Genomic DNA, 57,671 nt, shown 5'->3' with positions numbered 1-57,671 from the left:
AGTACAGACAATATTCCATAGACTGCGACTACCAATAAAATCAAACCGCACAAACCAAGCAAATAAGGATACAGCCTGGATTTAGCAAAGCGTTGAAAGCCTAAATAAACTAATGACAGAGTCAAAAAATCCAGCACAATCCAGCTGATCGTCAGAATCACTAAGCTGGAATCTAAGTTTGGAGTAATGCCGATAAACTGCGGGAAAAATGCAGCAAAGAAAATAATATCCTTAGGATTGGAAATCCCCACCAGAAAACCGGTTCGAAATCCTCCCTGTACTGGCTGCAAGCCTTGTGAACTGGTTGAACCCTGCCCTTGCCAGACTTCCCGGAAAATCTGGATTCCCAGCCAGGCAATATATAAACAGCCAAGCAGCTTGATGCCATTCAGCCAGTTTTCATTAATGACCAATAAGCCTTTTAAGCTAAAAATAGATAAGGTGATCAATACCAGAGAAGCAAAATTCGTCCCGAAAATGGTCTGCAAAGCATGCTTATAGCCACCTTTCAGTCCAGCACTAGCGACCAGCAACATCACAGGCCCAGGTGTGGCAATCATGATAACGACGGCCAGACAATAGAGAATATATTCACTGATATTCATGCCATTTCCTCAGCTATCATGATTTTACTAAATAAAAAAGAGGACTTAGTCCTCTTCCTGCATATGAATCAGATGCTGGCTGATCCCATCTGCCCGTAAAAAAGCCAGGTCATAACTGGCTTTGGCGAGTGCCAGTACCCGACGTTCGAATTCATCCCAAAGCGGGCGCACCTGTTTGTAATGAATGCCTAAACCGCTTTCATCAGTAAAATGACGATTCTTTTCACAGAGTTTTAAGGCATGGTAAAGCTTACGACCTTTAGTCGCATCTTCACGTAGACGCACCCGTTTAGACAGGACAAATGTTTCCACTTTGGCCAGATTCGCCATCGGCAGCATCGGGACCAAAATCTGATCTAGCTGTGCATCCAGCCGCTGCCAGACCGCAGTATGTTGATCTGCGTTATAACTATTCCAGTGAATCACTTCATGATTAAAACGGCGGCAACCACGACAGACCGCATCACCAAATACGGTTGAGCAACGCCCTGCGCAAGGGGTCAAAGATGCAATACGACGATCCGAACTCAAAACTTACTCCAACTGTGCTGCAACTTCCAGCATCTGCATCATTGCATCAAAATCCTGGGTCGGCATGACTATACACGCTCTCCCTATCGATTTGAAGTCCGTTAAAACCCGGCCTTTTACTCGCTTATTCATTCAAATCACGTTAAAATATGCGCCTTTCAAATTATCATGCTACGTTGGAGTATTCCATGAACGCTACTGTAGAACAGCTTGCACCTGTAGAACAGCAAGCGACGACTGGTTGGGTTGTTGCCGCACTTTATCAATTCAAAGAAGTTCAAGATCCTGAGGGTCTGCAACAACGTCTTTTAGACTTGGTAAAAACCATCAACCTTTGCGGTACTCTAATTGTGGCAGGTGAAGGCATTAACGGGACTGTTGCGGGTAACCGTGAAGCCATCGACAAAGTACATCAGTTTCTGCTTGATGAAGGCTTCAACGAAATGGAATACAAAGAGTCGCATAGCTCTGACAAACCATTCCGTAAAATGAAGATCAAGCTGAAAAAAGAGATTGTGACTTTAGGTGTGCCGGTTAAGCCACGTGATCTGGTTGGTCATTATCTTGATCCTAAAGAATGGAATGAGCTGATTGCACGTGATGATGTGATTCTGGTTGATACCCGTAATGATTACGAATACAAAGCCGGTACCTTCAAAGGCGCAATCGATCCAAAAACTGAAACTTTCCGTGAATTCCCTGAATATGTGAAAAAGAATCTTGAACAGCACAAGGACAAGAAAATTGCCATGTTCTGTACCGGTGGTATTCGTTGTGAAAAATCAACTTCTTTATTGCTTCAGGAAGGCTTTAAAGAGGTGTATCACCTGAAAGGCGGTATTCTGAAATACCTAGAAGAAACTCCAGCTGAAGAAAGTCTTTGGGAAGGTGAATGTTTCGTATTTGATGGCCGTACTGCAGTTACACATGGTGTGGAAGAAGGTCAAAATACCAAATGTCATGCGTGTGGCTGGCCATTAACACCTGAAGAGGCAGCGCTGCCAAGTTATGAACACGGCGTATCTTGTGTGTACTGCATCGATAAAACTACCGAGAAACAAAAAGAAGGTTTCCGTATGCGTCAATCGCAAATTCTGGCTGCAAAACGTAAACGTCTCTAATTCCAGTTTTGTAACTAAAAATATCTAAGCCCTCTTCGGAGGGCTTTTTGTTTACATAAGCATTACATCTGCAATAAAAAACTTACCAATCCCTTACCAAGAACAGCATATTTTTACAGCTAAGCTTGATAGTCTTTATATCACATTACTTTGTTACCATAAGTCTTTCATTATTAATTAATTTTTTAAATGAAAAGGAAAACAAAATGGCCAATTCACTTGCTCGGGATCCAGATAATATTGTTAGATTCCAACCTAAAGAAAATACAAAACTGGAACGTATTACCCAACTGACAGATGAGCTAGAAGCAGAATCACATCTGTTTATTGTGATCTTGGGAACTATCATTGGTGCCATTCTTGCCCTGTTTATTGGCTACCATATTGAGGCTACAGCAGCACACTATTTACTGCTCAGTGCTCTGCCAGTTTGCCTGGCTTACAGCTTACGTAAAGTTTACATTTATACCTTAACCCATAGTTAATCCGCACTTGGCCATTTATATAACTTAACTTTACCCTCTTAAAGATACTGCTTAGGATACAAGCAGTATTTTTTATTTTGCCAATTTTATGAATCTGACTGAATGGATTATTTCTGTCATGGAACAGCTGGGCTACTGGGGCATTGCCTTGCTCATGTTTCTTGACAATGTCTTTCCCCCGATCCCCTCTGAAATTATTATGCCTTCTGCCGGCTATTCCGCTTCTCAGGGAGAATTGCTGCTGGTCGGTGTCATTATTGCAGGCAGTATCGGTTCGTTGTTAGCAGCGGCATTGCTCTATTGGATTGGCTACAAATTCAACCACGACAGTATTTTCAGATTTGTAGACAAATACGGAAAATTCCTGTTTATCAAATCTGAAGACGTGAAAAAATCTCTGGAATGGTTCGAGCAGTATGGACACCGGATTGTGTTCTTTGGCCGGATGGTTCCGGCAGTACGTTCCCTCATCAGTATCCCGGCTGGCATGAGCCATATGCCTTTCTGGAAATTCATGTTCTATAGTGGACTAGGTACTGTTATCTGGACCACTTTCCTGGCCTGTGTCGGTTTTTATTTTGGTGAAAATCAGGAATTGATGCACAAAATCTTCAGTCAGGTCAGTTATGTGATTATTGCGATTGTCGTGATCATCATGGGCTGGGTTTTATACCGTAGACATCAACGTAAAAATCGTCCATCCTGAAGAGACCTCAGCATAAGGAGGCTAAAACGATGTCGCACTATCTTAAATATTTTGCCACCGTTTATCTGACTCTGGTCTTAATAGTCGGCATACTCATCTACGTGTTCAATCTGGGCGCCATTCTGCTGATTCCTGCCCTGATTGCCTCCGCCTTTCTCAGCGCCCGGTACTTTGTAAAAAAAGAACTCCGACTACCCACCCAGGAAGAGAAAAGCAGACTGGTCTGGGGTTCCACGATTATTGCCATGACCTTCGGATTTATCTTTTTGTTTATAGTCATCTGGCTGCATCCGCAGACGGAGGAAATCTATAGAAGGATGGCCTATACAGGACGCGGGCCAAATTCGTTTCTGGTAGCTGCAAGTATTGCTTTACATGCCTTGCTATTTCATATCGCCTACAATGGCTACGCGCGTTACAGCTTGAGCAAGCGTACCGGTGCTGATCATAAACCTTAGATTAAATCATCCACTAGTCCAAACGTTGTACAAAACACCTGAGCTAAAAAAAGCACCTGACGGTGCTTTTTCATGGCGGGGCATGACTTATTCTGGTGTGTGGTACATCAGATATAATTCATTCAAGTTTTCTGGAATCTCTTCTGCAAGCTCATCCATTAACTGGCCATTGCGACGGAAAGATTCCATTTGCGGATCTTCTTCATCGATGCCACTGAATACCATAATTGGCAGCGTTAAATCGACCAACTGTTCTTCAAATTCTTCTGTAAACCAGGCTTCTTCGTTTAGGAACATGGCATCTACAAAGCCCACGCTCCAGTCACCTAGACTTGATTCGGTATCTGCTTCTTCAATTTCAAACGGGAAAGTGATCCCTTCTTCATTGGCCAAGCTTTGACGGATTGACTCTAACCATGCTTTAACCTGATTGATGATTTCTGCAGGCACTTTTTTCTGGTTGCCTTCAAAAAGTTCATCCATCCATTTGTCAAATTGCGGGCCTACTGCGATAGCACATAAGAAACCATGAGTTGCCGCAAAATCCAGACCATACTCATTTTGGTCGCCATCCAGATATTCACTCAACAGGTCTAAATCTAAAGCACTCATTTAACATCCAAACTTAGAAAACCGAAAGGATTAGCATAGCATTTATTCAGGCTATGCTAAATCTGAATTCGTTAATCTTCGTCGTCAAAGTCGTCATCATCGTCGAAGTCATAATCAAAATCTTTGAGTTCGCGTTCCAGGCGGCGTTGCGAGAGCAGATCATCAATCAGACGACGTTTTTCCAACGACTCTTTCGCACTTAGCTTACTCGATGCCTCATCGAAATTAACATCATCATCACCGTAGCTATCATCTAGTTCAAAATCTGTCGAAGACACTAAAACTACCTCGTAGTGAAAAATGTAAATGGGTCTAGGCGCTATTTATCTTGCCTTTAAAAACTTGTCAAGTTTTATTTATATATTTTGTATGTTTATACTAGTTGGCTCTTGTTTTTCTACAGCATAATTGTGTATTTATTAGCTGGTTAGATAGTGAACGCTTTTTATCCCATGGATGAGGGACATTTCTAAAATTAGATTGGGAAATACACTTGAAAAGATAAACTTAGACCCAATATCGATATTCAATTGTTATTCAAACATATTTATAAAATCATGCTTGACTGATCAATTCCAAAACTATTTCAGGTGAATTGTGCTATCATGCACGGTTTTTCACTGCCACAGATTCAACGAAGAGTAAGCAAAGATGAGCGATATGACTTCCCCTACTTCTCAAGTAGCGGCTCTGATTAGCCGAGGCAAAGAACAAGGTTACTTAACCTTCGCTGAGGTTAACGATCATCTCCCGGACTCCATCACAGAAAGCGAACAGATTGAAGACATCATTCAAATGCTGAATGATGTGGGTATTCCTGTCCATGATCGTGCGCCTGAATCTGATGATGCAATGTTCGAGGATACTGCAGAAGCTGCTGATGAAGTTGCAGAAGAAGAAGCTGCGGCTGTACTTGCATCTGTAGAAAACGAACCAGGTCGTACGACTGACCCTGTACGTATGTACATGCGTGAAATGGGTACCGTTGAACTTTTAACGCGTGAAGGCGAAATTAGCATTGCAAAACGCATTGAAGAAGGTATCCGAGACGTTCTTCACTCTATTGCTTACTGGCCGAATGCTGTAGAAGTTGTACTACAAGAATACAAAGATTATGAAGCTGGCGAACGCCGCCTTGCTGACATTCTGTCAGGTTATTTAGACCCTGAATCAGATGAAGAAATTCCAGAAGTCCTGGAAGAAGTCGCTGAAATCGAAGAAGACGAAGAAGCAACGACCAAGTCAACCAAAGATGTAAAACTGGATGATGACGAGGAAGATGAAGAGTCTGATAGCGATGACGATTCTGAAGGTGACTCAGGCCCAGATCCAGAAATTGCCAAAGTTCGTTTTGCCGAACTTTCCGATGCCTGGAAAAATACCAAAGCGGTACTGGAAAAACACGGCCGTAACAGCAAAGAAGCAGAAGAAGCACTTCAAGCGCTTGCTACTGTGTTCATGATGTTCAAGTTCACGCCGCGTCTGTTCGATATCATTTCTGAAATGATTCGTGGCACACATGACCAGATCCGTGGTGCAGAACGTGAAGTGATGCGTTATGCCGTCCGTCGTGGCCGTATGGACCGTACCCAGTTCCGTACTACTTTCCCGGGTCAGGAATCGAATCCAGCCTGGTTAGATGAGCAAATTGCGAAAGCGACTGCTGATCAGAAAGCTTATCTGGAAAAAGTACGTCCTGACGTATTGGCCTTCCAGCAAAAAATTGCAGATATCGAAAAAGACCTTGATCTTAAAGTTCGTGACATCAAAGACATTGCCAAACGTATGGCAGTCGGTGAAGCGAAAGCGCGTCGTGCCAAGAAAGAGATGGTTGAAGCAAACTTACGTCTGGTGATTTCGATCGCGAAGAAATATACCAACCGTGGTCTGCAGTTCCTGGATCTGATTCAGGAAGGTAACATCGGTCTGATGAAAGCGGTAGACAAATTTGAATACCGTCGTGGTTACAAGTTCTCGACTTATGCAACCTGGTGGATTCGTCAGGCAATTACCCGTTCAATCGCGGATCAGGCACGTACCATTCGTATTCCAGTACACATGATTGAAACGATTAACAAGATCAACCGTGTATCTCGTCAATTGCTTCAGGAAATGGGCCGTGAACCGACTCCGGAAGAACTAGGCGAACGTCTGGAAATGGACGAAGTGAAGGTTCGTAAAGTACTGAAAATCGCTAAAGAACCGATTTCGATGGAAACACCGATCGGTGATGATGAAGATTCGCATTTGGGTGACTTCATTGAAGACAGCAACATCACCTCTCCTGTTGATGCTGCAACTTCAGAAGGCTTGAAAGAAGCGACTCGCGAAGTGCTGGAAAACCTGACTGAACGTGAAGCGAAAGTCCTGAAAATGCGTTTCGGTATCGACATGCCAACGGATCATACTTTGGAAGAAGTCGGTAAACAGTTCGATGTAACCCGCGAACGTATCCGTCAGATTGAAGCGAAAGCACTGCGTAAGTTACGTCACCCTTCCCGTTCTGAACACCTGCGTTCATTCCTGGAAAATGACTAAGATTTGATACAATTTTGGAGACTTGAAATTTCATCTCTCGTCTCCATTTTGTATTGCAATACACCCAAACGCCTGCGCTACGCAGGCGTTTCGAATAGGGGGACTACATGTTAGACCGTACACCATCTCGTGAACTCCGCGAAGATCTTTGGGTTTTTCCAATGGATTACCCAATCAAACTCATTGGCCTTGCAGGTGAAGAACTGCTGAATGCAGTTGTTGAGATTTTTACCAAACATTTCCCTGACTTTGATGGCGACAGCGTAAGCATCACTCCATCCCGTACTGGTAAATATCATTCGATCACTGCTCAGCTACGTTTCCTTGAACTGGAACAGGTGCATGCCGTATATGCTGATCTTGCAGCTTGCCCACTGATCAAGACTGCACTTTAAGATTATTCTGCTCCAACCTTGGCAAATTAAAAGACACGCTTTCGGGCGTGTTTTTTATATGTGTGACTAGCTCACCAACAATTACTACGAATCCCTCCCCTATCCATTGCTGAAATCATTATAATTATTTGCAGTATGATTTAATTTTCTAAGGACGCACACTGTGACAGCTGCGGTTCAAAAACCCTCCCTGATTATCCGTCAATATAATAACCTGACTCCCTACGAAGACCGTTTTCTGGAAATGAAAAGCTTCACGGAAAACCGTGATGAAAATACGCCTGATGAGTTATGGATTTTGCAGCACCATGATGTACTGACCCAAGGTCAGGCCGGTAAACCGGAACATATCCTGATTCCAACTGATATTCCTGTCATTCAAACCGACCGTGGTGGTCAAGTCACTTGGCATGGTCCTGGTCAGCTCGTCGCATACTTTATGTTTGACCTGAACCGTCTGGGCTGGAATGTCCGTACATTGGTGTCTTATGCCGAAAACCTGATGATTGAACTACTTAAAAAGCATGAGATTGAAGCCTATGCCAAGCCCGATGCTCCGGGCGTCTATGTGAATGAGCGAAAGATTGGTTCTCTCGGCTTTAAAATCCGTAAAGGCCGTAGCTATCATGGCTTATCTTTAAATATTGATTGCGACCTGACTGGTTTCCATACCATCAACCCGTGCGGCTATGCAGGCCTGGAAATGGTGCGAATTAATGACCTCGTCAGCAACCCGCCAAAGTTTAATGACTTGTGTGTTGAAATTATTGAAACTTTAAGCAGCAGCGGTTACTTTAAGCAGGTGAACGTCGAGCAAAGATAAAGCCTTTGCATTTTAACAATAAATAAATTAGAGTAATTACTCTAAACCAATAATATCAAGATAGGGATCATCACGTGATTGCGACAAAATCCGTAAAACCCGCTTTGCAGCTTGCCTATGTCAAACTGATGATGGATATCATTGGCCGTGGCCTGGTCATGGCAAGTCAGGTAGACCCAGAAATCAAACAGGAAGTTGCCCAGTTTCCCGCCAATTTTAGGCTTTCAATGAATGTTTTTCCACATGGCCCGGCCTTCGTTGCCCGGGTCACGGAACAACATCAGCTGGAACTGGTCAAAGAAAGCAATATCAAGCCAGACCTGACCATTACCTTTAAGCATCTGCATCATGCCTTTCTGGTGTTTTCCTTTCAGGAAAGCACGTCTCAGGCCTTTGCCAATGACCGCATGATTGCCGATGGTGATATTTCCTATGCGATCCGTCTGGTACGTTGCCTGAACAAAATGGAAGCGCTGATCTTGCCGAAAATGGTGGCGCAACTGGCAGTAAAAGAATACCCGAATAATCTGGGACTCAAAGATAAAATCATGGAAGCGAGCAGCATCTACTTAAAAGTCGCTCAATCTTATTTGAAACGGAGTGTATAACATGGCAAAACCTTATTATGAATTTTTCTGCCCAGTCAAAGTAATTGCTGGTCATGCCGCGTTAGAACACATTCCTTTTGAATTGGCCACTTTAGGTGCCAAACGTCCATTGATCATTACCGATAAAGGTGTACGTGCCAATAACCTGCTGGCACCGATTGAAGCTGCTTTTGAATCGACCGATGCCAAAATTGCAGCGATTTTCGATGATGTCCCGCCAGACTCCAGTTTAGGTACAGTGCGCAGCGCAGCACAGCTTTATCGTGATCATGATTGCGATGCCATTATTGCCGTGGGTGGTGGCTCAGTGATTGATACTTCAAAAGCGACCAATATTTTGGTCTCTGAAGGTGGTGACGACTTACTCAAATATTCTGGTGCGCATAACCTGCCTAAACCGCTGAAGCCATTTTTCGTAATTCCTACGACTTCTGGTACCGGTTCTGAAGTGACCATGGTTGCTGTGGTATCGGATACCGAAAAGAATATGAAAATGCCATTCGCATCTTATTATCTGATGCCGCATGCAGCGATTCTGGATCCACGTATGACTCAGACCCTGCCACCGCATCTGACTGCCATGACAGCCATGGATGCGATGACACATGCTGTAGAAGCCTACACCTGTATGGCAGCCAATCCAATTTCAGATGCTTATGCCACAGCTGCCGTGAAAAAGGTCAGTGCCAACATGTTTAACGTACTCGACAACCCAACTGATGCCCAAGGTCGTCTGGAGCTGGCTCAGGCCTCTACCATGGCCGGAATTGCCTTCTCCAATTCAATGGTGGGTCTGGTGCACTCGCTTGGCCATGCTCTAGGTGCAGTCGCGCATTTGCCGCATGGCCTATGTATGAACCTCTTCCTGCCTTATGTGCTGGAATATAACAAGGAAGTGAATGGCGACAAGATTGCCGAGCTGCTGCTGCCATTGGCGGGTGCAGACATCTATGCACAAACACCAGCACACTTACGTGCAGACAAGACCATTGCTACAATTTTAACCATGCGTGATCGAATCTATAGCTTGACCAAATTACCGCGCACATTAAGTGAAACAGGTAAGATTTCTGAAGCACAGCTGGATGAAGTTGCTGAAAAAGCATTAAATGATGGTTCCATCATTTACAACCCAAAAGAAGCCAGTTTGGAAGATTTGAAATCTATCTTAAAAAAGGCTTGGTAATTACTGAAAAATAAGCCAATATAGCGAAAAATTTAAGCCTGATGTTTTTTTAGACATCGGGCTTTTATCTTGCAGGAAATCGCCGTTTTTTGCTTCGAATGGCACATTTCGTGCAGGCCTAAATTCAAAAAATAGCTAGTAAAAGCCGTAATTTTAAAGTAGATTGGCGCGCTTTTATAGAAAATTGTAGGGGGGATCGTTCGTCTCAAACGATCCTTATTAAATATGACTGATCCTTGATCAACGATTAAGAGGATAACGCCGTTGACAAATTTCTCTGGGACTCAATCGGCAGCTAAACTGCAAAAAACGCTAGGGCTCTGGCACATCATTATTATTGGTTTAGCTTACATTCAACCAATGACCTTATTTGATACTTTTGGTTTGGTATCTGAAGAAAGTCATTTGCATGTTCCTACTTCTTACATCATTGCCCTAATTGCAATTTTGTTTACATCGATCAGCTATGGTCACATGATTCGCCGCTACCCTTCTTCGGGTTCGGCCTATACCTATGCCCAAAAATCGATTCACCCGAATATTGGTTTCATGGTGGGCTGGTCTTCCTGGCTGGATTATCTGTTATCACCAATGGTGAACATCATCCTGGCAGTGATCTATCTTGAAGCACTGTTTCCTGATGTGAACCACTGGGTCTGGGTAATCGTGCTGACTGCCTTTATGACTGGAGTAAACCTGCGCGGTGCACGCTTCGTGGCAAACTTTAACAGTTTGATCGTACTGGTACAGTTACTGGTGATCGGTATCTTTACCTGGATGGTCTTTACCAAACTGCAGGCCGGTTTCAATGCTGATGGTCCGATTACAGCTGAACAGCGTTACCAGCTTTGGAGTCTTGAACCGTTCTGGAATGAACTGACTTCAGTCGGTGCCCTGATTACTGGTGCGACCTTACTGTGCTTCTCATTCACTGGTTTTGACTCTTTAAGTTCTCTGGCAGAAGAAACCAAAGATACTGAAAACACCTTGCCTAAAGCGATTTTCTTGACTGCTTTAATCGCTGGTGTAATTTTCATTATCAGCACTTACTTCATGCAGTTGTACTTTCCGTCTACACCGGGTTCTTACTTCAAGAATATTGCTGAAACTCAGCCAGAAATCCTGCTTCTTGTCGGTGGCTCACTGTTCCAGTCTTATGTGCTGACTTTTGCGATCATTACCGTAATGGCGTCTGGTATCTCTGCTCACGCAGGTGTATCTCGTCTGATGTATGTCATGGGTCGTGATGGCGTGATCAACAAGAAAATCTTTGGTCATATCAGTCCGAAAAGCTATACGCCAAATTACAACATTCTGATAGTAGGTGCAGTGGCCTTAACTGCTGGCTTCATGGATCTGGATATCGTGATTTCGATGATCAGCTTCGGTGCCTTGACTGCGTTTACATTCGTGAACCTGTCAGTAATTTCACGTTATGCACTGCGTGATGGCCGTACTAAAACTGCGAAAGATATTTTCAGCTTTGTGGTCATCCCGATGCTTGGTTTTATCAGCATCTTTGCGATGTGGCTGGAAATTGAAGAAACTGCACTGAAATACGGTTTATGGTGGGCGATGTTCGGTATTTTGTACCTGGGTTATAAAACCAAGGGCTTTAAGCACCCTGCTCCACAACATAACGAGTTTGAATAATCGATATTGTTCATACCTAAAAAGGCGCTTTATGCGCCTTTTTTTATTTTCTTGGATAATAGACTGAGCTTATTGCAGACGACAATCAAAACCCATCTGGGTATTTACCCGGTTATTCTGAAAGCCCAGTTTTTCAATAAACAGATCACGATTGGATAATAGTTTCTGATCTTCCGGACTGAGTCGAGCCTTGTTTTTCACTGCCATTTGATACATTTCATTCACCACGCCCTGAAAAATATCACAAACTTCCTGACGTTTGGCTGGTTTCATCTGACGTCCACGCCAGGTCCACTCGAAATCATCACGGTTGAGGGTTTTACCCCATTGCTCAATGCGGCCATTTAAGCGCTGTTGCATCGCTGCCAGTCCCTGACGGATTTCTTCCTGAGTAATGGGCTGAACTGTATCTTGTAATGATACTAATTGCTGTGGCGCTTCTTGAGCCTGTGTCATCATGCTGGCCAGCAACAACGTACTACAGCCTGCTAAAAACCATCCTTTTTTCACATCTTGTTCCTTTTTTCTACATTCTCAAGAGCTTATCTACAAGATTACCTGAAAGACCTAATATGTACCCACATCTGTTACATAAAATAAAAAAGCTGCCCTTAGGCAGCTTTTTAAATTGGTACGATAAACTTAAAGCGGTTTAAAACCCTGCTGACGCCATGCTTCATAGACAATCACAGCAGTCGCATTAGACAAGTTCAAGCTACGTGAATTCTCTGCCATTGGCAGACGAATCCAATGCTCTTTCGGGAACATCATACGTACATGCTCTGGCAAGCCACGAGTTTCTGGTCCCATCAACAAGGCTACAGAACGATTTAGATCTGAGGTATGCGGGGTTTCAAAACCTTTGGTGGTGAGTGGATAAACCGCATCCACACCTACGCCCTTAGCAGCCATATCGGCCAGACAGTTTTCAATATTTTCCCAAATCTGCATATTGGCATATTCATGATAATCGAGACCGGCACGTCTTAGTTTTTTATCATCCAGTTCAAAGCCAAGCGGCTTGACCAAATGTAACTGTGCTCCCGTATTTGCGCATAGGCGAATAATATTACCTGTATTGGCAGGAATTTCAGGTTCATATAAAACAACATGGATCACAGCTTTTCTCTACTTTTGGGAGTCCAATGGCCGTTTAGGACCACTTCAATTTTTCACGTAAACGCACCACTTCACCAATAATGGTCAAGGTTGGTGCCTGAATATGGTGCTCATTCACTTTCGATGCAATATCTTGGAGCGTTCCCACCACGACTTTTTGCTCTGGTGTGGTGCCTTTTGAGACTAGGGCTACTGGCATATCTGGACGCTGACCATGCTCAATCAATTGTGCACAGATTTTTTCCAGTCCAACCAGTCCCATATACAGTACTAAGGTCTGGTTTTCATAGACCAGTTCATTCCAAGGCAGCTCTGGTGAACCTTCTTTTAAATGACCTGTCAGGAAGCGCACGCTTTGCGCATAATCACGATGAGTGAGCGGAATACCAGCATAAGCTGAACAGCCTGAAGCTGCAGTAATGCCAGGCACGACCTGAAAGGCCACGCCAGCAGCAAACAGCTCTTCAATCTCTTCACCGCCACGACCAAAGATAAACGGATCACCGCCTTTTAGACGACAAACGCGCTTGCCTTCGCTGGCATATTTCACCAGTAAGGCATTAATTCCTTCTTGTGGCACTGCATGATTAGACCGCGCCTTACCGACATAGATCTTCTCTGCATCACGGCGACAGAGATCCATAATTGGTGCAGAGACCAAACGGTCATAGATCACCACATCGGCTTGTTGCATCAAACGTAAGGCTTTTAGCGTCAATAACTCTGGATCACCCGGTCCAGCACCGACCAGATAAACCTCACCTTTTGGCTTTTGCCATTCATTTAAAGCTTGTTCAATCAGACGGTCAGCTTCAGCCAGATTGTCATTAAATACCTGTTCTTTCAAAGGGCTGGCGTATAAATCTTCCCAGAAGATACGGCGTTCATCGGGATTAGTGATCTTGGCTTTAACTGCACTACGCCACTTACCAGAGAACTCAGCCAGTTTACCCATACCATGCGGAATGGTAGCTTCAAGCTGAGTACGGATCTGACGGGACAATACCGGTGAAGTACCGTTACTCGCGACTGAAATAATCAGTGGTGAGCGGTCGATAATCGCTGGTACCATGAAACGGCAATGTGGTGGATCATCAACACTGTTGACCAGCACATTTTCAGCTTCACAGTCTTCAAACACCTGACGGTTGACTCCAGCATCATTGGTCGCTGCAATCACCAGACGGTAGGAACGTAGAGGAATTTCAGAATTGAAAGGTGCCTGAACATATTGACCGGCGGTCGCTTGAACAATCTCAAGCAGACTCGCTTCGATCTCAGGGGCAACCACCGAAATGACTGCCCCTGCTTTCTGTAGCAATACCGCTTTACGGTATGCAATATGTCCACCACCGACAATCAGACAAGGTTGCTGTTGCAACTTTAACGAGATTGGAAAGATATCCACAAAATGCCTCAAAAAGTTTTAAATCTGACTGTCTAAGCAATTTTCATGCACATTTTGGTGCATACACCGACATTTAGTCGATATAAGTTGCACCACCCATATACGGACGCAGTACTTCAGGGATCTCAATTGAACCATCAGCACGTTGATAGTTTTCCATGACCGCCAGTAAAGTACGACCTACAGCCAGGCCTGAACCATTCAACGTATGCACGAATTCAGTTTTTTTCTGGTCAGCACGGTAACGCGCTTTCATACGGCGTGCCTGAAAGTCCCACATATTTGAGCAAGATGAAATTTCACGATACGTATTTTGACTTGGCACCCAGACTTCAAGGTCATAGGTTTTGCATGCACCAAAGCCCATATCACCACCACACAGAATGATTTTACGGTATGGCAGACCTAATGCCTGCAAAATACCTTCTGCATGACCAGTCAACTCTTCCAGTGCCTGCATAGAGTCTTCAGGTTTCACGATCTGAACCATCTCAACTTTGTCGAACTGGTGCTGACGGATCAGACCACGGGTATCACGGCCATAAGAACCGGCTTCACTACGGAAACATGGAGTATGTGCTGCATATTTCAGTGGCAGACGGTCGGCATCGATGATTTCATCACGCACGAAGTTAGTTACAGGTACTTCAGCCGTTGGAATTAAATAGAATTCTTTCTCGCCTTGCAACTTGAACAGGTCTTCTTCAAATTTCGGTAACTGACCTGTACCACGTAAAGAATCTGCATTTACCAAATAAGGAACATAGGCTTCGGTATAGCCATTTTTAGTGGTATGCGTATCCAGCATAAACTGGGTAATCGCACGTTGCAGACGCGCTAAAGGACCTTTCAGAACGCTGAAACGTGAACCGGTCAGTTTGGTCGCAGTTTCAAATTCCAGACCGCCCATCATTTCGCCCAGGTCAGTATGGTCTTTGATTTCAAAATCAAATTCGCGTGGTGTACCCCATTTCAGGACTTCCACATTGTCATTTTCATCTTTACCTTCAGGTACAGATTCATCTGGAAGGTTTGGAATAGACAGTGATTTTTCTTCTAGTTCAGCTTGCAGTTCAGCCAGAGCAGCTTCAGCAGCCTTAATTTCATCACCAATCGCAGACATGCGTGCCATAATTTCAGAGGCATCGCCACCTGCTTTTTTGATCTGACCCACTTGCTTGGCACCGGCATTACGCTCAGCTTGCAAGGATTCAGTTTTGGATTGAATCTCTTTACGTCGAGCTTCTAATGATGCCCACTCCTCAACATTCAGTTGAACACCACGTTTTGCCAAGGCTAAATTTACAGCCTCAATATTATTTCTAAGTAATTTCGGGTCGATCATAGCCAATCTTTGGATAAGAAAAAAACTGGCTATAGTGTAAGCTCTTAACGTCAAAAAATACAGTGACTGACCTACCGGCTGGAGTTTATTAGCGCAATATTTAAAGGCTTGTTTGAGGCAGAAGCGATAAATATTCAGGCCGGATGATCTCGCTTAATGCTGTATAAGGTACTTTTAATTCTGCCATGTCACTGATTGGCTTACTCAACTCACCTGCCGGATAAACCAGTACCAAGCCCTAACCGTCAAAATAATAATTGTCGCTCAATGCTAATTTCTGCTGGGTGATTTGATAGCGATCTAGCCAGTCTTTATTTGCTTGATATAGAGCCTGTTTCAGTTTTTCATCTGTATTACCGCGCACAACCTGATGAAGAGCTAGACGTTTCTTCTGTTTTATATCTAGATTGACATATTCACTATGAGATTGTGACTGGGCACGTTCAGGCTGATGAGTAGTTTTGAAGATAAAAGTAGCTAGATGAGAATGCTGATTCAGGTAACTCACCTGAATGGAACGCTGATCAATAAATTTCGGCTCATCCTTTGCTTTAATTTTATTACTGGTCACTTTGCTAAAAGCGACCGGCTCAGTACGCTGGATCCGCTCCATAAAATACTGATCAATCCAGCTGATATTGGTATCTACAGTCTGCAAATCAAAACGCACACAACCTTCGATTTCACACACGACCTGATTAGCATCTTTAACCGGAATTGTTTTGGACTGAATTTGCCCCGTGTCTTCTGATTGCGCGGATGTAGTGACTGAAGAGGTTTGACGCTGACAGGCAAATAGCCCAAGATTCAGACATAAGATACAACCGATCCAGCCTATTTTACATGAAGTCATTTTCATCCTGAGCTCCTAAAATTTTGCAATTTCATTGACTCAACTTTTGTTTATTCTAAAACACCCGAACTTCTAGATATACGCCAACCTTGTAATGACTCCAAATCCATCCCGATCAGGAACAAAAAAAGCAACCCGGAGGTTGCTTTTTTATTTAGGGTGTATTGATGCTTACTGATCAATAATGTCTGTGCCCTTTGGCGGAGTAAAGTTAAACGTAGATGCCGGAATCGTGGTATTCAGTTTTACATTACTAAATTTAATATTCGTAGTCTGACCTAAGGAATCTTGCAAAATCATCAAGCTAGGCGCTTTGTTCGCACCAAAACTAATAGTCAGGCTTTCAAACACCCCATCGGTATTTTTCGGATAAAGCGTGTAATAGGTTTTAGCTTTATTCGGCTGAGTTACGCGATAAGATTGCATAATCTGGCTGGTATTGCCGGACAATAATAATGCCGGTGTATTTGCCACTTGATCGTCTAGACTCTGACGCACTGCTTGCTGCAAGTCTGGATCATAGATCCATACGGTTTTACCTGTAGTGGCAATGGTCTGTTTAGATGGACTAGAAGTTTCCCAGTAGAATTTACCTGGACGCGCCACCTTCATCACACCTTTAAAGGTCTGGTTCATGTGCTGGGCGGTTAAGCCTTTTTTCTGGGTCGCTTTCGGATTCGTGACTTTAGTCGTTTGTTCAAAATTTGCAGTTAAGCTACGGATATTGCTGAGCTGTTTCACCAGATTCGCAGTAGCTTGCTGCTCCGTCGCTGCAGTTGCGGCAAATACAGTCGTGCTCATGACAGGTGCCAGTGTCGCCGTACCGATTGTTATGGCACATACAGTTTTACGAAGCATACTCATAATCTCACCTTTTTGTATTTGCATATTGCTATTTATCTAATGGCTCATATTAAACCAATTTCTCGAACTAAGATGATAGAAAATAAGAAGTTTTGTATTGTTATTAATGCAGAATTCCTGTTTTTATTCATCATGATGAAGATTCAATAGTGATATTTACATTCGCTGTCACAGCTTTATAAGCCGATAAATCTTCATGCATAAAAAAACCCACAGAAACTGTGGGTCTTTTTTCTATTTCAGCAAATTATGCTTCAACAGATACGTAGCGACGGCCAAATTGACCTTTCACTTCGAATTTTACTACGCCATCAGCAGTAGCAAATAATGTATGGTCACGGCCCATACCTACGTTTTGACCAGCGTGGAATTCAGTACCACGTTGACGAACGATGATGTTACCTGCAGTTACAGTTTGGCCACCGTAAACTTTAACACCTAACATCTTAGGATTCGAATCACGACCGTTCTTAGTCGAACCACCGGCTTTTTTAGTTGCCATGTCTATTTACTCCTAGTAATTAGCCTGAGATACCAGTAATTTTCAACTCAGTGAACCATTGACGGTGACCTTGTTGTTTACGGTAGTGCTTACGACGACGCATTTTGATGATGCGGATTTTGTCGTGACGACCATGGCTAACTACTTCTGCAGTTACTTTAGCGCCAGCTACAACTGGAGCACCGATTTGAATGCTATCACCGTTTACAAGCATAAGTACGTCATCAAACGTAATTGTTGAACCAGTTTCAGCTTTCAATAATTCAACTTTAAGGGTTTCACCCTCAACTACACGGTGCTGTTTACCACCGCTTTGGATTACTGCGTACATAATGTACTCCAAACATGCCCGTGTCGACGTGCCGATAAAGGAATATATCGATCTTAAAACGCGCGCCACTGGGGGTTATACAAGGGCAAAGATTTTAAGGGATATTATAAGAAACAACAAGCCATTTTAAGGAAATAATCATGAACTCCATTACAAAGCCTATAAATCATTAAATTATTCATTCAAAATCAAAGATTAATACCGGATATACTGACCAAAAAACGCTGCTCAATTCCGAGTTTTCCAGCTGCCTGAGAATGTTTAGAAAAAAACTTTAGCGGAAAGATATTGTTCATTTTTTAAATGTCAAAATTTAGGCTAAACTCAAAGAAGTGCTATAAAAAGCTGATTTTTAGTGGAGTTTGTGCTTTTCTTAGCTTTCACTCATGTTATAAATTGTTAAACTACCCGCTGCGATTTACCAAACTAGAGGTTTTCTTTCACATGGCCATCGACTTTAAGCAAGATATTCTCGCTCCTGTTGCTAACGACTTTGCTGCGATGGACACATTCATTAACGAAGGAATTACCTCAAAAGTGGCGCTGGTGATGGCGGTCAGCAAGCATGTGGTTGAAGCTGGCGGCAAGCGTATGCGCCCAATCATGTGCCTGTTGGCAGCAAAAGCCTGTGGTGCCGTAGAACTGGAACAACATCGCAAACTGGCCGCCATTATCGAAATGTTGCATACGGCAACTCTAGTTCATGATGATGTTGTGGATGAGTCAGGCTTACGCCGTGGCCGTCCAACTGCCAATGCGACCTGGAACAATCAGACAGCTGTGCTAGTGGGTGATTTCCTAATTTCGCGTGCCTTTGATTTGTTGGTCGACCTTAACAATATGACCCTGCTCAAAGACTTCTCTACGGGTACCTGCGAAATTGCCGAAGGCGAAGTTCTGCAACTGCAATCGCAACATCAGCCAGAAACCTCAGAAGAAACCTATTTGAGCATTATTCATGGCAAGACTTCTCGCCTGTTTGAACTGGCGACCGAAGGTGCCGCTATTCTTTCCGACAAGACTGAGTTCCGTGAACCGTTACGTAAATTCGCCGGTCACTTCGGTAATGCTTTCCAGATTATTGATGACATTCTGGACTATACATCTGATGCTGAAACCCTAGGTAAAAACATCGGTGATGACCTGATGGAAGGCAAACCGACCCTGCCATTGATTGCTGCCATGAAGAATACTACAGGTGAATCACATGAAATTATCCGTCGCAGTATTGCAACGGGCGGAACAGATCATTTGGCAGAAGTCATCAAGATCGTAAATGATTCTGGCGCCTTGGATTATTGTCGCCAGCGTGCAACTGAAGAAACAGAAATTGCAATTCAAGCCTTGAATGCACTACCCGATTCAGAGTATCGTCAGGCCCTCGTTAATCTGGCCAAACTGGCTCTTCACCGGATTCAATAGCCGCTTACCTCGCCTATGCATATTAATTTTCTTGATATTTTTCAAAGCATGCAGCACCAGCTTGAACAACCACAGGCGGTGCTGGATGAGAATTTGCTCATCCAACTTGTAGAACGTATACGCCCAGAAGACAGCAGAAATACAGAAGAAATCGAAACAAAATTTAATGCATTTATCCGGGCCTTACTGCTCACTCCCAATGCAGTCTTAACCTTACAAAGTTTCACTTTAAGAGTTATCAATCGTTATAAACAAGCCAGCCTGTTTTCCGATACTGGGATTCTTTCTCTAGATGGTTTTTGGAACCAGCTGAATCAGCGGATCGGGGCACATATCCTGCCGGTGATTCCAGATCATCTACAACTTCAGGAATTGTTCCGCAAAATTTTCTATTTGCGTACCGATAAATACTGGCTGGATTATTTTGATGAAGCAGACTGGCAGCGACTTTTTGCTGTTGTAAATCAGGGTCATTCTAATCAGGTAGAAAAAACCCGAATCAAAGATCAGATCATTAAAGCACTAACGATTCTGTCCTACCGGGTGAGTGGGATCGGTCTGCATCCTGAATTTATTAATGCTCAGCCTGAGCTCATGGAATATGAATCACCTTTTCTGGTGCAAAACCGTGAGATCATTGAATTTATCCAGGAATATAAAAAACGCTATAACACCGTAGAACTGGTGGATGCGATTACGCCGCCAGATGCTTCCCAAGCTCTGGTCATGCTGGAGCAGTGTCACGATGTTGTCGCCAAAATTCGCCGCTCTACCAAACGGATTGGGGTCAGTGTCAGCCTGACCTATATGCTGGCCTTACTGGAACAGTGTCTGGAACGGATTGAAATCCTGCTGAATATGGTGCTGGATGATGATGACCTGCGTTATCAATCCATTGGCCTGTTTATCGCCGATATTACCGAAGCAATTTATAGTGAACGCAGTGTGCGTGCCTTACTGACTACCAATAGTGAACTCCTGGCTTTACAGGTGACTGAAAATGCCAGTAAAACCGGTGAACATTATGTAAGTACCGACAAGCAAGGCTTTCTGGCCATGTACAAATCGGCAGCCGGTGCCGGTGTCATCATTGCCTTTATGGCTTCGCTGAAAGTCTTAATGGCGCGTGTCACGATGGCACCTTTAATGCAGGCCTTTAGCTATAGCATGAACTATTCGCTCGGTTTTATGCTCATTCATGTGCTGCACTTCACCGTTGCAACCAAACAGCCGGCGATGACTGCAGCTGCACTCGCTTCTACCGTACAACAGCGTAAGGGTTCGAAAACCGCCCAGATTGCTGAACTGGCTGCACTGATTGTGAATATCATTCGGACCCAGTTTGTCGCAATTCTTGGGAATATTTCCATCGCAATTCCGGTTGCAGCACTGATTGCCCTGATGTGGGAATTTGCCCTACATGAGCCATTAATGACGCATGCCAAAGCAGCCAAAACCTTATATGACCTGAACCCATTTACTTCTTTGGCGATTCCTCATGCAGCAGTGGCTGGCGTATGTTTATTCCTGTCAGGCCTATTAGCCGGTTATTTCGATAATATGGCAGTGTATCGGAAGGTTGGTCCTCGTCTGAGAGCTCATGTGCGCCTGTCGCAACTGATGGGACAAGAACGTTTACATCGATTTGCCGATTATATTGAACGTAATCTGGGTGCACTGGCGGGTAATTTTATTTTTGGGGTTATGCTGGGCAGTATGGGTACCATCGGTTTCATTCTTGGCTTGCCTTTAGATATTCGTCATATTGCCTTTGCCTCTGCCAACTTTATCCAAGGACTGATCAATATTAATGGTCCAGATATTGGACTCATTATCATCTCTTTCCTGGGTGTTCTGCTGATTGGTCTGACTAACCTTTTTGTAAGTTTCAGCCTGACCATTATTGTGGCATTACGCGCACGACGGGTGCGTTTCGAACAGTGGAAACCGCTCGCCAAACTGGTCATGACCCATTTCCTGACTCGCCCAAGTGAGTTTTTCTGGCCGCCGAAGCAAACCATTGAAATTGACGAAAATCATACATCCACAAAACTGTAAAATTGCGAGAATATTTGGGCATTTAGGTACAAAATCCCATAAATAAAAAATGGAATTTGCATAAAATACGCACTCTTGAAAAAAAGTGTACTGGCAAGTACACTTTAGCGCAGACAGTTAACCGGTTGAATAACGGTTAAAAGGACAAGGATTTTTGGCATGCATTACTTGTTACTTATTGTCGGAATTTTATTTTTAATTTTCAGTGTGTTATTTCTTGATATTGCAACTTTAAGCCAGTTAGATGTGCTTGCAATAGAATGGATTAGCGGCTATCGCACAGAATTTTTAAATCAAATTAATCAGTCCTTATCAGTGATAGGTGGCATGCCATTTGTATTATTTTTATCCACACTATGGTGTATTTTTCTACTGTGGTATAAAAAGTATGCAAGCGTAATTTTTATATGTATCGGAATTATCGGAGGAATTCTCCTAGGCTGGCTTTTAAAATTCAGTATTGCCCGACCTCGACCAGCAGAGTCTTTTCATCTGGTTGAAAGCTATGGAAGCTCCTTCCCGAGTGCCCATAGCGTCTATGCAGCCTGTCTCGGCTGTCTGGCAATATTCATATATCGGCAACATCCCCGACATACCATCATCTGGATGGGTGCAGGTGCATGGATGCTGATTATGGGTATTTCAAGAGTTTATCTAGGTGTACATTTTCCTTCAGATGTCATATCCGGCTGGAGTATAAGTTTTATTTGGATTTCGTTGTGGTATATGGTCTGGATCAGATATTGCACGGTTCACAAATAAAAAAATTTAGATAAGAATCCAATTGAGGTGGAACAATGATGTCTGCAAAGCTTTGGGCACCCGCCCTGACTGCTTGCGCATTAGCAACAAGTCTTGCACTTGTTGGTTGTAGCAAAGATCCTAAAGAGGGCCAGCAAGCTGGTGCTCAGCAGCAAATGCCACCGACTGAAGTCGGTATTCTTGTTGCACAGCCACAAAGTGTCGAGCAGTCTGTAGAGCTCTCAGGTCGTACAACAGCATTTGAGATTTCTGAAGTACGTCCACAGGCTAGTGGTGTGGTGCTTAAACGCTTATTCACTGAGGGTAGCTATGTCCGTGAAGGTCAGGCGCTTTATGAAATCGATTCAAGCACTAACCGTACTACTGTTGATAATGCCCGTGCTGCGATTGCCCGTGCTGAAGCGAATTTAGGTGTATTGCGTGTTAAAGAAGGCCGTTACCGTCAACTGGTCGGTACCAATGCCATTTCTAAACAGGAATACGATGACATTGCAGCACAGGTCAAACTGGCTGAAGCTGATTTGAATGCCAACCGTGCAACTTTACGTAATGCTGAAATCAACCTGGGCTATTCAACCGTACGTGCCCCGATTTCTGGTCAAACTAACCGTTCTTCGATTACGGCGGGTGCGTTAGTGACTGCAAATCAGACAGAACCACTGGTTACGATTCAGCGTCTAGATCCAATCTATGTAGATATCAACCAATCCAGTGCTGAACTGCTGCGCCTGCGTCAACAGCTAAGCAAAGGCAACCTCAACAGCTCAAACAACACCAAAGTGAAGTTAAAGCTTGAAGATGGCAGCATCTACCCTGTCGAAGGCCGTCTTGCATTCTCGGATGCCAGCGTGAACCCTGAAACAGGTACTGTGACTTTACGTGCAGTATTCCCGAACAAGAACCATTTACTTCTGCCAGGTATGTTTGCCACAGCGCAAATCGTACAAGGCGAAATTCCAAATGCTTTCCTGATTCCACAAGCGGCGTTAACCCGTACGCCTACGGGTCAGGCCATAGCGATGCTGGTGGGTGCTGACAATAAAGTAACTCCACGTCCAGTAACGACAGTCGGTACTCAAGGTAGTAACTGGATCGTAACCGAAGGTTTGAATCCGGGTGATAAAGTGATTGTTGACGGTATTGCTAAGGTAAAACCTGAACAGCAAGTGGTGCCTAAACCTTATCAACCTCAAGCGGCTGCCCCACAAGGTGCTGCTCAACCAGCTGCACAGCAACCTGCAGCAGATGCAAAAAAGGCAGATGATGCAAAGAAACAACCTGAACAAAAACCTGCTGCAAATGCATAAGGAGTAATGGTTCATGGCTCAATTCTTTATCCATCGCCCGATTTTTGCATGGGTGATTGCATTGGTAATTATGCTGGCGGGTATTTTGACCATCAGCAAAATGCCAATTGCTCAATATCCGACGATCGCGCCACCGACAGTCACCATTTCTGCGACTTATCCGGGTGCATCTGCAGCGACTGTAGAAAATACAGTAACGCAGATCATCGAGCAGCAGATGAACGGTCTGGATGGCTTGCGTTATATTTCTTCGAACAGTGCCGGTAACGGTCAGGCATCCATCGCCTTAAACTTTGAACAGGGTGTCGATCCTGATATCGCACAGGTACAGGTACAAAACAAGTTACAGTCAGCGACTGCACTTTTGCCTGATGATGTACAACGTCAGGGTGTACGTGTTACCAAATCTGGTGCCAGCTTCCTTCAGGTATTAGCTTTCTATTCGCCTGATGGCAGCCTGACTGCAGATGACATTAAAGACTATGTGAACTCAAATATTTCTGAACCTTTAAGCCGTGTGGCCGGGGTTGGTGAAGTTCAGGTCTTTGGTGGTTCTTATGCAATGCGTATCTGGCTGGATCCAGCCAAAATGGCTAGTCTGCAAGTGACTCCAAGTGATGTGGCTCAGGCAATCCGTACCCAGAACGCTCAGGTGGCTGTCGGTCAATTAGGTGGTGCGCCACAGATTGAAGGGCAGGTACTGAATGCGACGGTGAATGCGCAAAGTCTGCTGCAAACACCTGAACAGTTCGAAAACATCTTCCTGAAAAATACTACTTCAGGTGCACAAGTCCGTCTGGGCGATGTCGCACGTGTAGAACTGGGTGCAGACAACTACCAGTTTGATTCTAAATTCAACGGTAAACCGGCTGGCGGTGTTGCGATTAAACTTGCAACCGGTGCCAATGCGCTGGATACCGCTGAAGCAGTTGAAGAGCGTTTAAAACAGTTACGTCCGAACTATCCTCAAGGGATGGTAGATACCCTGGCATTTGATACCACACCATTTATTCAGTTATCGATTGAATCGGTGGTTCATACCCTAATCGAAGCGGTCATTCTGGTCTTCATCGTGATGTTCCTGTTCTTGCAGAACTGGCGTGCAACGATTATTCCAACCATGGCCGTTCCAGTGGTTGTACTGGGTACTTTTGCAATCATTAATATCTTCGGCTTCTCGATCAATACCTTGACCATGTTTGCGATGGTTCTTGCAATTGGTCTGCTGGTCGATGATGCGATCGTTGTGGTCGAAAACGTTGAACGTGTCATGGCTGAAGAGCATCTTGATCCTGTGAGCGCGACTGCAAAGTCGATGAAACAGATCTCTGGTGCGCTGATCGGTATTACCTCTGTACTGTCTGCAGTATTCGTACCAATGGCATTCTTTGGTGGTTCTACAGGGGTTATCTATCGCCAGTTCTCAATCACGCTGGTCACAGCAATGGTTCTGTCTCTGGTGGTGGCCTTAACCTTTACCCCTGCCCTGTGTGCGACCATTCTGAAACAGCATGATCCGAACAAGCCGCAAAGCAACAACCCGGCTGCGCGTTTCTTCCGCTGGTTTAACCATAGCTTTGACCGTGTTTCTGTGAAATATCAGGGCGGTGTCAATCGTATGACCCACCACAAGATTTTCTCCGGTATCATCTATGCGGTGGTGATCGGGATTATTGTGCTGATCTTCCAGAAACTGCCTTCTTCATTCTTACCTGATGAGGACCAAGGTGTCGTGATGACGCTGGTACAGTTGCCACCAAATGCAACCTTGGAACGTACCGATAAAGTCATCAATACCATGACAGGCTACTTCCTGGAAAATGAAAAAGATCATGTCCAATCTGTCTTCAGTGTGGCTGGTTTCTCATTCACAGGTGTAGGTCAAAACGCTGGTCTGGCATTTATCAAACTGAAAGACTGGTCTGAACGTACCACACCAGAATCACAGGTCGGTGCAATTATCCAGCGTGGTATGGCACTGAACATGATTGTGAAAGATGCGTCTTACATCATGCCATTACAATTGCCAGCAATGCCTGAACTGGGTGTATCTGCCGGCTTTAATATGCAGTTAAAAGCAGCAAGTGGTCAAAGCCATGAGCAACTTTTAGCAGCGCGTAATACTGTTCTGGGTCTGGCTGCACAAGACAAACGTCTTGCAGGTGTTCGTCCAAATGGTCAGGAAGATAACCCGCAGTACCGTGTGATTGTCGATCATGCACAAGCCGGTGCTTTAGGTGTCAGCATTTCTGAAATTAACAGCACCATGAGCATGGCGTGGGGTGGTTCGTACATTAACGACTTCCTTGACCGTGGTCGTGTGAAAAAAGTGTACGTTCAGGGTGAAGCCAGCTCTCGTATGATGCCGGAAGACCTGAACCAGTGGTATGTTCGTAACAACCGTGGCGAAATGGTTCCGTTCTCGGCATTCGCAACCGGCGAATGGACCTATGGTTCGCCTCGTCTGGAACGCTATAACGGCGTATCTGCGATGAACATTCAGGGTACACCAGCACCGGGTGTGAGCTCAGGTGATGCAATGCGCGCAATGGAAGAAATCATTGCCAAGCTTCCTGAAATGGGCATGCAAGGTTTCGACTATGAATGGACTGGTCTGTCTCTGGAAGAACGTGAGTCTGGCGCACAAGCACCATTCTTGTACGCGCTTTCACTGTTGATCGTGTTCCTGTGTCTGGCTGCATTGTATGAAAGCTGGTCAATTCCATTCTCGGTTCTTCTGGTTGTACCGCTAGGTATTGTGGGTGCATTGTTATTGACCTTTGGCGGTATGATTCTGTTTAAAGACCCGAACCTGTCGAATAACATCTACTTCCAGGTAGCGATTATTGCCGTAATTGGTCTTTCTGCGAAAAACGCAATCTTGATTGTGGAATTCGCCAAAGAGCTGCAGGAACAGGGCGAAGAGTTGTTTGATGCAACCTTGCATGCGGCAAAAATGCGTTTACGTCCAATTATCATGACCACCCTTGCCTTCGGTTTTGGTGTACTTCCACTAGCACTTGCTTCAGGTGCCGGTGCGGGTAGCCAGCACTCTGTCGGTTACGGTGTCCTCGGTGGTGTAATCAGTTCGACGCTTTTAGGTATCTTCTTTATTCCTGTATTCTACGTGTGGATTCGAAGTATCTTTAAATACAAACCAAAACAACAAAATCAGGAGTACTAGTCGTAATGCAAAATATATGGTCTATTACAGGTCGTAGCATTGCGGTATCTGCCCTCGCGCTTGCTTTGACTGCATGTCAAAGCATGCGTGGCCCAGAGCCCGTTGCAGAGGCGAATATCCCAAGCAGTTATACCAATGCTTCAGGTACTTCTGTAGCAGAACAGGGTTATAAAGAATTCTTTGCTGACCAGCGCCTGTTACAGGTACTGGACTTGGCATTGACCAATAACCGTGATTTGCGTACTGCCGCATTAAACATTCAGCGTGCCCAACAGGCTTATCAGATTTCTGAAAATGACCGTCTGCCAACCATTGGTGCGAGCGGCAGCGTGTTACGTCAGGATACTGGCAGTAACAACCCGCAAAGCCGTGGCGCTGTGACGACTTATAATGTCGGTCTAGGCGTAACTGCATTTGAGCTAGATTTCTGGGGTCGTGTGCGTAGCTTGCGTGACAATGCTTTAGATACTTATCTGGCGACTCAAAGTGCGCGTGATGCGACTCAGATTTCTCTGATCGGTCAGGTGGCCCAAGCATGGCTGAGTTACTCATTTGCCAATGCCAATCTGGCGCTGGCTGAGCAAACGCTGAAAGCCCAGCTTGAATCTTACAACCTGAACAAGAAACGTTTTGATGTGGGGATCGATAGCGAACTTCCAGTACGTCAGGCGCAAATTTCTGTTGAAACTGCGCGTAATGATGTTGCCAACTATCGCACCCAGGTGGCTCAGGCACAAAACCTGCTAAATCTGCTTGTAGGTCAACCTGTACCGGCCAACCTGTTACCGGCACAACGTGTTACCCGCATTACCTCTAATGCGGCACTAGGTGCAGGTTTACCAAGTGATCTGCTGATTAACCGTCCGGATGTACGTGCAGCTGAATATCGTCTGTCTGCGGCAGGTGCCAATATTGGTGCTGCCCGTGCGCGTCTGTACCCAACCATCAGCCTGACGGGTTCTGCAGGTTTTGCATCTGCGGATCTGGGTGATCTGTTCAAATCTGGCAGTTTTGCGTGGTCTATAGGCCCAAGTCTGGATATTCCAATTTTCGATTGGGGTACACGTCAGGCCAATATTCGTATTTCTGAAACAGATCAGCAAATTGCGCTGTCAGATTATGAAAAATCCATTCAGACTGCATTCCGTGAAGTGAATGATGCCCTGGCGGTACGTCAGAATATTGGTGACCGTATTGCTGCTCAACGCCGTCTGGTTGATGCGACTAACACGACTTACCGCCTGTCTCTAGCACGTTTCCGTGCCGGTATTGACAGCTATCTGACTGTACTGGATGCACAACGTGCTTCATATGCAGCAGAACAAGGTTTGTTATTACTTGAACAGGCGAATCTGAACAGCCAGGTTGAGCTGTACAAGAGTCTTGGTGGTGGTTTGAAAGTTAACACTTCAGACACCGTACCGTATCGCCCGTCTGTGACCGAACAGCGTCGTGCCGAACAGGCAAAATAAGCTTAATCTCTTTTTCAGAAAAGCTCACTTCGGTGGGCTTTTTTATACGTTGGTCCAATAGCCGATATATTTTATTGAATCAAGAAATCTGTATACTCAATTGGATCAGACTTAACACTTTATAAAATGTAAATCGATGAAAAAAATATTGTTATCTGCCTTGGTAAGTTCAATTTTCTTAACCGCATGCCAACAAAAAAATACAGTAGATTCAAAACCTGAACCAACAGCGGAAACCGTCGCTGAAAAAGAAAGCTTACCGTTGATTAAGGCTAAAACTGAACGTGTACAGCTCAGTAAAAATGAAGTATGCCATCCAGCCAGTGAGGATGAGTTTGCCAGTTGCACTAAATATCATCTGCAAACAGTGAAAACGAATGTAAATTGGTTAAACCAATATTTTTTGGAGCGTTTACAAAAAGACCATGCTGAAGCTTTCGACAAATCACCTGCTGTAGAGGTCACTCTTGATCCTGAAATGCCATCAACCAACTACAGTACCACTGCTGTACGTTATATCGGTCAGCATTACAATATCGCAAACTTTACATACTTTTCCGAATATTACCCAGCAGGCGCTGCACATGGTATGCATCATAGTGACTACGTTATTTTTGATCTCAATACCAAGCAGCGTTTAAGCCTGAATGATATTTTGGCACCTGCAAGCAAAGAAAAACTCAAAACTGAACTTTACGAACATAATCGTGAGTGGCTTGAACAACATCATATTGAGCAAAATGCATTTGAAGTAAGTGATAATTTCTATTTCAATGCCAATGGAATTGTATTTGTCTATCCATTGTATGAATTGGCTTCTTATGCAGAAGGTATTACTGAACTTGAACTTCCCTATTGGTCAGCTCAAGGGGTGATCCAAACAAAGTATTTACCCCAGCTGCCTGAGTCATCTGAAGAAATTTATAATGACTAAACTATCTATTTTAAGTGTAATAATAATCAAAGTATTTTTTCTAATTTAGGGATATGAATGTTACTCAGCAATCTGGAATCTGTACCGGGACATACCATTCGCCAGCAAATCGATGTGGTCTATGGCAGTACTGTGCGCAGTAAGCATGTTGGACGTGATTTGCTGGCCGGCCTGAAAAATATTGTCGGTGGCGAGTTGACCGCTTATACCGAATTACTGGAAGAATCCCGTCAGGAAGCCATGAACCGAATGATTGAAAAAGCTCGCAGTATGGGTGCCAATGCGATTGTAGGTATCCGTTTTTCTACCTCAAATATTGCCCAAGGTGCTTCTGAACTGTTTGTTTATGGCACAGCAGTCATCGTTGATCCGGTCATGCCTAAACTGCCTGATCCATTTCCACAGGCGAACTAATGCATGGACGGATTGATTATACAGATTGTCATTTTCGCCATTCTGTTCAGCGTGGGTTTCGGTTTTGGTCGCTATAACGAGCGCAAGCATCTGCAATATCTGGATGAACAGGAACAACGTTTGGCTTATATCCGGGTCAATAATAGCCGTTTCATCGAATCTACATTCCCCGGCCATATGATCAGCAGCAATGTGGTGATTTCACATGATTACTTTAAATATGCGATTGCTAATGTGCAAAACATGTTAGGTGGCCGTTTGACCAGTTATGAGAGTGTCGTTGAACGGGCACGACGTGAAGCTATAGTACGATTAAAACTGGAAGCAGAAAAAATGGGTGCTGACCAGATTATGGGAATCCGTCTCAGTACGACTGAACTTGGCATGCAAGGTGGTATGGTTGAAGTCTTCGCTTATGGCACCGCAATTCAAGCCAAGTAATTATGCTTCTGCAAGCTTCTCTACAAATAGAATTCCATTCAAGTGATCAATTTCGTGCTGTACAATTCGTGCCGGAAAGCCTTTGAACACTTGAACCATTTCATTTCCCTCTAAGGTAAAATAACGTACCTGAATCTCTTCTGCTCGAGCTACTCTCCCTCTTTGTTCGGGCACACTTAAACAGCCTTCCTCACCCAATACTTGCGTAGCTGAAGCACTGATAATCTCCGGATTGATCATGGTCACAGCTTCCATATACGGCGCGTCTGGATAACGTAAATTGGGCCGTGATGCGACAATAATAATGCGTTTAGAGACATAAACCTGCGGTGCTGCAATGCCCACACCCTGACGTTGCTGCATGGTTTCCATCAAGGCACTATTAAATTGCCGCAACCAGTCATTGTCAAATTCAGCTTGTGTGACCGGACTGGCAATTAAGGTCAAAATGGTCTCGCCTTGCTGCGCCACCGCCAAGGTATTTGTCATCACGTTATCCTGCAATTTTTCATCCAACTCTATCTTAGAGAGAAAATTACAGAATGAACATCATACTAAAATGAATAAATATCCTTAAAAAAGATAAGCTGGGTTTTAAGTAATATGTCGAAATCCAGCTTATTTTTGCCTTAAAAACTTCACCTGAAAGGAAAATAATTAATCAAAACATTCCAAATAATTTTATTCATTTAAATTTTAATAACTTTTAGTTTAGATTAAACAAAGAAAGATTGATTATTCAAGAAAATAACCCTTCTTTAAAATCAGCACTCAAGTCATGGATATTAAATAATGGAACGACCACATGAATGCACAACCCTATCTGAGCCGTGCTGATAAACGCACCCTCGGACTATCGTCCCTAGGTGGCGCACTGGAATTCTATGATTTTGTCATTTATGTGTTCTACGCCAAATTGATCTCTGAACTGTTCTTTCCAAGTAACCTGAGTCCGTTTTGGGCCATGCTAAATACCTATGGCATCTTTGCCGCAGGCTATTTCTTTCGCCCACTCGGCGGTGTGGTGATGGCGCATTTTGGGGATCTGATCGGTCGTAAACGTCTATTCAGTCTATCCATCTTGCTGATGGCGCTACCGACCCTCATGATCGGGATCATGCCGACCTTTGAAAGTATTGGTTATGCTGCACCATTGCTGCTGCTATTGATGCGTGTTGTTCAAGGTATTGCGATTGGCGGTGAAATTCCGGCAGCCTGGACCTTTGTGTCGGAGCATGTACCTGAAGGCCGGATTGGGATTGCCAATGGCTTGCTTACTGCTGGTCTGTCTCTCGGGATTCTACTCGGTGCTCTGATGTCGCTGTTTATTTCCCTTCAATTCACTGAAGCGGAAATCAAAGGCTGGGCTTGGCGCGTTCCCTTCATTCTAGGTGGGATTTTTGGTTTTGTGGCCCTTTACCTGCGCAGTTATTTGAAAGAAACTCCAGTTTTTAAAGCCATGCAGGCGAAAAAAGAACTGGCGAAAGAATTACCAGTCAAACAGGTACTATTAAGCCACAAAACTGCTGTAGGCATTGGGATGTTATTTACCTGGTTCCTGACCGGCTGTGTAGTAGTGTTAATTCTGGCGATGCCGAATTTACTGGTGGCCAGTTTTGGCTTCGAACGTGCTGATGCATTCAAGATGCAAAGTGCTGCAATCCTAATGCAAATGCTCGGCTGCATTATCGCTGGTGTACTGGCTGACCGTTTCGGTGCAGGCAAGGTCATTTTACTTGGCTCTATTTTTGTCGCGGCAATGGCCGGGATTTTTTATCACAGTCTGGGTCATGTTGAAGCGTCAACGGTGTTCATGCTTTACATGTTGCTCGGTCTAAGCTCAGGAACCGTGGGCATGGTGTCCTATAGCATGGTGAAAATGTTCCCGGCACAAATCCGTTTCAGCGGAATTTCATTTTCCTATAATCTGGCCTATGCGATTGCAGGTGGAATCACCTTGCCACTGGTGCAATGGTTGAGCCTGTATAGTAATATTGGTGCCCTGTACTATATCTGGACTGTGTGTCTAGTGACCCTATTCACTGCCCTGCTTTACCGCAGCAAATTTGAAAAAACAGCCTAAAATAAAAAAGAGCCTGACTCAAAGGCTCTTTTTCTAATCGTAAAAATACGAGCTTAAGCTGTCAGATTCTTGCGTAGCTCATCTTCCACGATGCTGATCTCGATTTCACTGAACTTACGGATTTCACCTTCGGCATGTTTTTCTAGCATGCCACCGACCAAAGGCACTTTCACATTCACCGTCCAGTTTAACTGGAACTGGATCTGCTGTTCATCACCTGTAACGGCACGCTGACATTTGGCTTCAATTGGCAGATTGGCACCTAGTTCCACAACAGAAGTCATTTCTTCTAAATTGCTGACATCGGTACGTTGCAAGCGAAATGCATCTTTTAGCAGTTTTTTGGCAATATCTGGGATTTTGACATCCAGATTGTAGGCACGTTTCAGGGTATACAGATGTCCCTGCTTTTCTGAAACCAGAATTTCCATATTTTGAGCAGGGATCCGATGACAAACCGCTTCATGCAAACTGATGTCATTTGCCAGACGTTTAAACTCATCAATCGAAACACCGCGAATAATTGCATTTACGGTAAACTGGTGGGCCATATCTATTTTCCTTATTTTTATTAGGGGTTATGGACTCAAATTAAGTCAAATGAATCATCTGACAGAGAAGATAAGCTATTTAAGTCAATTTTACATCGGCTGTCATTATTTTTTTATTGAGAAAAATTGGCATTGAGGTCAATGTTTCCAGGCAATTTTTGCAGATATACAGGGTCCACAGCTGAGTAAAAGCTGAACTTCACGATACTCAATGACCGCATGAAATTCTTCTGCCCCATCATCTAGGCCGGAAGCATACCAGACCGTACCCGCAGGAAATTTCTTTAACCAGCTGGCCTTATAAAAATCAGAAACGGAATCAAACTGTAAATAGTGTTCCGGTTCAGCTTCAACCTGAGTCGCTAAAGCCATAAATTTCTGTAATTGTGCCTGATGAAAATCAATCAGCATGAGGTAGCCCTTCCTTTTGTATGAGGCGATTACATGCCATATAGGTAAGCATAGATGTCATTTACGACTCGTGAGTTTTGACATCATGGCTTAGATCAGATTAAAAATAATATAGATTCACCTCCCCTGATTCAATCCACGTATAAGGATATCCAGTATGCAACAAGGAAAAGTTCAGGTTGAAACCGTGCAGTTTCTGGCAGAAGATGGCTATACCTTAACCGGCAAGCTTTACCGCAGTGAATATGCCAAAGCCAATATTGTCATCGCCTGTGCGACAGGTGTTCCCCAAGCTTTTTACCGGCGCTTTGCCGATTATGCAGCACATGCAGGTTTTCAGGTACTGACTTTTGATTATCGTGGGGTGGCTGATTCTGCGCCTAAATGTTTAAAGAATTTTAAAATGTCATATCTGGACTGGGGGCAATATGATCTCAGCGCTGCGATTGATTATCTCAGCCAAACCGGTCTGGACATCTATATGATTGGCCATTCCTATGGCGGACAGGCCTTGGGATTAAGCAAATATCATGATCGCATTGAAGCAATGTACTGCTTTGGCACTGGTGCTGGCTGGCATGGTTATATGCCTTTAACTGAAAGAATCAAGGTTCAGGTAATCTGGAATATTGTTTTCCCACCGATGGTAGCGGTGGCAGGCTATTTGCCATGGAGCAAACTGAATATGGGCGCCGACTTGCCGCGTGATGTTTATCGTCAATGGCGAAAATGGTGTAAAAATCCGACCTATTTCTTTGCCGATCCTGAACTGAAAGACCTGCATACCCATTATGCCGCGGTAAAAACGCCTATTTATGCCGTAGCCGCGCTTGATGATGCCTGGGCCTTACCTGAATCCAGACAGGCTTTTATGCAACATTATCGTCAGGCTCCGTTGCATTATATCAATATTCAGGCAGCTGATTATGGAATCAAGCATATGGGACATATGGGCTATTTCCGTCAGGGCGCAGAACAGCTCTGGGATGAAGTGCTCAACAAGTTCAGCGAATTACATCAACTCAAATATGCAGCTTGATTTTAGTTTCTAGAGCATTTAGCTGCTTAAGCATAACGTGCCTGTTGAACATTGGTTCGGATTTCCTGATGGTGTTCCTCGCCGAAACGGTCGACATGGGCATAAAATACCCCATAACGGCCGACATAATATTCCAGTGACTGGTCATAAAAATTCCAGAAAATTGACCATTCGCCTAAATCCATCTGACGGATTTGTGTACCGGTATGCATCGGCATCTTACGGAGTAATTCCTGCTGTAACTGCTCTGCTTCATTGCGATCCTGAATCTGAACCTGATGTTGGAAAAATAATTGCGCCACATCATCAAACAGTTCCAGCTCATAGGCATCGACCACATGCAAGGTTTCCTGAGAATCAGATTGATTCTCTTCAGCATTCCTGGAAATCGGGTCCGCTTTTTTGACACGTTTACTTTTTACATAACGCTGGGTTTTATAGATTTTCATGCCGATAAACCACATCGCATAAATTATCAGGGTTAGACATGAAAAAATCAGGAATTTAAGAATCATTGATCATCTCGTGTGGTTAATTTTATTTTTATCACGGTCTGCCAATTCTTGATTTGGCGATCTTCTTTTAACTTAACACAAGTCTATTTTTTGTACAGCAAACATGAGGATTTTTTTAGATCTTCTTGGATTTTTTCTTCGGTTGAGCCTTATTTCCCATTATTCAATTTGAAATGATAGTCTACAATCTTGTTAAAAATTAGAATTAAACCAGAAGGCCAATATTGATCAAGATAAATAAATCAGACAAATCACTACAGAATCGATCATCAACTCTTGGTTCTTTAGCAAATGCACTCAAAAAGCTACACGATTGGTATTTGTTTTTCTGAGCATTTTCCTTCAAATAAAAGGTCCCTCTTTATGGTCGAGTAAATGAATAAAATTATGATTCGTGAAGGGAAGATTCAAGATATACCTCAAATAATTCAGGTCATCCACGACAGTATTCAATCCTGTATTTTGGATCATCAACGTGAAGACAGCGTGATCCAGCGCTGGCTGGAGCAGTTTAATCACGCCCAGTTAATTGTGGAAATGCTTTATAACGACTGTTGGGTGTATATTTTGAATGATCAGATTGTCGGCTTTTTGCTGGTCAGTGACACTGGAGAAATCCTGATGCACTATGTGGCTGCACGTTTCCAGCGACTCGGGTTTGGCACCCAGCTTTTTGATCAGATGCACAAATCCTTAGTGCGTAAAAATATCCATAAAATTAAAGTCCAATCGACTCAAACGGCTTTAAGTTATTATCAAAAAAATGGATTTTTCTCACCGAATCCTCAATCGGAAAATGAAGAAAATTATCATTTATATAAATACGCTTTTTAAAATTAAAACTTTTTTATGTCATTTTAAGTTGATCTCGCCCTGCCTGCTTAGCCGCATATAACTGTACATCTGCCGCTTTCATCAGTGCATGAATATCTGGATATGGATGTGTTTGATCCATCCAGGAAATGCCCATACTGACCGTGACATAGGATTTATCATCTGTGCGATTTAAATGTTCAAATTGCTGTTCGCGAATCTTGATTAAGACTTTTTCCAGAGATTGAAATGCTGCCTGGACAGGTACATCAGTAAGTAGAATCGCAAATTCTTCTCCACCATAACGGGCTAAATACGCGGATTCGGGGAGTACCGTCTGAATGACCTTGACCAGATTCTGTAAAATTTCATCTCCTTTTAAGTGCCCATAATAATCATTGTAGTTTTTAAAATAGTCGACATCGAGCATGGCAAAAATCAGTGTACTGTGTGGATGTTGCTGACAGTATAAAAACTGCTGCTGGATTTGGTCATTTAAAGCACGGCGGTTAAAGGCACCCGTCAAAGCATCAATATTCACCTGATGTTCGAGTTTGGCATTCAGTTCACGTAATTGCTCGGTACGTGCTTTGACTTTCTGATCGAGTGAATTATTTAACTCTTTCAGATTCATATTCAACTGCTCTGTCGCATAGGTTTGATGGGCATAATTTTGCGACTGCTGAAACATAATGATCACGGCATACAGACTGGTCGAGATAAAAGACAGATGCACACTTTCAATCACATTGATCAGCAATAAATAGTCATTTATAAAGGTCAGGCATAGAAAAATGACTGCATAGAGAGTTAAGCGCGAATAATTGTCTTTATGATGCAAAGTCTGATAAAAGCCATAGATAAAATTGACCACCACGACTATCCCGAAAATCGCACTATACAAGGCCAGACGTTGAAAATTTTCCGGATCGGTCAACAGGGTTACGACACAGTTCAGTAGTAAAAGTCCTGCGGCAACACTATAAATAAATCGATGCAAATAGCGCTGATTAAACAGGTACATATAACTGAGGAAAAATAGAATCGCCAGGAAAGTGAACAGATATTCTAGGCGTGTTCCCCATAGCCAACCGAGCTTAGTCACGATCGAATAGGCATACGGCGCTGCAAAAAAGTTATGCAGGGCCAGAAAAATAATGAACAAGCCAAAGATAAAAATACTTTTGCTATTGCGTTCTGTTGATCCCCTAAACATTGAAAAAAGAATCGTGAAAAAGCCCACCCCCAGCACCAGTCCACAGACCATACTGATGCTCATCATAAGTTGCTGATACTGAAGGTTAATAGTTCCGGCTGTTCCAATGCGTATAGGCTGTTCAATCCCGCCATGTAGATGGGTATAATTTGACGCCTGAATACTCATGGTGAAATATTCACTTTCGGGAACAAAATAACCGATTCGAGGAGCCCTTTCATTTCTCTGCTCTTCCGCTGTTTTCGCAATTTCCCCATGCCGCAGAATAAATTTTCCATCGATATGGATTCGATAGGCACCATATTCAGCCGGAATATGCACGGCGATCCGACGTCCGATAAATTCTGATGGAATTTTGAAATGTCCGATAAAGGTTCCATAGCCAATATTTGAACCGGTCAGGTCTTTAAATGAAGCGGGTAATTGAACCTCTTGCGGAGTAAGTACGGAACTTGGTTCAGTAATAAACTGGTTTGGATAAAACTGCCAATTTTGGGGCAATTGGCTACTATGATCTTCAGTAAAGTGAATTTCGGAAATATGCGGTTGACTGTGCTGCGTGACAGAGGAAGATTCAAGAGATGCCTGGGCGAAAACTGGAATCATCACTAATAGGACCCAGCTAATGCTCCAAATCAATATTACAGAATAGACATTCCTTATCATGTTTTGCAAAGACAGTATTTTCCTGAAAAGTGCTTTATTCTTCTTATAATCTACGTCGAATAGCAGGGAGTGCAAAGCTTTTTTTGTAGCTCATCGGATGAAGTCCATCTAGCTATGACTTCACCCGTTCAACATTCACTCATCACAATGAATGAAGCTTATTTCAGTGAATCAATCACGTGTTTTAACATCATACAGTTCGATTTCAAAAATCAGGTTTGAATTGGCCGGGATGATATTCCCCATTTTACGTTCACCATAAGCCAAATGAGCAGGCACAATTAGTTTACGCTTACCGCCCACTTTCATACCGATAATCCCTTGATCCCAGCCCTTGATCACACGGCCAGTGCCAATCACGGTTTCAAAATAGTTACCACGATCCAGTGATGAGTCAAACTTGGTGCCATCTTCTAGCCAGCCAGTATAGTGAGTCGTAATAAGCGCGCCCTTAACCGCTTCTTTACCTTCACCCACTTTCAAATCAATAATTTCTAGCTCTTTGGTCATGACCAATATCCTTTCTCTGGCAAATACGCATAGTATAAACGGGATTAGACAGAATTCCTTTAGCTTTGAGGCTTAAAGGATTAAAAGCTGAGTTCCTGGATATTTGAATCATTCAGTAAATAGTTAGTCAATTTTTTATGATTTTCGGCGGAGCCAATTAAAATCCAGCGTCCACTAATACGGTGTTCCGTTTTATGCTGCACACTGCGAACGACTTTCATATTATAAGTTTTAAATAATTCTTCGTATTGCTCTAAGGTTTTACGTTGATAAGGACAGATAATTCGGTAGGTTCGTGCCTGACTTAAAGTTTCTATTCCCTCTTGGACATAGATCAGAAAAATCAGCACGATTAATACAATAAAAGTAGCAAACAGACTCAGCCATTCATAACCCGCGCCAGCTGCCATGCCCAGTGCTGCTGTCATCCAGATGGTTGTCGCTGTCGTAATGCCTGAAATCCGGTTTTCATCTTTAAAGATAACTCCCGCACCAACAAAGCCCAAGCCAGTAAGGATATTGGCTGCAATCCGATCCTGACTATCCAGACCAATTTTGATTGACATAATCGTGAACAAGCAGGAACTCAGACTGACCATGATCATAGTCCGCAAACCGGCAGACTTACTGCGATATTCGCGTTCTGCACCAATAATTGCACCAATACCAAGGGCAATGAGCAAACGATAAAGATCCGGATGCATATATTTATCCCTGTTTCATTTTTATTATTGTCAGGTATACGCAATTTCTGAATCAGGATACAAGCCGAGACTTGCATCCTTATTGGCTGTTATTGTAACTGTTCCCATTCAATTACAGCTTGGGCCTGATCACCGATCAAGGTCCATTCGCCATCCATGACATTCAGTTGCAGCTGCATGGTACGTTCACATAACTGTTGTACCGCTTCAGTGCTGGCGGTCGAGATTTTCCAGACCTCAACATTCGACAGCGTTTTCAGTTTGGAATTACGTTTATACCATTCATCAACTGAAGAACCATAAGCAACTACTGCGACCTGTTTGCAACGTGCGCTGGCTTTTTTGACTTTATCTTCGTCAGGACAACCCACTTCGATCCATTTCAATAATTGGCCAGTCAGGTCTTTTTCCCACAGCGCTGGCTCATCAGTCTCAAACAGATCCTTGGTAAATTCAAGCGCCTCGCCAGCAAAACGTGCATAAGCCAAAACACGTACCATCAGACGTTCAATGGTTTCCGAAGGATGCAGCGCCATCGTCAACTGATAGTCTTCATAACGATGGGTATCCATATCGGCAACGTTCAAATCTGCCTTATAAATTGTCGCTTTTAACGCCATAATACAATCCTCAAATTTGGCGCCTAGCATATAAGATTTATTGCATTTTTGCTGAACAGATTTCATCTTATCCAGCTATTTTCAACACGCAGATTCGAAGTTATTTTTCCTGAACAATCCGGCATTGCATTAAGGCGGTTTCAAATTCCAGCCAGTCACGTGAGGTCTGGTAAATCACTTCTACCCGGTTATCAATGCCTTCTTCGGCAGACTGATAATTAAACTGATCAGGATTGAAATTAAAGCTTTTCCAGCCCTGATTGGTATTAAAAATCCCTTTGATTCTGAGCCAATCCTGCTGCTCACAAAGCAGATCCAGCAGATCATAAAAATCAAACTGCCAGCGTTTTGGCAATTTCCAACCTGCCACCTGATAGCCTTGTGCACTTTCAACATAATGATAAGGCAACTGATGTACGACAGCCGGCACCTCTCCCAACACTTGGCGCTGTTGCTTGAGCAGTGGCTGAATCTGACGTGAAGCACCCTGATAATCCTGTTTGATTTGCTCAATATCCAGCTGTCCGTTTTCTATCATCAGCCAGTGCTGGGCATATGGCTGATACTCAGACTTGAGTTCAGTTAAAGCAGCATGATCAGTTTCAGTCATCAAATCAGCATGGGAAATAACCACGATATTGGCAACTTTCAGCTGATCCGCATACAGGTTCTGATGCGTCCAGTCCCGATCATGTAAACGTGAACCATCGACTACCGTGACCAGAGCCTGCATTTTCAAATGACTCTGCCAATGCGGTTCGGTGAGCTGTTCCAGCAGTTGCCCGGGATGTCCGAGTCCTGTAGGTTCAATAAATAGCCGGTCCGGTTTGGTTTCTGACAATAGCCGGGATAAAGCAATCTGCATTGGCAACTGACTGCTACAACATAAACAGCCGCCCAGCAATTCTTTCACTGCATAGCCCTGATCCTGAGGCAGTAATTGCTGGTCGACGCCAATCTGACCAAACTCATTCATCAGCACAGCCCAGACTTCTTGCTCCGGTTTCTGGCTCAGTAAATATTTTAATAAAGTGGTTTTACCAGCACCCAAGAATCCGGAAATGATGTGTACAGGAATAGGCTGCTGAGCGGCAAGAACTTTCAAAATTGATTCTCTCTCAAAGATAGAATTAGAATGAGTAAACCTGACTATTATAGAACACTGGACTCTTGCAAAAATGTTCATTCTTGGATGATTAGATTCTATTTATCTCGGTTCAAATAAAAATAACAGTCTGTAGTAAGTACTTTTTAACCGTTAACTAGTTCACTTAAACGCTATATTTGAAATATTTACACACATTTCCAGCTAACAATTTCCTATACATTTAACAGAAGAAAACAAATTTCCAATGATTGTATTTGCTTGGTTAACAGCTTCGTGCGGCTTTTGTTAATTGCTTTGCTCCATAAAATTTTCATGCTTAGGATGACTTCCTGCCGGATTGATGTGATGGTCATTCGGCAGTTTATAAATGTAATAAAAAGGATGCTCAACATGAAATATACACAAATCTTACTTGCAACAACGCTTACTGCAGCCGCAGCTACCAGTTTTGCAGCAAACAACACCACTGACACGAAGACCACTGAGGAACAGAAAGTCACTGTGACAACTCAGGAACTTCCTGCAACGAATAACCCAAATCCAAATGTAACCACAGCTGGACCTGCTGACCAGCCTGCTGCGTCTGAAGCTGCTACAGAAGACAAAGATGGTAAAAAAACGACTAAGTCGACATCGACTCGTTAATCAGGTTTAAAGCAACATCTCGTGCAGTAAATTTCCAGTAGGTTTGACCTATGCTGCCGGATGTAGACTAAGGCTGAATCATGCAACTGCGTGATTCAGCTTTTTTATACCTTATAGGCTATTCACTATAGCCAGAAATGATCATAGGATTCATTCATCTTATGAATAAATTTAAATATTATTATTTATTATCAATAACTTATTAAAATAAAATTCTTTTCAACTAAATCTTTTTGATAGACATGACCTACTATGGACTAGCTTGTTTAGCGCTATTGATTGTTCCTTAATAGTCTCAATCCTGAATTGATGGAATGGACATTCGCGATGAGCAATACAAATTACACCACTGAAGTGGCGATTTTGGGGGCCGGCCCGGTAGGTTTAACAATTGCCAACTATTTAAGCAAACAGGGTGTACAGGTCACTGTGGTTGAACAGCTAGATAGTCTGATCGATTATCCGCGTGCCATCGGCATTGATGATGAATCCTTGCGTACCATTCAATCTTTGGGACTGGTTGATCAGGTCTTGCCGCATACTACCCCGAATCATGCCATGCGCTTCCTGACACCCAAAGGCCGTTGCTTCGCAGACATTCAGCCACTGACTCGTGAATTTGGTTTCTCCCGCCGTAATGCTTTCATTCAGCCACAAGTAGATAACGTTCTGCTAGAAGGCCTCAAACAATATAAAAAAACTGAAGTACTTTTCTCTCGCCATCTGACACATTTCAGCCAGGATGCTGAGGGTGTAACTTTAAATGTTCAGACTAAAAATGGCAGCTTAGAAACCATTCGTGCGCAATACCTGATTGCCTGTGATGGTGGAAACTCTTATGTACGCCGTACCCTCAACATTCCATTCGAAGGTGAAACTGCGCCAAACCAGTGGATCGTGATTGATATCGATAATGACCCATTGGCAACCCCACATATTTATCTATGCTGTGACCCGGTGCGTCCTTATGTATCAGCTGCCCTGCCGCATGGCATTCGCCGCTTCGAATTCATGGTTATGCCAGGCGAAACTCAGGAAGAACTCAGTAAACCGGAAAATATTGCTAAACTGCTTTCTAAAGTTTTACCGAATACCGATGGAATCGAAGTGATTCGTCAACGTGTCTATACCCACAATGCACGTATTGCAGATAAGTTCCGTGCTGACCGTATTCTGCTTGCTGGTGATGCTGCACACATCATGCCGGTATGGCAAGGCCAAGGCTATAACAGCGGTATGCGTGATGCCTTTAACCTGGCCTGGAAAGTTGCATTGGTGATCCAGGGTAAAGCAAGCCATGAATTACTGGACTCTTACCAGGTAGAACGTAAGGATCATGCCAAGGCGATGATCGATCTTTCAGTCATGGCAGGCCACGTCCTTGCTCCACCAAAAAAATGGCAAGGCTTTGTTCGTGACGGTATTGCTTACGCATTGAACTATATCAAGCCAATCAAACAGTACCTGCTGGAAATGCGCTTTAAGCCTATGCCGAAATATCATAATGGTGCCCTGCTGGCCAATACTCAGAAAGACTCTCCAGTCGGCAAGATGTTTATTCAGCCGCAGGTGAAACTGGAGTCTGGTGAAACTGTATTGCTGGATGAAGTGATTGGCAATGACTTCGCCATCATTGCCTGGGGGGTGGATCCGAAATGGGGCTTAAGCAAGCAAACGATACAACAGTGGAAAAAACTTGGCGTAAAATTTATCCAGGTTATTCCTACAGTTCAATTGTCTAATCAACATCGTAAGCAATACGAAGATGTGATCACCATTGGCGATATCGGTACGGACATTCGTACCTGGTTCGGCAAGACCAAGGACTCTATCGTCATCCTGCGTCCAGACCGCTTCGTGGCAGCCTTAGCGATTCCTCAATCTATAGAAAGCACAAGTCAGGCGCTATTTAACAAGCTCCATGTCAAATAATTGACCTCAGTCAAAAAAACCACGCTACGGCGTGGTTTTTATTTATAGATGAACATAAAAGCTAAGTTCGGTATTGCTCAAACCATGAAATATCTTTGAGAGAATCACGACGTGCCATTTGCTGTAGGAAAGGTTTAAATTCTTCCAACGGCGGCAAAATTTTGGTACTAATTGCGAAGATCAGACAATAGGCCACATATAGATCTGCAGCAGAAACTTTTTCACCTAAAAGATAAGGCTTGGCCTGCGACAAACCTCGTTTAAAAAAATCAAATACCGCGGCTTCGTTACCAAAACTTAAACTGGTTCGGACCTTTTCAATCTGTTCTTGAGATACTTGTAAATTTTTTACATCAATATATTCAGTCAGTGGCCCATGACAGAAGAAAATCCATTTTAAATAAGTACCACGTATGGGATCCTCTAAAGCGGGTGCCAATCCTTTGTCCTGATACTTATCTGCCAGATAGATGATAATAGCCGCCATTTCTGAAATTACGACGCCTTGATCAACCAGACAGGGAACTTTACCCATCGGATTGATCTGAAGATATTCAGGTTGATGCATATCTTTAAAAGGAACTTCCACCTGCTCAAGCTGGTCTTCAATCTGTAGTTCTTTAAGGATAGGCAGCAAGGTCATGCCGCGTGACTGAGGGTTGTTATAGAGCTTCATCATTCTGCTTCAACCGATTTCTTATTTTTTGAATTTCAGTATAAAGCGATTTTCCTCTGCGATTAAAAAGCATGTGCTACAGATCATTTCTGTAGCACATTTCATTTATGGAAGATCAATAATTTACTTAAAAAGGTCTACACAAAACTTTTCTTTAAGCACTTTCAGAATCAGTTCAATCGCAGGATGCTGGTTATTTTTACGGTAACTGACATAGAGAGCAATCATCGGTAAAGGTTCCAGCGTTTTCTTCACCACAATATTATCGCCGAGTAAAGGAATCACATAGGCTGGTACCAGACTCCAGCCAACCCCCATGCCGACCAAGTTGACATTCAGCAGAATATTGGTGGAATACTGCACCACATTCACGTTCAGTTTCGATTGCCTAAAAAAATCATCAATAATCTTATGCAGCTGTGGTGAAGCCTGCTCATCACTAATCACAAAGTCCTGATTTTCAAACTTCTTGATGCTGACATAGGGCATTTCTGCGACCGGAGAATTTTTCGGCACAATCAGCGTCAGTGGCTCATCAAAAATCTGAACGGACTCAAACTCATCCGACTGATCTCGGTAGCGGGTAAAGGCAATATCAATACTGCCCTGTCTCAGCGCGCTAAACTGTTCTGCATCGGTCAGGCTATGAAACAGTGCTTTCAGTTCAGGAAAATGTGCACGGATATTCGGCATGATATAAGGAAAAATTTTCATTTCCGCGACCGGTACGAAGCCGATATTCAGCTGACCCTTATGTGCATGGGCGATCTGACGGGCTGCCTGCACGGCACGTTCCGCATGTTCTAAGCTCAACAGAGCTTCCTTTAAAAAAGCCTGTCCAGCCTCGGTCAGCTCAACCTTGCGGTTATTCCGCTCCAGCAATTGCGCATCCACTTCACGCTCCAGATCCTTAATCTGCTGACTGAGTGAAGGCTGAACAGTATTCAGTTTTTCAGCTGCCCGAGTGAAATTCAGCTCTTCAGCCACTGTAACAAAATAGCGTAAATGTCTTAATTCCATTTTATTCTTCCGGTAAGGATGCTGAAATCGAAGGTCGCTTCCTGGCCACATATTGACGGTAGATCAATAAAGTGAAAATCACCATCACTGCACAGAACATATAGGTCTTTTCAAAACCGTATTGCGCAATGATCATACCCATCACTACTGAACCCACTGCCAGTCCAATATCAAACAGGGTAAAAAAGGTAGAAATTGCATAGCCCATACGCTGTTTTTCGACAGATTGAATCGCTAGAGTTTGTAAACATGGAAATAATGAACCGTAACCAATTCCGATAAATACCGCAGACAACCACATAGTCCATTGGCTGGACATGACACTGACAATCATCATGCCAATCGCAAAGAAAATAAAGGAAGGATAGATAACTGCACTTGGTCCTTTACGGTCGTAAATTTTGCCCACCCAAGGCCGTACCAACAACATTGAGGCCGCAAAAACAATAAAGAAGATGCCGGTATAAGCCAGTAGTTGCTTGGTTTCACTAAAGGGCGTGATAAAACTCATGATACTGGAGTAAGCAAAAGCCGTGAGCAGTGCCACAAAACTCACCGCCAGCACTTTGACTTCAATAATGTCATGCAGGCTGAATTTTGATTTTTCGACCACTGTAGCTTGAGGTTTTGCTAATTCGGTAATTTTCAGCATGAAGGAAAAGATCAAGCCGATAGAGATAATCACGGCAAGCAAGCCAAACAGCACTTTAAAGCTGGTGAACTGAACTACGGTTAAGGCCAGTAATGGACCAAATACCACACCCAGATTAGTCGACATGACAAAATAGCCCATGCCCTCACCCTTACGAGATTCCGGAATAAACTCATTTGCAACGGGAACGGTGACCGTCGTCAGGATGCTGAACCAGATCCCATGTAAGAAACGCACTGCCAATAATGACCACATGCTATCGACCAGCAGATAACCAAAGGAAAATAAGGCAAAAATAACTCCGGCTCCGCGCATTGCCAATTTCTTGCCGAGTTTCTCGATGATCATGCCAGAAAAAGGTCGAACAGCGATGGAGGAAACTAAGAACAGGGTCAAAGCTAAACCTGCTTCTTTGACTGATCCGCCCAGATCTTTCATGATATAAACCGGCAGAATGGTCAGTAAGGCAAAGTAATAGACAAACAGGAACAGATTGTTCAATAAACACAGAATAAAGGAGCGATTCCATAAGCGCTCAGGACTAGCAGACATAACACGCAACTTTTAAAAACAAATTTAAGAACTGACTAAACTCAGGGAGAAATCAAAGCTGGGCTTAAGGCCAGATCTACCAGATTCTGGATATATTGATCATCCGGCATGCGGTTGAAGAAAATGATCTGGTAATGAATCGGCCCGTATAAGGTGTCCAGCATCAGATCAAAAGGATAATCCGCACGTAATTCCCCACGCTCGATGGCCTGTTGAATCAATTGGTGGGTTTGTTTTCGACGTGGTAATAGATACTGCTGAAAAAAGTCTGCAGCCAGCTCCCGATGATTGGCCATAACGACCAGCAAAGCTCGGCCTACCGGATGATTAAGCGCCAGAACCAGCAGAGTTAGCTGTTGAACCAGATTACTGCGCAGGCTTTGTGAAGCATCCAGTTCAAATACCCCTGCTGTGCGCTGCTTAAACGCATCTAGTACCAGTTCAGATTTATGTTTCCACCAGCGGTAAATCGTAGATTTGCCAACCCCTGCCCGTGCAGCCACATCTTCAATCGTTAGCTGATGATATTCACCTTCTGCCAGTGCATCCGAAACCGCCTGTAGAATACTGTGCTGGCGCCGTGAACATTTTTCTTCTTCACTCATGCTTAAAACCAAAAAAACAAAACGATACGTATCGTTTCATAGTAGATTAAAAAACAAGCTTAAGCCAGAGTTAAATGAATTTTATAGGCAAAAAAAAGACCTCTCATTGAAGGTCTTTTTAATAAGCAAATTAAGTTTAGTTCTTAGCTATGCGCTGATTTTTTATAGATACTGCATGAAGGATGATGATTTTCCTGCAGACGGGCAACTTTACGTTGTTCAGCTGCTTCAAAACGGCAACGTTTCCAGTCATTGTCCAGATTCAGCGGTGGAATCTGTTTAGGCTTACCATTTTCATCAACAGCGACCATCGTGAAGTAGCAACTATTGGTATGGCGTACAGTACGTTTCTGAATATTTTGCGCTTCTACACGAATGCCAATTTCCATTGAAGTACGACCTACATGGTTCACACTTGCCAGGAAAGTCACCAGCTCACCCACATGAATCGGTTCTTTGAAATTTACTTTGTCCACAGACAGGGTTACGACATAACTACCCGAATAGCGACTCGCACAAGCATAAGCAACCTGGTCCAATAATTTCAGAATTGTTCCACCATGTACATTTCCTGAAAAGTTCGCCATATCTGGCGTCATAAGGACCGACATCGTTAACTCTGACTGGTCATCCGATGCTGTTGCAATTTGATCTAAAGGGGCCATCGTTTTCTCTGAACTCTTTGAATGACAATGATATAGACCATTATTATAGCGTTTTTGGCCTAAATAAAATGTTCAATTCGGCAAATAAAACATCATAATTCTTGATATGAAATTTTTCTCCATACAAAAAAAAAGATATTCCTCTGAGGATCCATAGAAATCATCAGAAAGTTATTTTCAGTAACTATAAAATAAACAGGAATTTATCCACTAAAGTATTTTCTTGAATCAATGCACTGTGATGAAGAGATTTTCCATTAAGCATGCAGAACTCGGTTTAAGAAAACTGCATGCATTAACAAAAAATAACCTCGAATTAAGCAGGCACTTGTCTCAACATTTCTCGCGCCACATTCTCATAACTTAAAGTCTGCTGGCCATGCAATATAGTTTCAACGGTAAAAGAACCATCGGGATGAACTTTAGTTACAGTAAAAATCGTATTTTCAAACTGAGCTAGTGTGACTTGCTGGCCAATTTCGATGTGATTCATATGGCTTTTACATTTATTAATCTGTCGATTTTTATTCTGTCATGATCTTCTAAGCTTTTGAACAGTTGTTTAACTTAAATCTGTGAATAATTTTGTTAAAATCAAAAAATAGCCTTAAAATATTTTCATAAAATCACTATATTTTTATAATTCAAAGATTTATTTCCCATTAAAACTTGGGCTTTAAGTGACTTTCAATAGGTAGAAAACATCAGCTCATCTCTAAAAACGATGAGCAAAAATGAGCCGCTTTTCACCTATATGAGGAAAGTGGTGAATATCTTTATACATCTATTTGAAAAATAAATATTTTGTTAAAAATATCAGAGCAAACTATTGTTGCTGGGCCAACAGCAACGGGATCTGATGACCTTGACTATAATTATGCTTCTGATAGACCTGAGCAATTTCTGGTAGCTTGAGTTTAGCCGCCTCAATCCCAGCATCCATGGTCAACTCCCTGCCACGCACGTCAAAAATATGACCTTTTTCGCGTAAGTCTGGCTGAATTACCACATCGGCGTATTGCAGTTCTTCAGAAGCTAAACGTTGCTGCATGATATTAATATTCTGGTTGAATAAGCCCCAGACATTGGTGGTTTCAGTATGGATGGGCTGCGCCAGAATATCGACAGCAATCACAATATCAGCGCCCAACTCACGAGCTACTTTGACCGGTACCGGACTGACCAGTCCTCCATCCACATATTCTTTTTTCTGGATGACAGTGGGAATAAACATGCTTGGAATAGAAACGGATGCACGTACTGCCTGACCGGTATTACCATAATTGAAGACTACCCGCTTACCCTCTTTCAAAGCTGTTGCTACCACAAACATCGGGATTTTCATGGCTTGCAGAGGCGTCTGATCAACCTGTAAATTCACATAATTTTCAACTTTTTTGCCATCAAAAAAGCCTTTGCGGTCTAGCTTGATGTCGCGAACATCAGTGGCTTTCATGCTTAATGCAATATTACGCAGTTCAATCGCTGGTTTACCACTGGCATAAATGGAACCTACGATACTGCCAGCACTGGTTCCCACAATAAAGTCAGGTTGTATGCCTGCCTGCTCCAATACTTCAATTGCACCGATATGCGCATAGCCACGCGCACCGCCACTGCCAAGAACGAGTGCAATCACCGGACGGTTTTCTGTTTGCTTGATCTTGCGGAAATTGATCTGGTTTGGACGTGCCTGGGCTTCTGCTACTGAACTGGCAGATTTGATATGACTAGAGTTAGATGGATTAAAACCGGATGTCGTTTGGCAGCCGCTCAAACCTACCATTGTCATCGCCAATATACTCAGTACATATTTCCGCATGCAGAGCACGTCCTCATTTTGTTAAAGCAACATAGTGTATAAACACATGCTTAAATAATCTGTAGAATTTCGTAAAACTGTCATACAGTTGCACTAATGTCTTTCAATTTTCAGCCACTGTATGAATACACCTTCACTGTACCGGATCTTTCTCACTTTCCTGCAACTGGGCTGTATGGCATTCGGTGGACCGGCAGCGCATCTGGTGTTTTTTCACCGTAAATTTGTCGACCAGTTACAATGGTTAAATGCGACACAATATGGCCAGCTGGTTGCATTAGCGCAGCTTTTGCCCGGCCCAAGCAGCAGCCAGGTAGGCCTTTCAATTGGCTATCTGCAAAGGGGTTATGCTGGAGCATTCATGGCCTGGCTTGGGTTTACCTTACCTTCAGCGCTTTTGATGAGCTTGATCGCCGTACTTGGTCAGTACTATTTCCATATTCTAAACTCAAACAGCTTTCATAGCATTCAATTGATCGTTTTTTCTGTAATCGTCTGGGCATTCTGGCAAATGCTCAATAGCTTCTGCAAGAGCATCTGGCAATATGTACTGGTCTTCATTTCCGTCCTGATTCTGAGCTTCATTAGTATCAGTTTGAACCAGCTACTGGTCATTATTTTAGGGGCGGTTTTTGGCCTCGTAATGGCAAAATTTTCCAATTCTCCTCAGGAAAATAAGCCTGCTTCAAATTCATCTACCATTCACTCAAGTTATATTCGTCCACGTCATGCACCCTACTGGTTCATCGCATTTATACTGCCCTTTTTCCTGATTCCTCTACTAGTCAAATCTGGTTCTTGGTCTGAACTCGCATTTTTTGCTGATTTCTATCAAACTGGCTCATTGGTCTTTGGTGGCGGACATGTCATTCTGCCTTTGCTGCATCAGGACTTTGTGGCGACCAATTTACTTTCGTCCCAATCTTTCGATCTAGGTTATGCGTTTGCTCAACTGATGCCGGGTCCATTATTTAGTTTTGCCAGCTATGTCGGTGCTCTATTGCCTTGGACAGGCTCACCCTGGATTAATGCACTGTTAGCAACCTGTGCCATTTTCCTGCCTTCGTTTTTTCTGATTTTTGCTACTTTGCCTTATTGGTCATGGTTAATGCAGCAACGTATTATTTTTCAGGCGGTAAGCGGGATTAATGCGGCAGTGGTCGGACTACTTTTATATTTGCTGATTGATCTCTCTCAGGCATATTTTCGTTTCTGGTCTGATCTGGTTTTTGTCATCGTGATGATTCTACTGTTACGCTTGAAATTACCAGTCTGGTTCAGCCTGATTGCCGGATTTATCCTATATCAAAGCTATCTTAATGTTGTGTCATTCTAACCATTTAAACCCATAAAAAAGCCCCGAACCAGTCGGGGCTTTTGCTCAAGTCTTACCAGATATCTGATTTAACTTTATCTTTAAATTTCGGATGATCATCGAGCTTAAACTCTGGTTGCTCGATGCCACGTTTCAGCTGACCGGTATAGTCCTTGAGCAGCATCAAAATAAATGGCATCAGCAGTACAATCGCAATCAGGTTAATACTGGCCATGACGCCCATGAACAGGTCCGCCATATTCCAGATCAACGGTACACTGGCAATCGAGCCGAAATACACCATAAACAATACCAGCAACCGGAAAATAAACATGACCTTGCTGTTATTATTGATGAACTGAATATTTCCTTCTGCATAGGCATAATTACCAATGATAGAAGAATAGGCAAACAGGAACAGAATCAAGGCCAGGAAGTCATCACCCCAAGCACCAATCTGGCTTTCAAGCGCCATCTGAGTCAAGGTTACGCCTTCAAAACCGGCATTTTCATACAGGCCAGAAACCAGAATCACGATGGCGGTACATGAACACACAACGAAGGTATCTACAAATACACCAAGCATTTGAACCAGACCCTGATTCACCGGATGTTTCACGTCAGAGGCAGCCGCCGCATTCGGTGCTGAACCCATCCCCGCTTCATTCGAGAATAAACCGCGCTTAATCCCCATCATCATGGCCATCGAGATCATGGCACCGAAGAAACCGCCTGCAGCTGCTTCAAACTCAAATGCTTTGCTAAAGATCAGCTGGAAAATAGATGGCAACATATCGTAATTGATGACGGCGATATATAAAGCTACACCGAGGTAAAGGACTGCCATGAAAGGAACCACCCCTTCAGCAACTTTTGCAATCCGCTTGATCCCGCCAAAAATAATCATGGCCGTAATCAAGACCAAAACCAGACCAATCCAGGAAACTTCCAGATCGAAACCGCCTAATGGCAACATCAGATTGGCTTCATTCCAGCCCCAGGCATGTGAGGTTGCACCAGTAATCGCATTGGCCTGCACGGCATTGAACACAAAGCCATAGGTCGTAATCAGTGCAATTGCAAAGACAATTCCCAGCCATTTCTGTTTAAGACCCTGAGTAATGTAATACGCAGGTCCACCACGGAATTGCTGATTCTTGTTATCCCGAACTTTAAACAACTGGGCTAATGACGATTCTACAAAAGCAGAACTCATTCCCAGAAATGCAGTAAACCACATCCAGAACACAGCACCTGGACCACCGACAGCAATCGCAATGGCGACACCAGCGACATTACCCACACCAACCCGGCTAGCCAGACCTGTAACAAAAGCCTGAAACGGCGTAATACCATGATCGTCTTCGACCTTGCCACGACTACGTTTCATGACTTTGATACTGTGCCAGAACAAACGGATCTGTACTGCACCGGTCATGATCGTATACAAAATACCGACTGCGACCAGGAACACCACCAAAAAGTCCCAGAGTGGACCATTTAAGGCATCGACCCAGCCCAGTAAGGTTTCATTTAGCTGATCATTCATGTCATATCCTTATGAGCTTATGACTCATTATCAAGCTTAAAATTAGACGAAAAATTTCAAGATCATCTGGATGATCGTGGCATTAATCAAGTCAACGAAGAAAGCACCACATAATGGAACGATCAGAAAGGCTTTATGCGAAGCGCCATACATATTGGTAATCGCCTGCATATTGGCAACAGCCGTTGGGGTTGCACCCATCCCGAAACCACAGTGACCTGCAGCAAGTACTGCGGCATCGTAGTTTTTGCCCATCACCCGGAAAGTGACAAATGCTGCATATAAAGCCATAGTCAAGGTCTGTGCACCGAGAATCACCATCAATGGTCCTGCCAGATCCGCCAGTTGCCATAATTTTAATGACAGCAGCGCCATGGCCAGATAAAGCGACAATGAAGCATTACCAAACACATCAATCGCACGGTCGAAGATCTGGATTTTCAGGATGCCTTCCAGCACGTTACGCAGAATCACGCCACCTGCCAGTGCCCATACAAATGTTGGCAGTTCAAATACTGTATCTTTACTGAAGCCAGTCATCAGCTCCGCAAATGCCAGACAGCCTGCAAACAGACCAAGTGTGGTAATGGCATTATCGGCAGTGATCAGACGGACACGATGTGGATATTCAAATTGCACATATTCATCTGTCGTGCTGTCCATTGGCGTGTTGTCACGTTTTTCGATCTGCTGATCGGTACGTGCCACAGCAAGATTATGACGGTTAATCAACAGTTTCGCCAAAGGCCCACCGATAATTCCCCCAATAATCAGACCGAAGGTCGCACTTGCCATACCGAGCGCCAAAGCCCCCTGAATACCATGCTCAACCTCCATAATTTCACCCCAGGCGCCCGCAGTACCGTGTCCACCAGTCAAGGTAATCGAACCGGCAATCAGACCGATCAGAGGATCAATACCTAACAAGCTTGCCAGCCCCATACCCACTGCATTTTGTAGGGCAATAAATGTTGAGATGGCAACCAGGAAGATCACCAGTCCGATCCCGCCTTCGCGTAATTTAGCGAAGTTCGCACTCAGACCGATCGAAGCAAAGAAAATCAGCATAAAACTGGTTTGCAGTTCCGCGCTCGTGGTAATGCTATAGCCCCAGAACGAATGAACCAGCAGAGAGATAACCGCTGCAACCAGACCACCTGCGACAGGTTCAGGAATGTTGTAACGTTTTAGAAAATCGATTTTATCTACCAGAAACCGGCCTAGTAATAGCACAATTACTGCAGCGATCAGGGTATAAAATGCGTTAAAAGTAAAATCCATAATTTTTTTGTCCAAGATGGTTCTGAATTTTTGTCATTCTAAAAGTCGTGTTGCGATTCATTTCCACAGAAGAAAACCTTACATTACCCCATGTAATTGTCATCTACTTCATTCATCCATCGCCTTTAGAATCAACAAAGCATTCCGCATCTGTTTCAAACTTATGAATATCATCGTGATGATCATATTCAGTGAGAGATTTATAAAAGCGAAAAACAGCCTTTTGCTGATTGCATAAGCTACGCCAGATGCGTAAATTCATCTAAACGTGCAACTCATAGCGATAACATCCAGCCTATATTTTTTACTTCTCAACCAGCATGAATTGCTGCATGAGTGCTTTTAACCTAACTGAGTTCATCAAGTCATTTGCAATAAGATATTTCAAATAGAGCTTGACCATGCAATCTTCATTATTTCTTCAAAATGCATGTATTCAACTGAAAAGTCGCACATTATGCTGTTTCTTTGTATAAAGTTTTATTGTTTTTTATTAACTATAGTTAGTGAATATATAAAAAATAATTATAACTTCTTATTTTTTATAGTTTACTACCCCCAAATTTTAATCGAAATAAAATATTAATTGAACGTAAAAACGGATATTTAATTTTATTTTTAAGATTGAATTTTAATCATTCTATTTTGTTCTTAACTTTCCTTTTAGTTCCAGCCATCGATGTTAATTGCTCAAGTTATCAGCATCTAAAATATCGGTTGCATGTTTAGAAGGAGTTTTGTTTAAGCATTCAATAAATTTCTTAGGCTATTTATATAACTTCTATATCTCTTAAGTGCATTCTCATTCATGTGATTTTTATTAATCATCATAATTCACTGTGAAACTAAAATTCCCCCTGCCCGACAGAGTTTGTTTGGTTTATAGTCAGTTCACCATCATTAAGGATATGAGATTGGAAATTAGAATGGATCAAAACCTCGTTCATGCTGTAGATCAAACCATTACTTCCCGTCATTCAGTTCGTGCTTTTCTGGATACGCCGGTCAGTACCGGCATGCTCAAAGACATTTTGACTGTGGCCAGCCGCGCCCCTTCAGGGACCAATACTCAGCCATGGAAAGTATATGTGCTGACAGGGAAAAAGCGTGATGAGCTGGTGCAGCGTGTCTGTCAGGCGCAAATGGAGCTTTACCAGAATCCGGCACTGGCCGAGCAATATAAAGAAACCTTTGCCTATTATCCCGAACAATGGTTCTCTCCTTATATCGACCGACGCCGTGAAAATGGCTGGGGCTTATATGGTTTGCTGAATATCCAGAAAGGCGAAAAAGAAAAAATGGCGCGCCAGAACCTGCGTAATTTTGAACTGTTTGATGCACCAGTGGGGCTATTCTTCACCTTACATAAAGATTTGGGCGTAGGTTCAAAAATGGATATTTCCATGATGATTCAAAACGTGATGCTGGCTGCCAAGGCACGTGGTCTGGATACCTGTCCGCAGGCTGCCTGGAATCATTTTCATAGCATTGTGCTAGATGTACTGGGAGCAGGTGAAGATGAAGAGCTGGTCTGTGGCATGTCACTAGGCTATGCAGATCCAGACCATATCGTAAATACCTTTATCACCCCACGTGTCCCGGTAGAGGAATTTGCCGTTTTTGTAGATGAATAAGATTTGATAAGCCATGATCCAAGCATCAACTTTGAGCTGCTTGGATTGTCTGACAGAGATATAGAGTTCTTGCAGCTCCTTATTTCTGTTTAACTCTAGGCAGTTCTAATTTCAATACAGATCTAAAGGCTATAACTACAAAGATCGCCATTACCAAGGCCATATTGAATAAAGCATCCCACAGCATAAAGTTCAGCAAAACCCCACCCAACAAACCGCAGGCAAATTGCATACTGCCCATGATCGCACTGGCGGTTCCCGCACGCGCGCCCTGCTCTGCCATGGCCAGCGCCATCGCATTCGGTCCCACAAAACCAATCGAGGCCACAACGACAAATAAGGCCGCCATAACTAGGACAACAGATTCAATATTCAGATAGCCTAAAACCAGTAAAGCCAGGACACCGATTCCCTGTAAAGAAGCACCTAGTTTTAAACGACTTAATACTGAAAGATATTGAGCCAGATGCTTATTCAGGGTCGAGAACAGCATGATTCCAACGGCATTCCCCCCGAAAGCATAAGCAAACTGCTGCTCGGTCAGATGATAATGATCCATCAGAATGGCTGAAGAAGCGCTGATATAGCAGAACATCACCGCCCCAGAAAAACAGCCCACCAGCATCGGTCGTCTGAAACTTTCATCCTGAAAAATGGTTCGGTATAAACTCAATACCTGTTGCAAATTCAGTTTAAGACGGCGTTCCGAGGGCAAGGTTTCCTGAAAGAAAAAATGCACACAGACCAGACTAAACAAGCCACAGCCCATCAGCACCAAGAAAATAATATTCCACTCAAAGAACATCAGTACCCATGCGCCGAGACTTGGCGCAATAATCGGTGCAATGGTCGTTACAATCATCATGCTGGCAAAGGCCTGTGCAGCCGCCTGCATATCCAGCCGATCACGAATGGTTGCTCGGGCAACCACGACTCCTACACATCCTCCTAAGGCTTGTAATACCCGTGCTGCAATCAGGCTCCATTCATTCTGTGCAAACATACATAACAGGCTGGCCAGAATATATAGGCACAATCCAAAATAAAGCGGTGGCTTACGTCCAATCCGGTCACTGATCGGGCCATATAGCAACTGCCCAACCGCTAGTCCAAGGAAATAAGCTGGCAGGCTATTGGAGACCATCTGGGTGCTGACACCAAAATCCGCTGCCATTTCTGGCAAGGCAGAGAGATACATATCAATAGATAAAGGACCAAGTGCAGTCAGTGAAGCCAGCAAAATAATCCAGGACATGGCATAAGGCCGTGGTGCTGTCGTATTGGAGTTCATGTAATTAAAGATTTTAATGCGTAGTAGGCAGACAAATTAACATAGCGCATAGTATGATTTACATGGAAATTAAAAGTTATAAATATACTTTTTCTCATATGTATATTCAGCTTTGCAGCAGAGACTGCAAGAGAAAGGATCACCGTTGAAATCTTGGCTCAATCGTCTTAAGCACGCGACCTATAATACGACCCTGATGTATAACCTGCGTATGCTGATCGCTTTTGCAGGAACTGCCTTCGTTCCCTATTTCATGGGACAGCAGTTAATGACTATTCCACTCACCCTTGGGGTGGTGGCCGCAGGTTTAAGCGATATTGATGACCGCTTTTCCGTACGTATCCTGAATCTGTTCTATACCTATTTAGGCTTCTTCATTACCGCAGTGGCAGTCTATCTGTTATTTCCTTATCCCCTGCTGTTTGCTTCTGCCCTCATTGTTTCTTGTATTGTCCTGATTCTGCTTGGCTCGCTTGGTCGACGTTATGCCACGATTTCCTATGGCTGTCTGGTGATTTCTGTCTATTCCATGCTGGGGGTTGAACTTTTTGATGGATGGTATCAGCAGGCAAGCTTGCTGCTGATTGGTGCGGTCTGGTATGGCTTTTTGTCGACCCTCAGCTTTCTACTGTTTCCTGCGCGACGTGCACAGGATAATCTGGCCAAATGCTATGCCTCATTGGGTGATTTCCTCTATGCCAAGTCGAATCTGTTCGATGTCGATATGACTGCAAAAAGTTATCAGCAAAGTATGATCGAGCTGTCACTGGAAAATGGCAAACTGATTTCAATTTTTAATGAAATGAAGACTGTCCTTTTGACCCGCCTGAAAGGTGACCGGGGTCAGAAAGATACTCGTCGTAGCCTGCAATATTATTTTGTGGCACAAGATATTCACGAGCGTGCCGATTCTGCGCATATTGATTATCAGAAACTGGCCAAGATTTTTGAACACAGCGACGTTTTGTTCCGTTTTCAGCGCATCCTGTCGATTCAGGGCAAAGCCTGTAAAGACCTGAGTGAAAGCATTCAGCAGCGCAAAACCTATAAACATAATAAACGCTTCAAACATGCCTTTGAAAACCTGAGATTGTCCCTGGAAAAATTGCGTACAGAACAGCAGTATGATCAGGTCTGGATCAATGCCCTATTTGCCTTATTCCAGAACCTGAAATCCATTGATGCGCAGTTACGCAACCTGGAAACTGAACGTAATATCAAATTTGATCGTGCTAAACATATTGAAAACCAGCTCAAAGATGACGACCTGAAAGGCTGGGAAGATATCAAGATTCGGGTCAAGCAGCATCTGACACCTGAATCGGTGTTGTTCCGTCATGCCATTCGTCTGTCGATTGTGCTGCTGATCAGCTATATCTTTGTCCAGCTGACCGATATTCAGTATGGTTACTGGATCCTGCTGACCGCTCTATTCGTCAGCCAGCCTAACTTTAATGCTACCAAGCGCCGCTTACGTTTACGTATTGTCGGGACTCTGGCAGGTATTCTTTTGGGATATGCCATTCTGTACTTTATTCCTTCTGTTGAAGGACAATTATTGCTGCTGATTTTGAGTGGGATTCTGTTCTTTGAATTACGCAGTAAACAGTATGCACAGGCCACTGCCTTTATTACCATTCTGGCCCTGATCAACTTTAA

General features: G+C 43.5%; 58 protein-coding genes and 1 pseudogene (2 of these 59 cut by a window edge). 27 read left to right on the top strand and 32 right to left on the bottom strand.

What is annotated here, in order from left to right:
• The 3 genes in view from FTU19_RS00575 to FTU19_RS16265 are tightly spaced (at most 45 nt apart) and all read right to left on the bottom strand, a layout consistent with a single transcriptional unit that may run on beyond the window.
• Positions 1-605: the 5' portion of a LysE family translocator gene (locus FTU19_RS00575; RefSeq protein ID WP_166137851.1), read on the bottom strand. It extends 7 nt beyond the left edge of the window; the window shows 605 of its 612 coding nt (coding positions 1-605); its start codon is at positions 603-605; the stop codon falls past the left edge of the window.
• A gap of 45 nt (positions 606-650) precedes the next feature.
• Positions 651-1,136, bottom strand: a complete 486-nt coding sequence (locus FTU19_RS00570; protein WP_179992824.1) for a DUF1289 domain-containing protein — start codon at positions 1,134-1,136, stop codon at positions 651-653.
• 3 nt (positions 1,137-1,139) lie between these two features.
• Complete coding sequence (locus tag FTU19_RS16265) at positions 1,140-1,268, bottom strand: hypothetical protein (protein ID WP_257218376.1); 129 nt, start codon at positions 1,266-1,268, stop codon at positions 1,140-1,142.
• Between the two features lie 56 nt (positions 1,269-1,324).
• Here FTU19_RS16265 and FTU19_RS00565 point away from each other — a divergent pair, with 56 nt between their 5' ends.
• The 4 genes from FTU19_RS00565 (at position 1,325) to FTU19_RS00550 (ending at position 3,906) form a co-directional block, all read left to right on the top strand.
• Positions 1,325-2,257 (top strand): rhodanese-related sulfurtransferase, encoded by a 933-nt coding sequence (locus FTU19_RS00565; protein ID WP_004784858.1) that lies wholly within the window; start codon positions 1,325-1,327, stop codon positions 2,255-2,257.
• Positions 2,258-2,463: 206 nt separating this feature from the next.
• Entirely contained in the window at positions 2,464-2,742 is a 279-nt protein-coding gene (locus FTU19_RS00560) for an FUSC family protein (RefSeq protein WP_159123452.1), read from the top strand.
• A gap of 88 nt (positions 2,743-2,830) precedes the next feature.
• Positions 2,831-3,448: a DedA family protein gene (locus tag FTU19_RS00555; protein WP_180052306.1), complete on the top strand. Its 618-nt coding sequence runs from the start codon at positions 2,831-2,833 to the stop codon at positions 3,446-3,448.
• Positions 3,449-3,477: 29 nt separating this feature from the next.
• Positions 3,478-3,906 (top strand): ABZJ_00895 family protein, encoded by a 429-nt coding sequence (locus FTU19_RS00550; protein ID WP_159123450.1) that lies wholly within the window; start codon positions 3,478-3,480, stop codon positions 3,904-3,906.
• An 87-nt stretch (positions 3,907-3,993) separates the two neighbouring features.
• On the opposite strand, the gene FTU19_RS00545 is transcribed toward FTU19_RS00550, so the two are convergent.
• A complete protein-coding gene (locus tag FTU19_RS00545; protein WP_004784868.1) occupies positions 3,994-4,518 on the bottom strand; it encodes a YecA family protein in 525 nt (174 codons plus the stop codon).
• Positions 4,519-4,589: 71 nt separating this feature from the next.
• Complete coding sequence (locus tag FTU19_RS00540) at positions 4,590-4,796, bottom strand: PA3496 family putative envelope integrity protein (RefSeq protein WP_004784869.1); 207 nt, start codon at positions 4,794-4,796, stop codon at positions 4,590-4,592.
• Between the two features lie 373 nt (positions 4,797-5,169).
• Here FTU19_RS00540 and rpoD point away from each other — a divergent pair, with 373 nt between their 5' ends.
• From rpoD to FTU19_RS00510, 6 genes are all read left to right on the top strand, one after another.
• Positions 5,170-7,056, top strand: a complete 1,887-nt coding sequence (gene rpoD, locus FTU19_RS00535) for an RNA polymerase sigma factor RpoD (protein ID WP_004784872.1) — start codon at positions 5,170-5,172, stop codon at positions 7,054-7,056.
• Positions 7,057-7,163: 107 nt separating this feature from the next.
• A complete protein-coding gene (locus FTU19_RS00530; protein ID WP_004784874.1) occupies positions 7,164-7,451 on the top strand; it encodes a YbeD family protein in 288 nt (95 codons plus the stop codon).
• Positions 7,452-7,614: 163 nt separating this feature from the next.
• Positions 7,615-8,274 carry a lipoyl(octanoyl) transferase LipB gene (gene lipB, locus FTU19_RS00525; RefSeq protein WP_159123448.1) on the top strand — a complete coding sequence of 220 codons (660 nt, stop codon included), beginning with the start codon at positions 7,615-7,617 and terminating at the stop codon, positions 8,272-8,274.
• Positions 8,275-8,348: 74 nt separating this feature from the next.
• Positions 8,349-8,882: a hypothetical protein gene (locus FTU19_RS00520; protein WP_159123447.1), complete on the top strand. Its 534-nt coding sequence runs from the start codon at positions 8,349-8,351 to the stop codon at positions 8,880-8,882.
• 1 nt (position 8,883) lies between these two features.
• Positions 8,884-10,068, top strand: coding sequence for an iron-containing alcohol dehydrogenase (locus FTU19_RS00515; protein ID WP_180129860.1), 1,185 nt, complete (start codon positions 8,884-8,886; stop codon positions 10,066-10,068).
• A 264-nt stretch (positions 10,069-10,332) separates the two neighbouring features.
• Positions 10,333-11,721 (top strand): APC family permease, encoded by a 1,389-nt coding sequence (locus FTU19_RS00510; RefSeq protein ID WP_004784881.1) that lies wholly within the window; start codon positions 10,333-10,335, stop codon positions 11,719-11,721.
• Positions 11,722-11,790: 69 nt separating this feature from the next.
• On the opposite strand, the gene FTU19_RS00505 is transcribed toward FTU19_RS00510, so the two are convergent.
• The 8 genes and pseudogenes from FTU19_RS00505 to rplU all read right to left on the bottom strand — a co-directional run bounded on the left by FTU19_RS00505 (position 11,791) and on the right by rplU (position 18,143).
• Positions 11,791-12,180 carry a hypothetical protein gene (locus tag FTU19_RS00505; RefSeq protein ID WP_180129950.1) on the bottom strand — a complete coding sequence of 130 codons (390 nt, stop codon included), beginning with the start codon at positions 12,178-12,180 and terminating at the stop codon, positions 11,791-11,793.
• Positions 12,181-12,363: 183 nt separating this feature from the next.
• On the bottom strand, positions 12,364-12,840 hold the full coding sequence (locus FTU19_RS00500; RefSeq protein WP_180129857.1) for a tRNA (cytidine(34)-2'-O)-methyltransferase: 477 nt from the start codon (positions 12,838-12,840) through the stop codon (positions 12,364-12,366).
• A 34-nt stretch (positions 12,841-12,874) separates the two neighbouring features.
• Positions 12,875-14,248: a siroheme synthase CysG gene (cysG, locus tag FTU19_RS00495; protein WP_159123407.1), complete on the bottom strand. Its 1,374-nt coding sequence runs from the start codon at positions 14,246-14,248 to the stop codon at positions 12,875-12,877.
• 73 nt (positions 14,249-14,321) lie between these two features.
• On the bottom strand, positions 14,322-15,593 hold the full coding sequence (gene serS, locus FTU19_RS00490; protein WP_005236894.1) for a serine--tRNA ligase: 1,272 nt from the start codon (positions 15,591-15,593) through the stop codon (positions 14,322-14,324).
• 100 nt (positions 15,594-15,693) lie between these two features.
• Positions 15,694-16,452: pseudogene (locus FTU19_RS00485) on the bottom strand (DUF3298 domain-containing protein).
• Between the two features lie 165 nt (positions 16,453-16,617).
• Positions 16,618-17,310 carry an outer membrane lipoprotein chaperone LolA gene (lolA, locus tag FTU19_RS00480; RefSeq protein ID WP_004784895.1) on the bottom strand — a complete coding sequence of 231 codons (693 nt, stop codon included), beginning with the start codon at positions 17,308-17,310 and terminating at the stop codon, positions 16,618-16,620.
• Positions 17,311-17,557: 247 nt separating this feature from the next.
• A complete protein-coding gene (gene rpmA, locus FTU19_RS00475; protein ID WP_004784896.1) occupies positions 17,558-17,812 on the bottom strand; it encodes a 50S ribosomal protein L27 in 255 nt (84 codons plus the stop codon).
• A 19-nt stretch (positions 17,813-17,831) separates the two neighbouring features.
• The gene (rplU, locus tag FTU19_RS00470) at positions 17,832-18,143 is read right to left on the bottom strand and encodes a 50S ribosomal protein L21 (RefSeq protein ID WP_004784898.1); all 312 of its coding nucleotides are present in this window, start codon (positions 18,141-18,143) and stop codon (positions 17,832-17,834) included.
• Positions 18,144-18,587: 444 nt separating this feature from the next.
• Here rplU and sdsA point away from each other — a divergent pair, with 444 nt between their 5' ends.
• The 9 genes from sdsA (at position 18,588) to FTU19_RS00425 (ending at position 30,137) form a co-directional block, all read left to right on the top strand.
• Complete coding sequence (gene sdsA, locus FTU19_RS00465) at positions 18,588-19,565, top strand: All-trans-nonaprenyl-diphosphate synthase (RefSeq protein WP_004784900.1); 978 nt, start codon at positions 18,588-18,590, stop codon at positions 19,563-19,565.
• A 15-nt stretch (positions 19,566-19,580) separates the two neighbouring features.
• A complete protein-coding gene (locus FTU19_RS00460) occupies positions 19,581-21,623 on the top strand; it encodes a site-specific recombinase (protein ID WP_159123405.1) in 2,043 nt (680 codons plus the stop codon).
• 159 nt (positions 21,624-21,782) lie between these two features.
• Positions 21,783-22,385 carry a phosphatase PAP2 family protein gene (locus FTU19_RS00455; protein WP_180129855.1) on the top strand — a complete coding sequence of 201 codons (603 nt, stop codon included), beginning with the start codon at positions 21,783-21,785 and terminating at the stop codon, positions 22,383-22,385.
• Positions 22,386-22,420: 35 nt separating this feature from the next.
• Positions 22,421-23,692, top strand: coding sequence for an efflux RND transporter periplasmic adaptor subunit (locus FTU19_RS00450; RefSeq protein WP_180129853.1), 1,272 nt, complete (start codon positions 22,421-22,423; stop codon positions 23,690-23,692).
• 13 nt (positions 23,693-23,705) lie between these two features.
• Complete coding sequence (locus tag FTU19_RS00445; protein WP_159123402.1) at positions 23,706-26,876, top strand: efflux RND transporter permease subunit; 3,171 nt, start codon at positions 23,706-23,708, stop codon at positions 26,874-26,876.
• A gap of 5 nt (positions 26,877-26,881) precedes the next feature.
• Complete coding sequence (gene adeK / locus FTU19_RS00440) at positions 26,882-28,348, top strand: multidrug efflux RND transporter AdeIJK outer membrane channel subunit AdeK (RefSeq protein WP_103799675.1); 1,467 nt, start codon at positions 26,882-26,884, stop codon at positions 28,346-28,348.
• 136 nt (positions 28,349-28,484) lie between these two features.
• On the top strand, positions 28,485-29,282 hold the full coding sequence (locus tag FTU19_RS00435) for an RsiV family protein (protein ID WP_159123400.1): 798 nt from the start codon (positions 28,485-28,487) through the stop codon (positions 29,280-29,282).
• 57 nt (positions 29,283-29,339) lie between these two features.
• Positions 29,340-29,696, top strand: coding sequence for a YbjQ family protein (locus FTU19_RS00430; protein ID WP_103799673.1), 357 nt, complete (start codon positions 29,340-29,342; stop codon positions 29,694-29,696).
• 3 nt (positions 29,697-29,699) lie between these two features.
• A complete protein-coding gene (locus tag FTU19_RS00425) occupies positions 29,700-30,137 on the top strand; it encodes a YbjQ family protein (protein WP_180052313.1) in 438 nt (145 codons plus the stop codon).
• Here the strand turns inward: FTU19_RS00425 and def are convergent, their stop codons facing one another.
• Positions 30,138-30,626, bottom strand: coding sequence for a peptide deformylase (gene def / locus FTU19_RS00420; protein WP_180129851.1), 489 nt, complete (start codon positions 30,624-30,626; stop codon positions 30,138-30,140). It abuts the gene before it with no gap.
• A gap of 316 nt (positions 30,627-30,942) precedes the next feature.
• Between def and FTU19_RS00415 the strand changes: the two genes are divergently transcribed.
• A complete protein-coding gene (locus tag FTU19_RS00415; RefSeq protein ID WP_180129849.1) occupies positions 30,943-32,220 on the top strand; it encodes an MFS transporter in 1,278 nt (425 codons plus the stop codon).
• A gap of 53 nt (positions 32,221-32,273) precedes the next feature.
• Here the strand turns inward: FTU19_RS00415 and FTU19_RS00410 are convergent, their stop codons facing one another.
• Together FTU19_RS00410 and FTU19_RS00405 are read right to left on the bottom strand one after the other, a co-directional pair.
• A complete protein-coding gene (locus FTU19_RS00410; RefSeq protein WP_159123396.1) occupies positions 32,274-32,771 on the bottom strand; it encodes a DUF2505 family protein in 498 nt (165 codons plus the stop codon).
• Between the two features lie 138 nt (positions 32,772-32,909).
• On the bottom strand, positions 32,910-33,182 hold the full coding sequence (locus FTU19_RS00405) for a hypothetical protein (protein ID WP_004784921.1): 273 nt from the start codon (positions 33,180-33,182) through the stop codon (positions 32,910-32,912).
• Between the two features lie 157 nt (positions 33,183-33,339).
• Here FTU19_RS00405 and FTU19_RS00400 point away from each other — a divergent pair, with 157 nt between their 5' ends.
• Positions 33,340-34,221, top strand: a complete 882-nt coding sequence (locus FTU19_RS00400; RefSeq protein WP_180129847.1) for an alpha/beta fold hydrolase — start codon at positions 33,340-33,342, stop codon at positions 34,219-34,221.
• Positions 34,222-34,247: 26 nt separating this feature from the next.
• On the opposite strand, the gene FTU19_RS00395 is transcribed toward FTU19_RS00400, so the two are convergent.
• Positions 34,248-34,733, bottom strand: coding sequence for a hypothetical protein (locus tag FTU19_RS00395; protein WP_180129949.1), 486 nt, complete (start codon positions 34,731-34,733; stop codon positions 34,248-34,250).
• A gap of 390 nt (positions 34,734-35,123) precedes the next feature.
• Between FTU19_RS00395 and FTU19_RS00390 the strand changes: the two genes are divergently transcribed.
• Entirely contained in the window at positions 35,124-35,570 is a 447-nt protein-coding gene (locus FTU19_RS00390) for a GNAT family N-acetyltransferase (RefSeq protein ID WP_180002160.1), read from the top strand.
• Positions 35,571-35,583: 13 nt separating this feature from the next.
• Here the strand turns inward: FTU19_RS00390 and FTU19_RS00385 are convergent, their stop codons facing one another.
• The 5 genes from FTU19_RS00385 to FTU19_RS00365 form a co-directional block, all read right to left on the bottom strand.
• Complete coding sequence (locus FTU19_RS00385) at positions 35,584-37,371, bottom strand: GGDEF domain-containing protein (RefSeq protein ID WP_257225432.1); 1,788 nt, start codon at positions 37,369-37,371, stop codon at positions 35,584-35,586.
• A gap of 231 nt (positions 37,372-37,602) precedes the next feature.
• Positions 37,603-37,941, bottom strand: coding sequence for an FKBP-type peptidyl-prolyl cis-trans isomerase (locus tag FTU19_RS00380; protein WP_159123393.1), 339 nt, complete (start codon positions 37,939-37,941; stop codon positions 37,603-37,605).
• Positions 37,942-38,021: 80 nt separating this feature from the next.
• Entirely contained in the window at positions 38,022-38,645 is a 624-nt protein-coding gene (locus FTU19_RS00375; protein WP_103799665.1) for an MgtC/SapB family protein, read from the bottom strand.
• A gap of 89 nt (positions 38,646-38,734) precedes the next feature.
• Positions 38,735-39,265 (bottom strand): YaeQ family protein, encoded by a 531-nt coding sequence (locus tag FTU19_RS00370; protein ID WP_159123391.1) that lies wholly within the window; start codon positions 39,263-39,265, stop codon positions 38,735-38,737.
• 100 nt (positions 39,266-39,365) lie between these two features.
• Positions 39,366-40,370: a GTP-binding protein gene (locus FTU19_RS00365; RefSeq protein WP_159123390.1), complete on the bottom strand. Its 1,005-nt coding sequence runs from the start codon at positions 40,368-40,370 to the stop codon at positions 39,366-39,368.
• Positions 40,371-40,763: 393 nt separating this feature from the next.
• Between FTU19_RS00365 and FTU19_RS00360 the strand changes: the two genes are divergently transcribed.
• A complete protein-coding gene (locus tag FTU19_RS00360; RefSeq protein WP_004784941.1) occupies positions 40,764-41,018 on the top strand; it encodes a hypothetical protein in 255 nt (84 codons plus the stop codon).
• Positions 41,019-41,345: 327 nt separating this feature from the next.
• Positions 41,346-42,950, top strand: a complete 1,605-nt coding sequence (locus tag FTU19_RS00355) for a bifunctional 3-(3-hydroxy-phenyl)propionate/3-hydroxycinnamic acid hydroxylase (protein ID WP_180129833.1) — start codon at positions 41,346-41,348, stop codon at positions 42,948-42,950.
• 61 nt (positions 42,951-43,011) lie between these two features.
• Here FTU19_RS00355 and FTU19_RS00350 read toward each other — a convergent pair whose 3' ends face one another.
• The 7 genes from FTU19_RS00350 to FTU19_RS00320 all read right to left on the bottom strand — a co-directional run bounded on the left by FTU19_RS00350 (position 43,012) and on the right by FTU19_RS00320 (position 48,942).
• Positions 43,012-43,626 (bottom strand): glutathione S-transferase family protein, encoded by a 615-nt coding sequence (locus tag FTU19_RS00350; protein ID WP_180129946.1) that lies wholly within the window; start codon positions 43,624-43,626, stop codon positions 43,012-43,014.
• Positions 43,627-43,749: 123 nt separating this feature from the next.
• Entirely contained in the window at positions 43,750-44,646 is an 897-nt protein-coding gene (locus tag FTU19_RS00345; RefSeq protein WP_159123387.1) for a LysR substrate-binding domain-containing protein, read from the bottom strand.
• A gap of 1 nt (position 44,647) precedes the next feature.
• Positions 44,648-45,850 (bottom strand): MFS transporter, encoded by a 1,203-nt coding sequence (locus tag FTU19_RS00340; protein WP_180010562.1) that lies wholly within the window; start codon positions 45,848-45,850, stop codon positions 44,648-44,650.
• Positions 45,851-45,891: 41 nt separating this feature from the next.
• Complete coding sequence (locus FTU19_RS00335) at positions 45,892-46,455, bottom strand: TetR/AcrR family transcriptional regulator (RefSeq protein ID WP_180010560.1); 564 nt, start codon at positions 46,453-46,455, stop codon at positions 45,892-45,894.
• Between the two features lie 143 nt (positions 46,456-46,598).
• Positions 46,599-47,120, bottom strand: a complete 522-nt coding sequence (locus tag FTU19_RS00330) for an acyl-CoA thioesterase (RefSeq protein ID WP_004784949.1) — start codon at positions 47,118-47,120, stop codon at positions 46,599-46,601.
• Between the two features lie 316 nt (positions 47,121-47,436).
• The gene (locus FTU19_RS00325) at positions 47,437-47,613 is read right to left on the bottom strand and encodes a hypothetical protein (protein WP_162835329.1); all 177 of its coding nucleotides are present in this window, start codon (positions 47,611-47,613) and stop codon (positions 47,437-47,439) included.
• Between the two features lie 333 nt (positions 47,614-47,946).
• The gene (locus tag FTU19_RS00320) at positions 47,947-48,942 is read right to left on the bottom strand and encodes a patatin-like phospholipase family protein (protein ID WP_180129831.1); all 996 of its coding nucleotides are present in this window, start codon (positions 48,940-48,942) and stop codon (positions 47,947-47,949) included.
• Positions 48,943-49,063: 121 nt separating this feature from the next.
• On the opposite strand from FTU19_RS00320, the gene chrA reads away from it, so the two are divergent.
• Positions 49,064-50,278 carry a chromate efflux transporter gene (gene chrA / locus FTU19_RS00315; RefSeq protein WP_180129828.1) on the top strand — a complete coding sequence of 405 codons (1,215 nt, stop codon included), beginning with the start codon at positions 49,064-49,066 and terminating at the stop codon, positions 50,276-50,278.
• Between the two features lie 52 nt (positions 50,279-50,330).
• On the opposite strand, the gene FTU19_RS00310 is transcribed toward chrA, so the two are convergent.
• Positions 50,331-51,806, bottom strand: coding sequence for a sodium:alanine symporter family protein (locus FTU19_RS00310; RefSeq protein WP_180129825.1), 1,476 nt, complete (start codon positions 51,804-51,806; stop codon positions 50,331-50,333).
• Between the two features lie 42 nt (positions 51,807-51,848).
• Positions 51,849-53,087 (bottom strand): sodium/glutamate symporter, encoded by a 1,239-nt coding sequence (gltS, locus tag FTU19_RS00305; protein ID WP_004784955.1) that lies wholly within the window; start codon positions 53,085-53,087, stop codon positions 51,849-51,851.
• Between the two features lie 926 nt (positions 53,088-54,013).
• Between gltS and FTU19_RS00300 the strand changes: the two genes are divergently transcribed.
• Entirely contained in the window at positions 54,014-54,721 is a 708-nt protein-coding gene (locus FTU19_RS00300; protein ID WP_180014575.1) for a nitroreductase, read from the top strand.
• A 79-nt stretch (positions 54,722-54,800) separates the two neighbouring features.
• Here FTU19_RS00300 and FTU19_RS00295 read toward each other — a convergent pair whose 3' ends face one another.
• A complete protein-coding gene (locus tag FTU19_RS00295) occupies positions 54,801-56,012 on the bottom strand; it encodes a multidrug effflux MFS transporter (protein ID WP_180129822.1) in 1,212 nt (403 codons plus the stop codon).
• A 145-nt stretch (positions 56,013-56,157) separates the two neighbouring features.
• On the opposite strand from FTU19_RS00295, the gene yccS reads away from it, so the two are divergent.
• Positions 56,158-57,671, top strand: partial view of a YccS family putative transporter gene (gene yccS / locus FTU19_RS00290; RefSeq protein WP_159123379.1) — the 5' portion only. Its footprint extends 661 nt past the window's final position; only the first 1,514 of its 2,175 coding nucleotides appear in the window; its start codon is at positions 56,158-56,160; its stop codon lies beyond the right edge, outside the window.

It is taken from the genome of Acinetobacter sp. YH12072, assembly GCF_013419565.1.
In the GTDB taxonomy this organism is placed as follows: Bacteria; Pseudomonadota; Gammaproteobacteria; order Pseudomonadales; family Moraxellaceae; genus Acinetobacter.
Note: the sequence above shows the minus strand (reverse complement) of the source record. Positions and strands in the feature narration are given on the sequence as shown.

Excerpts from the sequence above, each read along its gene's own strand:
- FTU19_RS00400 (WP_180129847.1), top strand. The coding sequence starts at position 33,340 with ATGCAACAAGGAAAAGTTCAGGTTGAAACCGTGCAGTTTCTGGCAGAA.
- FTU19_RS00505 (WP_180129950.1), bottom strand. The coding sequence starts at position 12,180 with ATGATGACACAGGCTCAAGAAGCGCCACAGCAATTAGTATCATTACAA.
- rplU (WP_004784898.1), bottom strand. The coding sequence starts at position 18,143 with ATGTACGCAGTAATCCAAAGCGGTGGTAAACAGCACCGTGTAGTTGAG.
- FTU19_RS00330 (WP_004784949.1), bottom strand. The coding sequence starts at position 47,120 with ATGGCCCCTTTAGATCAAATTGCAACAGCATCGGATGACCAGTCAGAG.
- FTU19_RS00460 (WP_159123405.1), top strand. The coding sequence starts at position 19,581 with ATGCATATTAATTTTCTTGATATTTTTCAAAGCATGCAGCACCAGCTT.
- FTU19_RS00300 (WP_180014575.1), top strand. The coding sequence starts at position 54,014 with ATGGATCAAAACCTCGTTCATGCTGTAGATCAAACCATTACTTCCCGT.
- FTU19_RS00370 (WP_159123391.1), bottom strand. The coding sequence starts at position 39,265 with ATGGCGTTAAAAGCGACAATTTATAAGGCAGATTTGAACGTTGCCGAT.
- FTU19_RS00565 (WP_004784858.1), top strand. The coding sequence starts at position 1,325 with ATGAACGCTACTGTAGAACAGCTTGCACCTGTAGAACAGCAAGCGACG.
- FTU19_RS00530 (WP_004784874.1), top strand. The coding sequence starts at position 7,164 with ATGTTAGACCGTACACCATCTCGTGAACTCCGCGAAGATCTTTGGGTT.
- FTU19_RS00425 (WP_180052313.1), top strand. The coding sequence starts at position 29,700 with ATGGACGGATTGATTATACAGATTGTCATTTTCGCCATTCTGTTCAGC.
- FTU19_RS00515 (WP_180129860.1), top strand. The coding sequence starts at position 8,884 with ATGGCAAAACCTTATTATGAATTTTTCTGCCCAGTCAAAGTAATTGCT.
- FTU19_RS00320 (WP_180129831.1), bottom strand. The coding sequence starts at position 48,942 with ATGCGGAAATATGTACTGAGTATATTGGCGATGACAATGGTAGGTTTG.
- FTU19_RS00450 (WP_180129853.1), top strand. The coding sequence starts at position 22,421 with ATGATGTCTGCAAAGCTTTGGGCACCCGCCCTGACTGCTTGCGCATTA.
- FTU19_RS16265 (WP_257218376.1), bottom strand. The coding sequence starts at position 1,268 with ATGAATAAGCGAGTAAAAGGCCGGGTTTTAACGGACTTCAAATCGATA.
- chrA (WP_180129828.1), top strand. The coding sequence starts at position 49,064 with ATGAATACACCTTCACTGTACCGGATCTTTCTCACTTTCCTGCAACTG.
- FTU19_RS00310 (WP_180129825.1), bottom strand. The coding sequence starts at position 51,806 with ATGAATGATCAGCTAAATGAAACCTTACTGGGCTGGGTCGATGCCTTA.
- gltS (WP_004784955.1), bottom strand. The coding sequence starts at position 53,087 with ATGGATTTTACTTTTAACGCATTTTATACCCTGATCGCTGCAGTAATT.
- FTU19_RS00375 (WP_103799665.1), bottom strand. The coding sequence starts at position 38,645 with ATGCATCCGGATCTTTATCGTTTGCTCATTGCCCTTGGTATTGGTGCA.
- FTU19_RS00435 (WP_159123400.1), top strand. The coding sequence starts at position 28,485 with ATGAAAAAAATATTGTTATCTGCCTTGGTAAGTTCAATTTTCTTAACC.
- FTU19_RS00390 (WP_180002160.1), top strand. The coding sequence starts at position 35,124 with ATGATTCGTGAAGGGAAGATTCAAGATATACCTCAAATAATTCAGGTC.
- serS (WP_005236894.1), bottom strand. The coding sequence starts at position 15,593 with ATGATCGACCCGAAATTACTTAGAAATAATATTGAGGCTGTAAATTTA.
- rpoD (WP_004784872.1), top strand. The coding sequence starts at position 5,170 with ATGAGCGATATGACTTCCCCTACTTCTCAAGTAGCGGCTCTGATTAGC.
- FTU19_RS00410 (WP_159123396.1), bottom strand. The coding sequence starts at position 32,771 with ATGGCCCACCAGTTTACCGTAAATGCAATTATTCGCGGTGTTTCGATT.
- FTU19_RS00345 (WP_159123387.1), bottom strand. The coding sequence starts at position 44,646 with ATGGAATTAAGACATTTACGCTATTTTGTTACAGTGGCTGAAGAGCTG.
- rpmA (WP_004784896.1), bottom strand. The coding sequence starts at position 17,812 with ATGGCAACTAAAAAAGCCGGTGGTTCGACTAAGAACGGTCGTGATTCG.
- FTU19_RS00560 (WP_159123452.1), top strand. The coding sequence starts at position 2,464 with ATGGCCAATTCACTTGCTCGGGATCCAGATAATATTGTTAGATTCCAA.
- lolA (WP_004784895.1), bottom strand. The coding sequence starts at position 17,310 with ATGAGTATGCTTCGTAAAACTGTATGTGCCATAACAATCGGTACGGCG.
- FTU19_RS00545 (WP_004784868.1), bottom strand. The coding sequence starts at position 4,518 with ATGAGTGCTTTAGATTTAGACCTGTTGAGTGAATATCTGGATGGCGAC.
- adeK (WP_103799675.1), top strand. The coding sequence starts at position 26,882 with ATGCAAAATATATGGTCTATTACAGGTCGTAGCATTGCGGTATCTGCC.
- FTU19_RS00445 (WP_159123402.1), top strand. The coding sequence starts at position 23,706 with ATGGCTCAATTCTTTATCCATCGCCCGATTTTTGCATGGGTGATTGCA.
- FTU19_RS00325 (WP_162835329.1), bottom strand. The coding sequence starts at position 47,613 with ATGAATCACATCGAAATTGGCCAGCAAGTCACACTAGCTCAGTTTGAA.
- FTU19_RS00340 (WP_180010562.1), bottom strand. The coding sequence starts at position 45,850 with ATGTCTGCTAGTCCTGAGCGCTTATGGAATCGCTCCTTTATTCTGTGT.
- sdsA (WP_004784900.1), top strand. The coding sequence starts at position 18,588 with ATGGCCATCGACTTTAAGCAAGATATTCTCGCTCCTGTTGCTAACGAC.
- FTU19_RS00295 (WP_180129822.1), bottom strand. The coding sequence starts at position 56,012 with ATGAACTCCAATACGACAGCACCACGGCCTTATGCCATGTCCTGGATT.
- FTU19_RS00430 (WP_103799673.1), top strand. The coding sequence starts at position 29,340 with ATGTTACTCAGCAATCTGGAATCTGTACCGGGACATACCATTCGCCAG.
- FTU19_RS00335 (WP_180010560.1), bottom strand. The coding sequence starts at position 46,455 with ATGAGTGAAGAAGAAAAATGTTCACGGCGCCAGCACAGTATTCTACAG.
- FTU19_RS00415 (WP_180129849.1), top strand. The coding sequence starts at position 30,943 with ATGAATGCACAACCCTATCTGAGCCGTGCTGATAAACGCACCCTCGGA.
- FTU19_RS00350 (WP_180129946.1), bottom strand. The coding sequence starts at position 43,626 with ATGAAGCTCTATAACAACCCTCAGTCACGCGGCATGACCTTGCTGCCT.
- FTU19_RS00380 (WP_159123393.1), bottom strand. The coding sequence starts at position 37,941 with ATGACCAAAGAGCTAGAAATTATTGATTTGAAAGTGGGTGAAGGTAAA.
- FTU19_RS00555 (WP_180052306.1), top strand. The coding sequence starts at position 2,831 with ATGAATCTGACTGAATGGATTATTTCTGTCATGGAACAGCTGGGCTAC.
- FTU19_RS00550 (WP_159123450.1), top strand. The coding sequence starts at position 3,478 with ATGTCGCACTATCTTAAATATTTTGCCACCGTTTATCTGACTCTGGTC.
- FTU19_RS00405 (WP_004784921.1), bottom strand. The coding sequence starts at position 33,182 with ATGCTGATTGATTTTCATCAGGCACAATTACAGAAATTTATGGCTTTA.
- FTU19_RS00360 (WP_004784941.1), top strand. The coding sequence starts at position 40,764 with ATGAAATATACACAAATCTTACTTGCAACAACGCTTACTGCAGCCGCA.
- FTU19_RS00355 (WP_180129833.1), top strand. The coding sequence starts at position 41,346 with ATGAGCAATACAAATTACACCACTGAAGTGGCGATTTTGGGGGCCGGC.
- def (WP_180129851.1), bottom strand. The coding sequence starts at position 30,626 with ATGACAAATACCTTGGCGGTGGCGCAGCAAGGCGAGACCATTTTGACC.
- FTU19_RS00385 (WP_257225432.1), bottom strand. The coding sequence starts at position 37,371 with ATGATTCCAGTTTTCGCCCAGGCATCTCTTGAATCTTCCTCTGTCACG.
- FTU19_RS00455 (WP_180129855.1), top strand. The coding sequence starts at position 21,783 with ATGCATTACTTGTTACTTATTGTCGGAATTTTATTTTTAATTTTCAGT.